This is a genomic window from Amycolatopsis tucumanensis, from assembly GCF_021654135.1.
Lineage (GTDB): Bacteria > Actinomycetota > Actinomycetes > Mycobacteriales > Pseudonocardiaceae > Amycolatopsis_E > Amycolatopsis_E tucumanensis.
Genome location: NZ_JAKGSD010000056.1, coordinates 1 through 52,829, shown reverse-complemented (window position 1 = coordinate 52,829; position 52,829 = coordinate 1). Strand labels below are relative to the sequence as shown.

Below are 52,829 nucleotides of genomic sequence, written 5' to 3'. Positions count from 1 at the left end.
TCGCCTTCCGGTTTGTGCATATCACCTTGAGCCAGGGCCGCAAGGTTGGCATGTCATCTCACGCGAGCACGGAGGTTGCGGCCCTGGCTCAAGGTGATCGCGCCGGTGTCAGGCGACGGGATGACCACCCAGCTCGGGTTGTGTTCACAGATCAGCTCTCGCCGCTCGAAAAGGTGGTCCTACCCACCACACTGGTTACCCATCGGTAACCAGGGCTAGAGTGGCGTCATTACCGCCGGGTAACCGGCGGTCCCAGAGCTGACAGAGGGAGCACATCGTGGCTGCAACCCCCCTTGCGCCGACCGCGCGGGCGGTGCGCACCGTGGCCTTCGTCGAGGGGGTCCGCACCCCGTTCGGCAAGGCGGGTGACAAGGGCATCTACGCCAACACCAGGGCCGACGACCTCGTGGTCAAGGTCATCCGGGAACTGCTGCGCCGCCATCCGGAACTGCCGCCGGAGCGGGTGGACGACGTCGCCATCGCCGCCACGACCCAGACCGGCGACCAGGGCCTGACGATCGGCCGCACGGCCGCCCTCCTGGCCGGTCTGCCGCGCTCGGTCCCCGGCTACGCGATCGACCGCATGTGCGCCGGCGCGATGACCGCGGTCACCACCGTCGCGGGCGGCATCGGCTTCGGCGCCTATGACATCGCCATCGCGGGCGGTGTCGAGCACATGGGCCGCCACCCGATGGGCGAAGGGGTCGACCCCAACCCGCGCATCGTCGCCGACAAGCTCGTCGACCCGTCCGCGCTCGTCATGGGCCAGACCGCGGAGAACCTGCACGACCGCTTCCCGGCCATCACCAAGCGTCGCGCGGACGAGTACGCCGCGCAGAGCCAGGAGCGCTACGCCGACGCCGTCAAGGCCGGCAAGATCGGCCCCGAGCTCGTCCCGGTCGCGATCCGCTCCGAGCTGGGCTGGGGCCTGGCCACCGAGGACGAGCCGCCCCGCCCGGGCACCACCGTGGAAACACTGGCGAACCTGAAGACCCCGTTCCGCCCGCACGGCCGGGTCACCGCGGGCAACGCCGCGGGCCTGAACGACGGCGCGACCGGTGCGATCCTCGCCGACGAGGAGACCGCCCGCGAGCTGGGCCTGCCCGTCGCGATGCGGATGGTCGGCTACTCCTTCGCCGGCGTCGACCCCGAGGTGATGGGCGTCGGCCCGGTGCCTGCCACCGAGAAGCTGCTCAAGCGGACCGGGCTGTCCATCGACGACATCGGCCTGTTCGAGATCAACGAGGCGTTCGCCGTGCAGGTCCTGGCCTTCCTGGACCACTTCGGCATCGAGCAGACCGACCCGCGCGTCAACCCGTGGGGCGGCGCGATCGCCTGCGGCCACCCGCTGGCCTCCTCCGGCGTGCGGCTGATGACCCAGCTGTCCCGCCAGTTCGCCGAGCACCCCGAGGTCCGCTACGGCATCACCACGATGTGCATCGGCCTCGGCATGGGCGGCACCGTGATCTGGGAGAACCCTGCGTACGACGGGAGTGACAAGTGACGTTCACGGTTGAGCAGGCCAAGGCCGCCTTCCCGGACGAGGTGGTCACCCGCGCCACCACGCGCCTGATCCGGGTGCCCGGCCTGGACAAGCAGGTCGCGCTGATCACCCTGGACAACGGGCACGACCACACCCGCCCGTCCACGTTCGGCCCGCAGGGCCTGGTGAGCCTGAACGCCGCGCTGGACGAGGCGTTCGCCGCGGAACCGGCGGCCATCGCGGTCACCGGCAAGCCGTTCATCTTCGCCGTCGGCGCGGACCTGTCCGGCGTCGAGGCGATCAGCGACCCGAACCTGGCGCACGAGATCGCCGAAACCGGGCACGCGGTGTTCCGCCGCCTCACCGACTCGGCGATCCCGACCTTCGCGTTCGTCAACGGCGCGGTCATGGGCGGCGGGCTCGAACTGGCCCTGTCCTGCCACTACCGCACGCTGTCGGAGTCCGCCGCGGCGATCTCGTTCCCCGAGGTGTTCCTCGGTCTGTTCCCCGGCTGGGGCGGCACGCAGCTGCTGCCGAACCTGATCGGCCCGGACGCCGCGGTCACCGTGATCATCGAGAACGCGCTGAACCAGAACAAGATGCTCAAGCCGGCGCAGGCCGCGCAGCTGGGCATCGTGGACGAGCTGCTGGGCAGTGCGGACTTCCTGGAGCAGTCGCTGCTGTGGCTGGCGAAGGTCGTCAACGGCCAGGTCACCCCGCAGCGCAAGGAGATCGACCGCGGCGCCGGCTGGGACGCGGCGATCGCCCGCGCCAAGGCCATTGTGGACGGCAAGACCAAGGGCGCGTCGCCGGGCGCGACCAAGGCCGTCGAGCTGCTCGAACTGGCCCGCGCCAACGACCTGGACGCAGGCTACGCGGCCGAGACGCAGGCGCTGGCGCAGCTGCTGATGGACGACACGCTGCGCGCCGGGCTGTACTCGTTCAACCTGGTCAACAAGCGCGCCAAGCGCCCGGCCGGCGCGCCGGACAAGTCGCTGGCGCGCAAGGTGACCAAGGTCGGCGTGGTCGGCGCGGGCCTGATGGCGAGCCAGCTGGCGCTGCTGTTCGTGCGGCGCCTGAAGGTCCCGGTCGTGCTGACCGACGTGGACCAGGCGCGCGTCGACAAGGGCGTGTCCTATGTGCACGGTGAGATCGACAAGCTGCTCGGCAAGAATCGGATCTCGCCGGACGAGGCGAACCGGCTCAAGGCGCTGGTCAGCGGTTCGCTGGACAAGGCCGCCTTCGCGGACGCGGACTTCGTGATCGAGGCCGTGTTCGAGGAGATGGGCGTCAAGCAGCAGGTCTTCGGCGACCTGGAGAACTACGTCAAGCCCGAGGCGATCCTGGCGACGAACACCTCGTCGCTGTCGGTGTCGGAGATGGCGTCGAAGCTGCAGCACCCGGAGCGGGTCGTCGGGTTCCACTTCTTCAACCCGGTGGCCGTGCTGCCGCTGCTGGAGATCGTGCGCGGCGAGCAGACCGACGACGCGGCGCTGGCCACGGCGTTCGCGGTCGGCAAGCAGCTCAAGAAGTCCAGCGTGCTGGTCAAGGACGCCCCGGCGTTCGTGGTGAACCGGCTGCTGCTGCGCTTCCTCGGCGAGGTGCTGACCGCGGTCGACGAGGGCACCCCGTTCGACGTGGCCGACCGCGCGCTGGAGCCGCTGGGCCTGCCGATGTCCCCGCTGACGCTGATGCAGCTGGTCGGCCCGGCGATCGCGCTGCACGTCGGCGAGACGCTGCACGCCGCGTTCCCGGAGCGGTTCCCGGTGAGCGAGAACCTGAAGAAGTTCGTCGCGTCGGGCAAGACCGCGGTGTGGCAGTGGGACGACAAGGGCAACCCGAGCGTCGACCCGGAGGTCGCGGCGCTGTGGCAGCAGGGCGACCGGCCCTCGACCGCGGAGCAGCTGCGCGAGCGGGCGCTGGCCGCGATCGCCGAGGAGATCCGGATCATGCTCGACGAGGGCGTGGTCGCGGAGGCGCAGGACATCGACCTGTGCCTGATCCTCGGTGCGGGCTGGCCGTTCTGGCTCGGCGGCATCACGCCGTACCTGGACCGGACCGGCGTGTCGCAGAAGGTGACCGGCAAGCCGTTCCTGGCGCCGGGTGTGGCCTCGGTGCCGGCGTAACCGCCGAACCTGGTGGCCCCCTCGCGCGTCCTGCTGCGCGAGGGGGCCTTTCCCCGTCTGGGGAACAGCCACGGCCCACCCGCGAGCACCGCAATCGGAGACCGTCGTCCGCCGACGCTGGGCCGAACCGACCCGGCCCAGCCGGTAGAGGATCGCCCATCCCAGGATGACGACAAACCCGCCGGGCATGTCGCAGCACGCCCCGGCCCCTGTCGACGGTCGGTCCTACCTGGTCTGGATCGCCTGACCGGTCGTGGACGCCCGGACGAACAACTCCGGCTCCAGGCGCTCCGACTCCGGTGACTGTCCGTTGAGGACGGTGACCAGCAGTTCGAGCGCGCGCCGCCCCATTTCGTGCATCGGGGAGCGGACGCTGGTCAGCGGGACCGGCAGTTCGGCGGCCAGCGGGGTGTCGTTGAAACCCGCCACGGCGACGTCGGCCCCGGGGCGCAGGCCGGCGTCCCGCACCGCGCCGAGTGCGCCGATCGCCGCGAAGTCGTTGACGGCGAAGATGGCCGTCGGCCCGGTCTCCGCCAGGAGCCGCTCGGCCGCCCGGTGGCCGCCGACGGTGTCGAATCCGGAGTGGACAGTCGCGACCTCGAGACCCTCCTCGCGGTACCGGTCGGCGAACCCGGCCGTCCGGTCGATGCCGGTGCTCGCGAACGGCTCCCCGGCGATCACCCCGGCCCGCCGGTGCCCCAGCTCCAGGAAGTGCTCCGCGACCAGCCTGCCGCCGCGGTAGTCGTCGCAGGTGACCGACGGGTGCCCGCCCGCGTGGCGGCTGACCAGCACGAACGGCACGCGCCGCTCGGCCAGCTCGCCGGTGAACTCCCCGTCGTGGTGCGCGTCGCCCAGGATGAGGCCGTCCACGCGGCGCGACAGCGCCAGCTCGGTGCGCGCCCGCTGCTCGGCAGGCCGGTCGTGGCTGTTCATCACGAACGTCGCCAGCCCGTGCCCCGCCGCCGCGTCCTCGATGCCCTCGTAGATCGTGGCGAGGACGACGTCGGACAGCCGCGGCACCAGCACCCCGACGAGGTTGCTGCGCTGGGTGCGCAGGCTCTTCGCGTGCGGGTTCGGCCGGTAGTCCAGCCGGGCCGCCCACTCCCGGATCGCGTCGGCGGTCTCCCGGGATGCGGCGCGCGCGGCGTCCTCCGGCGACCCGTTGAGCACGCGGGACACCGTGGAGATGTCGACCCCGGCGCTCTGCGCGATGGTCCGCAGCGTGGCCGGCCGTTTGCGCTCCGCTCGACCCACTTCCCAGCCTTCCGCCCGGCCACCCCTTGACGGCGGCTCCCGGGCTCCTTGATACTACCCAAACGATTTTCCCAAACGTTTGGGTACACGAGCAACACGAACCCAAACGTTTGCGCAAGGAGAGGAACACCGTGTCGTCATCCCTCGGGACCAGGCTCGCCCCGCCACCCGGCGCCGGCTGGTTCGCGCACCGCCCGGTGGCGGGCCTCGCCGCGGACCTGCGCGCCGGACGGCTCACGCCACGCGACCTGGTCGAGACCGCGCTCGCCGAACTCGCCCGGTGGGAGCCGGTGATCAACGCGTTCGTCACCGTGGACGAGGCCGGCGCCCGGGCCGCCGCCGACCAGGCGGGGCGCGAGCTGGCGGCGGGCGTCGACCGCGGACCGTTGCACGGCGTCCCGGTCGCGGTCAAGGACGTGATCGACGTGCGCGGGCTGCCGACCACCGCCGGTTCCCGCCAGTTCACGGACCACGTCGCCACCGCGGACGCCGACTGCGTGCGACGGCTCCGCGCGGCGGGCGCGATCGTCCTCGGCAAGACCGCCACCCACGAAATCGCGTTCGGTCCGACGGGTGACCGCGCCGCGAACGGCCCGGCACGCAACCCCTACGACCCGGGCCGGATGACCGGAGGGTCGAGCAGCGGCTCGGCGGCGGCGGTCGCGGCGGGCGTCGTCCCGCTGGCGCTCGGCACCGACACCGGCGGCTCCGTCCGGATCCCCGCCGCGTGCTGCGGGATCGTCGGCCTGAAGCCGACGCACGGCGCGGTCAGCACACAGGGCGTCCTGCCCTTGGCGCCGTCGCTGGACACCGTCGGCCCGCTGGCCCGCACGGCCGCGGACGCGCGTCTGCTGTGGACCGTCCTGAGCGGAGCCAAGCCCGGAAACAAGACATCCCGCGTCGCGTGGCTGCCACCGGACACGATCCACCCGACCGCGCCGGAGGTGGTCGCCACCGTCCGCGAGCGCCTGCGTGATCTCGACGAAGTCGTTGTCCCGCAAGCGGAAGCGCTGCGCGCCGCGTACGCGGCGATCCAGGGCAGCGAGGCCTACGCCGTGCACGCGGAGCGGCTCGCCGACCGGCCGGACCTGTTCGGCGACGAGGTCCGCGACCGCCTCCGGGCCGGTGGCGAAGTCCGCGGCTGGGAGTACGTCCGTGCCCGCGAGCTGCGCGACCGGGTCCGCGGCGAAGTGCTGGACCTGCTGCGGGAACACGGGATCCTCGCGCTGCCCACGACTCCGCTGCCCGCCCCGCCGCTCGATGCGCGCACCTCCGACGTCGGCGACGTGCGAGCCGCGCTGCTGTCGCTGACCAGCCCGTGGAGCGTTCTCGGGCTGCCCGCCCTGTCCGTCCCTGCCGGTCTCGTCAGTGAGCTGCCCGTGGGACTGCAGCTCGTCGGCCCGCCCGGCTCCGAGCACGACCTCCTGACGATCGCCGAACACCTCTGAAGGGAACAGCCGAATGTCGACGAGCGCCATCACCGCCGCTGCCGTGCAGTGCGACCCGCAGGTCGGGCTGGAGAACAAGGACAAGAACCTCGCCCGGACCCTCGAACTGGTCACCGAGGCCGCCGACCGGGGCGCGAACCTGGTCGTGCTGCCCGAGCTGGTCAACACCGGCTACTCCTTCGCCACCCGGGAGGAGGCCTACGCGCACGCCGAGGAGCTGACCGGCCCGACAGTGCAGGCGTGGACCGAACTCGCCCGCAGCCGCGGCATCCACCTCGTCGGCGGCATCACCGAACTCGACGGGGTCCGCCTGTTCGACACCGCCGTCCTCATCGGACCGGACGGCCTGATCGGACACTACCGCAAAACTCACCTGTGGCACCGGGAGAAGCTCGTCTTCACCCCCGGCGACCTCGGGTTCCCGGTGTTCGAGACCCGCATCGGCCGGATCGGCCTGCTGATCTGCTGGGACATCTGGTTCCCGGAGGTCGCGCGCCTGCTCGCGGTGCAGGGCGCGGACGTCATCTGCAGCGTGAACAACTGGGTGTGGACGCCGCCGCCGCTGTTCGACGACGCCGGCCGGTGCATGGCCGCCTACCTGACGATGACCGCTTCGCACGTCAACGGTGTGCCGATCGTCGCGGCGAACCGGGTCGGCGAGGAGCGCGCCGCGAAGTTCCTCGGGTGCTCGCTGATCACCGGCACCAACGGCTGGCCCGCGAGCGAGGTCGCCGCACCCGAGGGTGACACGATCGTCTACAGCGGACTCGACCTGATGGCCACCCGGTCGGCGGCGATCTGGAACGAGCTCAACGACCTGCCGCGCGACCGCCGCACCGACCTCTACGATCCGCTGCTGGGGTACCGCGGCGGCCAGGCCTACCCGCGGTGATCCAGATGCTCACCACGACCCGCCGGGCGACGAAGCCCGCCGGTGCGCTCGGCCGCTGGCTGGCCGGCGCCGCGCTGTTCGGGGTCACCGCGGGGCTCGCCCTGCTGCTGGCCCGCGTCACCGGTTCGCTGCCGCACGTCCTGTCCGCTTACGACGAGTGGCAGGAGCAGGCCTACCAGCAGATCCCGCAGTTCCTGCGCTGGGTCCTGGGCGACACCACCGAGGCGCAGTTCTACAAGTCCGCGCTCGGCGGGGTCGGCCTGCTGGCCGGTGGCTGGATCGCGCACGTCGGATGGCGGCGGGGCCGCCGCTGGGCCGGGTTCGCGGTCAGCGGGGGCAGCGGGCTGTGGCCGTGGGTCACCGCCGCGGCCCTGCTCGGGCTGCTGCTGTCCAACCTGGCCTGGGGGTGGACGATCCCCGCGACCGGCGCGTGGCAGCCGACGTTCGTGGCGTTCGTGTCGGTGCCGCCCATGGTGGTCCTGACCTACGGCGCGGGGTGGCGGGTCGCCGCCACCGGTGCCGTGCTCGGCGCCGCGTTGACCACGCCCGCCGCGTTGCTGCTGGTCAACTTCGTGTGCGTGCCATTGGGGCAGCCCGCGGTGCTGGGCTCGGTGACCGCGATGTGGGTCAGCGCGCTGATCGCGTTCCCGCTGTGCCGCCGCCTGCCGTGGCTCCCGCGGCCGGTCCCGCCGCCCACCGCGGAGCACACCGTGCCGCGGCAAGGACCGGTCTGGGTGGTGCGGCGCGTGCTCGCCGACTTCACCGAGGCGCCCTTCCACGGCAACGAGATCGCCTCGCTCGGACTGCTCGCCGGGACGGTGCTGACCTACCTGCTCAACCCGCTGACCCCGGTGTACGGCAGCGGTCTGCTACCCGCCCTGCTCACCGCGCAAGTGCTCACCGCCACGCTCGGCGTGCTGGTGTACCGGCGGCAGTGGGCTCGGCACGGCTGGTACCCGACTTTCGTGCCGGTCGTGTCCGTCGCGCCCGCGGTGGTGCTCACCTACGGGCCGACGTGGCCCGCCGTGCTGAGCGGCGCTGTGCTCGGGGCGCTGGCCGCTCCCCCGCTGGCCGCGTTCGCGTCCCGGCGCATCCCGCTCGGCGTGCATCCCTGCGCGGGCAACATGTTCGCCATGACGGTGTGCACCGGCGTCCTCGTTCCCCTGCTGGACATCGTTCTGTGAAAGGAAAACCGATGGAGATCCTGCGGTTCGACCGCGACGGCACGACGCTGACCGCCGAGCGGCGCGACGGTGACGGGCCGCCGGTGGTCGTGGTGCCCGGTGTGATGGCCGACGCCGCGTCCTGGCGGCCGGTCGTCGACGCCCTCGCGCTGCCGAACCCGGTCGTCGTGCTGAACCGGCGCGGCCGGGCGCCCAGCGGCCCGCTCGGCGACGGGTACTCGCTGCGCACCGAGATCGACGACCTGCACCACGTGCTGGACACCCTCGGCGGCGACGTGGAACTGTTCGGCTGGAGCTACGGCGGGCTGATCGCGCTGGAGGCCGCGGTGCAGCGGCGGGATCTGCGGTCGGTGGTGGCTTACGAACCGGTGTCGAGCCCGTTCGGCGTTCACGCGCTGGAGTCGTTGCGGGCGGCCGAAGGCGACCTGGACCGCGCGGTGGACATCGTGAACCGCGACGTGTCCGGGTTCTCCGCGGAGTACGTGGCGGCGCTGCGGGAGAGTCCGGTGTGGCCGGTGCTGCGCCCGCTGGCCCATCCGCTCGCGGCCGAACTCGCCGCGCTGAACGCGCACGAGCCGGCCTTCGACCGCTACCGCGACCTCGACGTGCCGGTCACGTTGCTGCTGGGCGAGCTGAACGAGGGAGCCGAACCGTACGGCACGGCCTTCGCGGTGTTCGAGCGGGCGCTGCCCCAGGCCCGGCGGGTGGCCATGCCCGGGCAGGGGCACCTCGCGCACGCCCAGGCGCCGGAGGTGCTGGCGAAACACCTCGCGGCGGCGATCCGGCCCTAGGACTGCGCCCCTTGGTGAGGCGGGTGGCCAGGTCCTTGGTCGGCGGCGGCAGGCGCACCAGCATGCTGCTGGCGCCCGGAAAAAGAGGGCTGCGCGCCCGGAGTCGAGGCGCTCGCGGTCGACGGGGAATGACCCGGCCGGTCCCGCGGCCAGATTGAGCACGAAGATCCATCTTGCGACGGATGGGCGCGGGTCACCGACGCGGGTGCTGCTCACCGGCCAGGCCGCATCCCTCGACCCGGCAGGCGATGCGGGACCGGCGAGTCCGATTCACCAGCCCGGAACGGGAGGACACTTCCTAGGCGAGGGGGTCTCACAGTACCTGCATCACCAGGGTCTCCCGGACGTCCAGGACGCGTGCCAACTTGGTTGAGCCGGCTCCTGCTTCCACGACAAAGGGGACGAAGACCCATGGCGGACGACCAGTTCACCACCCACGCGGATCTCTTCGATCTGAGTGGGAAGTACGCACTTGTCACTGGTGGCACCAGGGGCATCGGGATGATGATCGCGCGGGGCCTGCTGCAGGCGGGCGCCCGCGTCGTCATCAGCTCACGCAACACCAACGCGTGCACGGAGGCACAGCATCGACTCTCCGAATTCGGCGATGTCCGAGCATTCCCCGCCGAACTGTCCAGGTACGACGAGTGTCAGCGCCTCGCTGATCTCGTCAAAGGCGACTCGGATCGCCTGGACATCCTCGTCAACAACGCGGGAGCGATGTGGCGCGAGCCGCTGGAGACGTTCCCGGCCGAGGCCTGGGACACGGTGATCGACCTCAACCTCAAGTCGCCGTTCTGGCTGGTGCAGGCGCTGCTCCCCGCACTTCGCCGGGCGGGCACCGCCGACGATCCCGCGCGGATCATCAACATCGGCAGTATCGCCGCCATCCACGTCGCCGAGTCGCCCAACTACTCGTACGCCGGCAGCAAAGCCGCGCTCCACCAACTCACCAGGGTGCTCGCCAGGGAACTGGGCCCCCAGCACGTCACGGTGAACGCGGTGGCCCCAGGAGTGTTCCCGTCGCAGATGATGGCGGCCACGCTCGACGCCATCGGCGACAAGATCGCCGCGAAGGCCCCGCTGCGCCGGCTCGGCCGCGACGACGACATGGCAGGCGTCGCCGTGTTCCTCGCCAGCCGGGCCGGGTCTTACCTGACGGGCGCCATCGTCCCGGTCGACGGCGGCATCGCCACGACCGCAACGGGTACCTAGGCGTTTTGCCGGCGGCCCCGGGCCTCGACGGGGGTACCAGCAGAACCTCCCTCCGCCCGCGGACAGGGCCTACGGTCAAGGGGTGGCCAAGATCGATCTGCGCACCGAGATCAAGGAATTCCTGAGCTCGCGTCGCGCGCGAATCACGCCCGAGCGGGCGGGATTGCCCGCCTACGGCGGCAACCGCCGGGTCGAAGGTCTGCGCCGCGAAGAGGTGGCTCTACTGGCAGGGGTGTCGGTCGACTACTACGTGCGCATGGAGCGCGGCAGCCTCACCGGCGCCTCCGACGGGGTGCTCAACGCGTTGGCCTCTGCCTTGCAACTCGACGAGGCCGAGCGCGATCACCTGTTCCACCTCGCGCGGCAGTCCAAGGGTCCACGCCGCCGGCGACCCGCCGTGACAGTGCGCCCGGCCCTTCAGCAGGTGCTCGACGCCATCACCGATGCGCCGGCTTGGATTTGCACTGGCCGTTATGACGTGCTGGCCATGAATCACCTTGCCCGCGCGCTGTATTCACCGGTGCTGGCCGACCCGCGACGGCCGGCGAACACCGCGCGGTTCGTGTACCTGGATCCCGGCGCGGCGAAAACGTTCTTCGTCGACTACGACCGGATCGCCTGCGACGTGGCTGCGAAGCTGCGCATGGAAGCCGGCCGCGATCCGCACGACGAGGAGCTGATCGCCCTGGTCGGTGAATTGTCGGCGCGCAGCGAGCTCTTCCGGCAGCGGTGGGCATCCCAGGACGTCCGGCACCACCGGTCCGGGCGCAAGCGTCTGCACCACCCGGTGGTGGGCCGGCTCGACCTGGACGTCGAGTCGATGGAGATGCCTGCCGAACCCGGCCTGCTCCTGAACGTCTACACCGCGCCCGCCGGCACGGCGACCGCGGACGGCCTGGCCCTGCTGGCGTCGTGGGCGGCCGGCCTTGGGCACCCGCGGTCGGAGCGCAGGCAAACCCAGCCGGAGGCGCCGTAGCCTAGGCCTCCTTGGCGATCGTCTCCCGGACAGCGGGCACGATCTCCCGGGCCCAGCGGCCGAGGGAGATGTCGTCGTGGGCGGCGTGGCCCGGTGGGAACAGGATGAAGCCGGACATCCCGTGCTCGAGGACGCCCGAGGTCAGCTCCTCGACCCACTGGTCCACGGACCCGCCGATCCAGCGGCCCTCGTCGTCCCGCGTCTTCGCCAGCGGCGCGTCGGTGATGCGGCCGGGGAAGTTCAGGATCGTCCGGACCTCGCTCGGGTCGCGGCCTGCCGCGGCCGCCGCCTCGTCGATCACCGGCCGCGACGTGCGGTACCGCTCGCTCAGCCAGTCCGCCGCGTGGCCGGGCAGCCAGCCGTCGGCCACGCGGCCGGTCGCGGCGAGCGACTTCCGCCCGACCGACCCGGTCCACACCGGCGGCGCGGCCACCGGCGCGGGCTCGATGCCGCGCACCCGGTAGTGCCGTCCCTCGTGGGTCACCGGCTCTCCACCCCCGGCCAGGCTCTTGACCAGCAGGATCGCCTCCTCGAAGGCCTCCACCGCCTCGCCCGGGGTGAACCGCGGCCCGCCCATGTCGGCGATCCGGTCCGGGAGCCCGCCCGCGCCCACCCCGAGCACGACCCGGCCGCCGGACAGCGCCGACAGGGTCGTCACCGCCCTGGCCAGCATCGCCGGGGGCCGCAGCGGCAGGTTGGTGACGTTGGCGAAACCCGCGATGCGCTCGGTGTTCCCCAGCAGGAACCCGATGGTCGCGTAGGCGTCCAGGCGGCTCCCGAAGTAGGGGTGGTCGGACAGCGAGACCAGGTCGAGCCCGTCGGCGTCCGCTCGCCGGACCATGCGCAGCAGGTCGGTCACCTCGTCGACGCCGGTGTGCGCGCCGAACCCGAAAACGACGTCAGGTGCAGTCATGATAATCCCTCCAGTTCGTACTACGAACAATAATGGTTCGGAGTACGAACTGCAAGGTTCAGCGATCCAGGAAGACCGGGGGCACCTCGTTGTCCGTCACGACCCGGCCGAGCAGCCCGGCGAGCCGGTCGCGGTCGGCCGCGTCGAGCCCCGCGGGAAGCTGTTCGATCCGGCGGCAGGTCTCGGCGTAGAACTCCCCCGCCAGCCGCTTCCCCTCCGGCGTGAGCGCGACCAGAACCGCCCTGGTGTCGCGCGGATCCGGCTCGCGGCGGACCAGGCCGTTGCGTTCGGTGCGGTCGACCAGCCCGGTGAGGCTCGACTTCGCCAGCCGCAGCACCGCGCCCAGCTCGGTCATGCCGTAGGGCCGCGCCATCAGCACGCACAACAGCTGCCCCTGCGGCATCGTGATGCCGTACTCCCTGGCCGATTCGGAATACACCGCGTTCACCAGGAACGTGGACCGCACCAGGGCGGTCACGATCCCCATCCGGCCGTCATCCTGTGCGGGCATTCCACCAGGTTAACAGTTCGTGGTGCGAATTACCTCAGGCATCGGGGTGGGGGCCGTGGCGGTCGCCGGCCTCCAGCGTCGCCATCCCGGCGATGTCGTGCGAGTCCAGCTCGAAGTCGAAGATGTCGATGTTCTCCCGGATGCGGCTCGGGGTGGCCGACTTCGGGATGACCATGTGCCCCATCTCGATGTGCCAGCGCAGCACCACCTGCGCCGGGGTCTTTCCGTGCTTGCGGGCGATCGTGGTGATCACCTCGTGGTCCAGCTGCCTGCCGCGAGCGAGCGGGCTCCACGCCTCGGTCACGATGCCGTGCTGCTCGTGGAAGCCGCGCAGCGCCGCCTGCTGCAGGCCGGGGTGCAGCTCGACCTGGTTGACCGCGGGCACGACCTCGGTCTCGGCCATCAGCCGTTCCAGGTGCGGGATCTGGAAGTTGGACACGCCGATCGCGCGGGCCCTGCCGTCGGCGAGGATCTTCTCCAGCGCGCGCCACGTCTCCACGTAGCGGTCCTGCCCCGGCACCGGCCAGTGGATGAGGTACAGGTCGACGTAGTCGAGCCCGAGCAGCTCCAGGCTGCCGTCGAACGCCTTCAGCGCCCGGTCGTAGCCGTGCTCGGTGTTCCACAGCTTGGTGGTGACGAACAACTCCTCGCGCGGCAGGCCGGACGACCGCACCGCAGCGCCGACGCCGCGCTCATTGCCGTAGAGGGTCGCCGTGTCGAAGCTGCGGTAGCCGGCCTCCATCGCCACGTGCATCACCGACTCGACCTCGTCGTCGGGCAGCTTGTACACCCCGAACCCGAGTGCGGGCAGCTCGATCTCGTTGTTCAACCGGAGGGAAGGGACCATGCCCAGCACCGTAACTCAGCGGGTCGCGGGCAGCCGGACGGTGACGGCCAGCCCGCCGCCGACCACCGGTTCCGCGGCGACCAGCCCGTCGTGCGCCTCGACCGCCGCGCGCACGATCGACAACCCGAGACCCGCGCCGTGGCGGGCGGTGCGCGCCACGCCCGCGCGGCGGAACGGCTCGAACAGCTCGTCCACCGTCTGCGGGTCGACCAGCCCGCCGGAGGACCGCACCCGCAGCGTCGACCACTGCTCCCCGGCCTGGGTGGTGACCTCGATCCAGCCGGCGTCGACGTTGTGCCGCACCGCGTTCTCCAGCAGGTTGCCCGCGATGCGCTCGAGCAGCGCGGGATCGCCGGTGGTCCAGGCCGGCTCGACGTGGAAGGTGGTCTTGAGGCCGCGCTGGTCGGCCTCCCCGGACACGGCCCGCCACGCGCTCGCGACCAGCGCGGCGAGGTCGACCGGCTCGGTCACCACCAGGCCGGCGCCGTCGGTGCGGGCGAGCAGCAGCAGCGACCCGACGAGCTGGTTGGCCCGCTCGGTCGCGTCCCGCACCACACCGGCCATGCGGCGCAGCTCGGCGGCGTCGGCCTGGTCGTCGGCGAGCGTGACGTCCAGTTCGGTGCGGATCACCGACAGTGGGGTGCGCAGCTCGTGGCTGGCGTTGGCGACGAAGTGCCGCTGCGCCTCGAACGCCGACTGCAGCCGGTCGAGCATCGCGTCGAAGGTCTGCGCCAGCTCGGCCAGCTCACCGCGCGCGTCGACCTCGCCGATGCGCTCGCCCAGCGACTCGACCGACAACCGCCGCGCGGTGCCGGTGATGTCGCGCAGCGGGCGCAGCACGCGCGAGGTGAACGTCCACGCCAGGATCGCGGTGGCCAGCACCACGCAGCAGAACGCGATGGTCCCGGCGAGCAGCATCTTGTCCCGCGCGTGGTCCCGCAGGTGCGTGGCCAGCGCGGCGGCGTCCACGTCCACGCCGTCGACGCGCACGACCGTGCCCGGCGGCATCTGCGGCACCGCGGCCACGGCGTCGCCGACCAGCGTCCAGGCCAGCCAGAGCAGCACAAGGCTGACGCCGGCCGCCAGCCCGGTCGCGAGCAGCGTGATGCGCGCCCGCAGGCTGCGCACCGGCGTGCGTGTCGAGCGCGAACTCACCCCTTCGCGGGGCCGGTGTCGCGTGCCCGGTACCCGGATCCCACCACGGTCTCGATGATCCCAGGTTCGCCCAGCTTCTTGCGCAGGGTCATCACCGTCACCCGCACGGTCGTGGTGAACGGGTCGGCGTTCTCGTCCCACACGCGCTCGAGCAGCTCCTCGCTGCTGACGACCGCGCCCTTGGCGGACATCAGGACCTCCAGGACGCCGAACTCCTTGCGGGTCAGGTCGACCGGGCCGCTCGCGCGGCGGACCGTGCGCTTGGCCGGGTCGAGCTCGACGTCGCCGACCGTGAGCAGCGGCGGCGCGGCCGGGGTGGCGCGACGGCCGAGCGCGCGGACGCGGGCGACCAGCTCGGGGAAGGCGAACGGCTTGGCCAGGTAGTCGTCGGCGCCGAGGGACAGGCCCTCGACGCGGTCGGAGACCGTGCCGCTCGCGGTCAGCATGAGGACGCGGGTCAGCTCGTCGGAGGAGACGATCTGGCGGCACAGCTCGTCGCCGGACATCCCGGGCAGGTCGCGGTCGAGCAGCACCACGTCGTAGCGTGTGATGCTCGCCTTCTCGTGCCCCTCGTCGCCGGTGAGGGCGACGTCGACCGCCATGCCTTCCCGGCGCAGCCCGCGCGCGATCGCGTCCGCCAGCGGCGCCTCGTCCTCGACAACCAGAATTCGCACGCAGACAACCGTGCCACAGTTTCCTGAGAGTTACCTGGGCGGCGGTATCCTGGCTCTTCGCGACTGGCTGGGGGTGGCCCGGATGAGCGGTCTGGAGATCTTCGTCGGCGAGTGGACGGTCGAGGTCGGGTTCCCCGGCGCGCCGCCCGCGCGGTCGGTGTTCGAGTGGATCCTGGACGGCACGTACCTGGCGCAGCGCACCGAGGTGCCGCTGCCGGAGGTGCCGGACAGCCTGTCGCTGGTGGGCCCGGCGCAGGACGGCGGGTACACCCAGCACTACTTCGACTCGCGCGGGGTGGCCCGCCTGTACACGATGACCTTCGACGGCGCGCGGTGGACGCTGCTGCGGGAGACCGCGGACTTCACGCCACTGCATTTCGCGCAGCGGTTCACCGGGGTGTTCTCCGCGGACGGCGACCGGATCGACGGCGCGTGGGAGAAGCAGGAGCCTGGCGGGGACTGGGAACTGGACTTCGAATTGGTCTACACACGGGCAGGTTGAGTTTCCGCGGGCCAGTCGCGGTCGGCTGGCCGCGCCGCGCACATCGGCCGGACACCGTTCGGCGGGAAGCCCGCGCCTGCGCGCCGGACCAGCCGGGAGTTCGCAGCGCGCGCCGCGGCGAGGGCGCTGCATCCGAGCGGTCGGCGGAACGGCACCGATCGCGGCACCGCGCTTTGATCTAGAGCGGCACCTCCACGAATCGCTGCCCGTCGAGGGTTTCCACCGCCACCGCGGCCACCTCGGTGGGCGCCACCAAAGCGAAGCCGTCCAGCGAAGTCCCCTCCCGCTCCCCCGCCGGGGACACCAGCCAGCTGCCCGCCTCGACGCGCGAACCGTCGCGGGCGACGACCACCAGGCGGCACTTCTGGCCTGCCGGGATGCCGCCCACGGACGCCGTCAGCCGGACCCATCCGGCGGCAGGCCGGACCGCCACGGACATCGTCGCGCCGGTCGCCGCGTCCGTGCCGGACACCGTTCGCGTGCCCGGATCCTGCGCGGTCACCGTGGGCGGCGCCGTCGTCCGGCCCAGCACCACGCCGCCGGCGCCCAGCGCGACCGCCACCGCGACCGCCGCCACCCCGGCCACCAGCCGGTTCCGCCGCACCCGCGAGTCGCGTTCGCGGCGGACCTGGCCGAGCGTGCGCTGCAGCAGCAGGTCCCCGCCGTCGGGCGGCCCGTCCAGCATCGCCTCCGGCGGGACGACCTCCAGCGCCGCCCGCGCCATCCGCAGGGACGCCACCTCGGCCTGGCAACGACGGCAGGAGTTCAGGTGCCGCTGCATCGCTCGCATCTCCTCGTGCTCGAGCGCTTCGAGCAGGTAGGCGGCGAGCGCTCCGGGATCGTGGATCGTCATCCGGCCACCTCTCCGACGGCGGCCCCGCGGCCGCCGAACGTCTGGCGCATCGCTCTGAGCGCGTAGTACGACCGCGACTTCACCGTGCCCGGCGGGACCCCGAGGGTCTCCGCCGCCTCGGCGACGCTGCGGCCGCGGAAGTAGATCTCGGTCAGCACGTCCCGGTGCTCCGGCGACAGCCGGTCCATCGCGTCGAGCACGACCATCGAGTTCAGCACGGCGTCGGAGTGGTCGGCCGCGACCGGCGGCGCCGCGGGTGCCTCCGCGACCTCCGCCGGCCGGGCGGCCTTCGCGCGGAACCGGTCGGTGATGATGTTGCGCACCACCGTCAGCAGCCAGCCGCGCACCGAACCCTTGCCGTTGACGAGGGTGTCCGGATGCCGCCACGCCCGCACCAGGGTTTCCTGCACGGCGTCCTCGGCCGCGGCGTGGTCGCCGGTGAGCCGGGCGGCGTAGGCGAGCAGCGCCCGCCCGTGCTCCTCGTACAGCGTCCGGATCAGGGCCTCGTCGGCGACCGCCGTCCGTTTCGCGGCGCGTAGCACCGGCATCCGCACTCACTCCTCGCTGGGGATCAGTAACTGCTCGGCGCGGCCGCGAGTGGCTTCCTCTCCGCGGCGACCTTGCAGCCGTTGGTCTCGATGGCGAACCAGGTGCCGCCGACGGTGTGGCCGTTCGCCTGGCCGGGCGCGGTGTCCTGGGTGTAGGTGTAGACCGGCCAGCCGCCGACGGTGACCTGCTCGGTCCCGTCCGGGCGGGTGACCGTGCCGACCAGCTCCGGGTCGACGCCCTCGATGCGGGTCTCCCCGCGCGCCACGACCGGGGGCCAGGTGGTGGCGCACTGGCCCTCGCACGTGGTCTTCGGCGGGTTCTTGCCGTCCTTGGTGAACAGGTAGATCGTGCGGCCGTCGCCGTCGGTGAGGACGGTGTCCAGGCCGGGGATGTTCGTGGTGCGGATCGCGGTCTCCGGGGTGGCGGCCTTCGCCCCGGTCGGCGTGATCGCCGCCCAGGTGCCGCCGACGCCCTGGCCCTTGGCCTCGCCGGCCACGGTGTCCTTGACGTAGCGGTAGACCGGCCAGCCGTTGACCGTGACCTGCTGGGTGCCGTCGGCGCGCGCGACCGTGCCGACGAGCTTCGCGTCGACCCCGCGCACGTCCACCGCGCCGGTCGCGATCACCGGCGGCCAGGTGGTGGCGCATTCGCCTGCGCAGGCCGACTTGGGCGGCCGCGCGGTGTCGCGGTCGAAGCGGTAGAGGGTCAGGCCGTTGGAATCGGTGAGGACCGGGCCGAGCCCGTCGACGTCGGACGCGACCAGCCCGACGGCCGGCTGGACGGCGGCCGCCTGCTGGATCGCGACCGGGCCGGCGGCCGGGCCGGGCTCGCCCTGCCCGCACGCGGTGAGCAGGGCGAGTCCGGCGAGTGCGGCGGCGGGCAGGACGATGCGCGCGGTCATGGTCGTCTCCTTCTCGGGGAATTCGCTTCCGGCGCAATGCACACGTCCGCCGCCGCCACGCGGTTCAGACTTCTTTCACTCGCTGCAGGTGCGGTCGCGGTTGATGCACCACACGAGGCGGTTCATGATCCGTTGCGACATCACGTTGGCGAAGTCGTCGTGGTCGGACCGCGGGTTGTGGCTCTCCTCGGGGAAGGAGTCCACTTTGTACTGCCCGGCGACCTGGACGTCGCGCGGGATGTCGTAGACCAGCGTGATGCGCAGCTGCGGCACGGCCACGAACCCGCGCTTGCACCGGCCGTTCGCCTCGGGGAAGACGATGTGGTCGCGGTGGTTGGCGCTGTCGATGTTGCGGCCGTCCCAGCAGCTCGGGAAGTCGTGGATGCGCTCGACCTTGCTGCCTTCCGGGCAGATCGGGTACTTGTCGATGAGCCGGTCCTCGAACCCGGTGCACGTCCAGCTGGCGCGGGCGTTGCGCGGACCGTTCGTGCCCTGCTTGGCGTCGCCGTAGAGCACGCGCAGGAACTTCGGCATGGCCCGCACCGGGCCCACCGGGCTGCCGCGGAAGGTGATGTTCACCGACTCGGGCAGCTGGATCTCCCCGTCGTTGCCGCCGATCTCGCTGTTGTCGTCGGCAGGCGGCTGTTCGGCGTCGTCGCCGTCGCTGTTCTCGTCGCCGTTGGGGATTCCCTGCCGCTGGGCGTCCTCGACCGCGCAGGTGGCCTGCGCGGGGTCGACGGGCTGCCCGGTCGCCTGGCTGATGCGGTCCAGGCTCGCCGATCGCTGTTGCCGCAAGGGTTCCAGTACAGCCGCCTCGGCGGCGGGGTCGGCCGCGATCCGCGCGTCGGCGGCCGCCTCCTGCTGGTCCAGCGCGTCCAGCTCGGTGTCCACGGTCGACATCGCCTGCTCGGGGACCTCGGCGAGCTGACTGGCCACGTCCGGGCACTCGACCTGCGCGACGTCCTCGGTCTGCTCGGCCTCGGCGCGCTGGGCGTCGAGCTCGGCCTCGTCCTCGGGCGGGTTGGCCTCCTCGGCGTCCTCGCGGTCGATCCGCACCACCGGCCAGAAGTAGGCGGACTTGTCCCCGTTGCGGCAGGTGGTCCCGGCGCGCAGCAGGCTTTCGTTGGTGGAATCGGCGTTGGTGGAGAGGTTGCCGACGTAGTCGTGCAGGTGCTGGGCGCCGTTGCGCACGCCTGGCTGCGCGATGAAGTTGTCGGGGTTGTAGTGGCCGTTCTCGTTGCGGCCGCAGTCGACCGTGAACGTGCCGGTGGAGGCGCGGCGGTTCGGCCGCACCTCGGTCACGTTCGGGGCGACCGTGGTGATGTCGACGAAGAACGCCGGGTCGACCTCGTCGGCGCCGGCCTGACCGGTGTCGCCCGCGGTGGTGGCGACGGTGACGCCCGCGACCGCGAGCGCCAGTCCGACCGCGAGGGTCGCGATCTTGGTCCGGCGTGCGACGCGGTGCCGGCCTTCGTTTCGAGCCATGGATGTGCTCACCTCGAATCAGCCCGGCGGCGCACGCGCGCGCCGGGTTGTGGCGTGGGATTGGGACGAAACGGCTCCCCCGAGCCCGTCACAGGGGGATACGTACGTCGCGCCCGCCGAGTTCAAAACGCGATCTGCGCGTTATCGCGTCGTTATAATGCCTGGTCAGCGCTCGATGCTGGCGAGCACCGCGCCGGACTCGGTGCGGATCTGGAACTTCTCGATGTCCCCGGGACCGAACGCGGTGCCGCCGGAGATGAGCAACGGGTCCACCGCGCCGGCGGGCACCGTCCAGCTCGCGACGGTCTCCTCGTGCCCGCTCCAGTCGACGGCGACGAGGTGGCAGCGCAGCGGGCCGGCGACGCCGGTCAGGTCGAGCCGTACCGCGGCGCCCCAGCTGGTCGGCATCACCAGCACCTCGGTGCGCAGCGCCTGGCCGGTCTCGCTGCCGGTGAACCGGCTCGCGCCCGGCGACGAGGGTGACGACGGCGGGGGTGGCGGTGTACTGGCCGCGACCGGCGCCGGGGCCTGCGACGGGACGACGGCCAGCGTCACCAGCGGCCCGGCGATGATCAGCAGCATCGCGGCGACGGCCAGCACCCGGCGCACCAGGGTGCGGCGGCGGCGGATCGCGGCGACCTCGTCGAGCATCGGCGCCAGCACCCGCGGCGCGGGAACCGGCGGTTCCGGCCAGTAGCGGCGGATCTCGTCGAGCAGGTCCGGCAGCTCGTGCATCTCCAGGAGGTCGAGCTGGCAGTTCGGGCAGTCCAGCAGGTGCGCCTCGAACGCCGCGTTGTCGGCGTCGTCGAGCACGCCGAGGACGTAGGCGGCGATGTCGGTGTGCGCCGGTTTGCCCATGCCGCTCACCCCCGCTCCCGCAGCGAGCGGCGAAGCGCCCGCACCGCGTGGTAGATCCGGGACTTCACGGTCCCCGGCGGCACACCGAGCGTCTCGGCCGCCTCGTTGACCGTGCGGCCGTGCAGGTAGGTCTGCAGGACCGCCTCCCGGTGCTCCGCGGACAGGGTCTGCAGTGCTTCGTACAGCATCATCGCGGCCAGGGTCCTGTCCGATTCGTCCGGCACCCCGACGGAGTTCGCGTCGGGCTCCTCGACCTCCTGGGGCCGCGCGCGGCGGCTGCGCCAGCCGTCGATCACGATGCGGCGGGCCACGGTGTGCAGCCACGCCCGCAGCATCTCCGGCTCCCGGTCGAGCTTGTCGGCGTTGCGCCAGGCCCTGATCAGGGTCTCCTGCACGACGTCCTCGGCCCACAGACGGTCACCCCCGGTCAGGGTGATCACGAACGCGAGCAGGGGGCGGCCGAACTCCCGGTAGAGGGCGGTGGCCAGGTCGTCGTCCTGGCCCGCGTCGGGCACCGGCTCGACCACGGTGCGGAGAATTCGGCTGTGGCGTCCCACGGCGGACATCTTTGCGGTATTCCGGTCGCGGAGTCCAGTGCGAAATTCGCGGAAAAATTCTTTGAACCGCTTCCGCGCCGCCGTCGTATACCCCGCTGACAGTTCCCGGGCCGATCCCCCGCGACCCGGACCTTTTCCGTCCACTGTGGATTTCAGGAAGGCGTCCCGACGTGCCCCGATCCCCTGCGCTGACACCGCTGGCCACCGGTTGCGTGGTCCTCGCGGTGATCACCGCGTGCGACACCGGCTCCCCCGCGCCGCTGCCGCCGCAGTCCGTTCCCGCCGCGGAGGCCGCGCCGGCGCTCAACGCCGTGCGCGCCTTCGACCTCGGCCGCATCGTGGTCGACGGCGCGGGATTCACCTTGTACCGCTACGACAAGGACACCACCGCCCCGCCGCGGTCCGCGTGTGACAGCGCGTGCACCCGGACGTGGCAGCCCGTGCCCGCGACCGCGGCGCAGCAGCTGCGCGGCATCGACCCGGCGCTCGTCGGATCCCTCACCCGGGCCGACGGCACGGACCAGGTGACGCTCGCCGGGCACCCGCTGTACCGCTACCGGCCCGACGAAATGCCCGGCGAAACGGGCGGGATGAGATCGGGCGACGCGTGGTTCCCGGTCACCCCGGACGGGAACAAAGTGCAGGCCGCGAGCGATCCGGGACGAACTGATGCGTTCGGCCTCTAGACGATTCCTGACCCTGCTCCTGGTCGTGTTGTTCGTCCAATTGGCCGTACCACGGAATGTGACCGCGCAGACCGAATTGAGCGCCGCCGACCGCGATCTGCTGATCCGCGTCCGGCAGGCCGGGCTGTGGGAGATGCCCGCGGGCGACTGGGCCCGCACCCGCGCCCGCGACGAGCACGTGAAGGACGTCGGCATGACGTTGATGGTCGACCACGGGCGGCTCGACGTGCAGGTGCGCGACCTGGCCCGGCGGCGCGGCGTGATCCTGCCCGACCAGCCGACGGCCGACCAGCAGCGCTGGCTGGTGGAGATGCGCGACGCGCCGACGGCCGCCGACTTCGAGCGGGTCTTCGCCAACCGGCTGCGCGCGGCGCACGGCGTGGTGTTAGGCGTCATCGCGCAGGTGCGCGCGAACACCCGCGACGACGAGATCCGCGCGTTCGCCGCCGCCGCGAACCAGGTGGTGCTCCGGCACATCACGCTGCTGGAGAGCACCGGCCTCGTCGACTACACGCAGCTGCCCCAGCCGCAATCCGGCACGGCGTCCGCCTCCGCTGGCGCGGCCCTCGACCTGGCGGCCACCGACGTCATCACCACCGTCGTGCTGGCCGCGCTGCTGTGCGGAGCGACGGTGCTCGTGCTGTGGCTGATCCGCCACCCCGCCAGACGACTGAAAGCTGGAGACAAGACGTGACACTCGAGTCCCTGATGCCGCTCGCGCAGCAGACGGCCGACACCGGTTTGCGCGGTGTCGCGGCCTTCTCCGCGCGGCTGGCGTACGCGTTCATGTGCCTGACGCTGTGCTGGGGCGTGCTGACCGCGACCGGCTGGGTCCGCAACATCACCGGCCGGAAAGCACTGCGCAGCGGGCACATCGCGCTGGCCACGCTGGCGCTGGCCTTCGGCGCGATCCACGCCCTGTCGTTCCTGTTCCTGACCAGCGGCGCGTTCACCGTGGCGCAGCTGACCGTGCCGCTGACCGGGCTGGCGCGGCACAGCTTCGGCATCATCGGCATCGAGCTGATGCTCGCCGTCGCGCTCACCGCGGGCCTGCAGCGCTACACCGCCTACCGCCGCTGGCTGTGGGTGCACCGGCTGGCCTACCCGGCGGTCGCGCTGACCGCGCTGCACTCGTTCTTCGGCGCGATCGCCAACGGGCACCTCGCGCTGCTGTGGCTCGGCGGGATCACGCTGCTGGTGCCCACGGTGACGCTGGCCGTGCTGCGGTTCCTGCCCGCGCGGGTCCTGGAGCGCATCGGACTGGTCGAGGAGCTGGTGTGAAGCTGCGCAAGGGACCACGCGTGAGCGTGAACAACGAGCGGTGCGAGCTGTTCGGCACCTGCCAGTGGGAGGCGCCGGGACTGTTCGAGCTGGAGCGCAACGGCCGGCTGCGGTACCGGAGCCGGCTGACGGACGAGGACTGGGAGCCCGCGGTCGCCGCCGCCCGCAGCTGCCCCATGCAGGCCATCCAGATCAAGGGGATCTCCGATGAGTGACGGCGACCGGATCGTGATCGTGGGCGCGGGCGTGGCCGGGCTGCGTGCCGCGGAACGGTTGCGGGAACTGGGTTTCGACGGCGAACTGGTGATCGTCGGCGACGAGGCGCGCAAGCCCTACCACCGGCCGATGGTGTCCAAGCAGCTGATGATGGGCACGGTCCGCCCGGCGGACGCGACGTTGCAGACCTACACCGACCTCGACGCGCACTGGCGGCTGGGCACCCGCGCGACGCACCTGGACACGCTGCAGCGCGTCGTGCACCTGCCCGGCGGCGAGGAGCTGTGGTACGACGGGCTGGTCATCGCGACCGGGGTGGTGCCGCGGCATTTGCCCGGTTCGCCGCGGCACGATCCACGGGTGCGGGTGCTGCGCACGGTCGAGGACGCGGCCGCGGTGCGGAAGGCGCTGGCGGCCAGCAACAAGCCGGCCGTGGTGATCGGCAGCGGGCTGATCGGGTGCGAGTTCGCCGCGAGCATGCGGCAGATGGGCCGCGACGTGACGCTGGTCGGGCACGCGCGGGCGCCGCTGCACCGGTTCGGCACACGCATCGCCGAAGCGGTCACCGACATCCAGCTCAAGCACCGCGCGAGCCTGGCGATGCGGTCGGAGGTGCGGCACTGGATCGAGACGAAGGACGCGTTCGGGCTGCACCTGACCAACAACAAGCTGGTCGTGGCCAGTTGCGTGATCCTGGCGATCGGCAGCGTGCCCGCGGTCGACTGGCTGCGCGGTTCCGGGCTGGTGATCGAGGACGGGGTGCTGTGCGAGTCGACGCTGTTCGCCGTCGACGCGGACGACGTCGTGGTCGCCGGGGACGTCGCGTGCTGGCCCAACCTGCGGTTCGACGAGGTGCCGCGGCGGGTCGAGCACTGGCTCAACGCGGTGGAGTCCGGTCGCGCGGCGGCGGAGAACCTGATGGCGGGCCGCCGTGCCGCGCAGCCGTTCACGCCGATGCCGCGGGCGTGGTCGAGCCTCTACGACGCGCGGCTGCAGATGGTCGGCATGCCCGCGCTGGCGGACGACACGGTGCAGCTCGCGCAGGGCGTGACGGGTTTCGTGCGCGGCGGGAAGCTCGTCGGGGCCGCCGGGTGGGACCGCCCGCGGGCGATGCTGAACTGGACCGCGGAACTGCACCGCCGGCTGCCCGCCCCGGCGACGGTTCCGGCGCCCGAACCCGCCGACACCGAGCGAGTGCCGGACTCCCCGGCGGAGTGGCTGTCGGTGGGCTAGCAGGCGCCGGACTCCTTCACGGAACGACTGTCGGTGCGTCAGCGGCTGCCGCACTCCCCCACGGAACGGCCACCGCCGGGCCAACGGCTGCGGGTGCCTCCGGTGCTCCGCCGGAGGCACCCGCGGATCGCCGGGTAACACGGGGAAACCTGGCCGTCACCGGGGGACAAACCGTTGGCAACAGCGGCTTCCTAGCGTCGCCGGTCATGGATGCGACGACGGCTCCACCGGTTCAGCGCCAGGCCACCAAGGAAACCCTGGAGGACTACACCCTCCGCTTCGCGCCGCGGACCTACCGGCGGTGGACGCCGGCGGTCGTCGGCGCCTCGGCGCTCGGCGGCATCGCCTACATGGCCGACTTCTCGATCGGCGCGGGCATCGGCCTGACGCACGGCACCGGCAACGCCCTGCTCGCGATCGGCGTCGCGGCGGTCGTCATCTTCGTCACCGGCTTCCCGCTGGCCTACTACGGCGCGCGCTACAACATCGACCTCGACCTCATCACCCGCGGCTCCGGCTTCGGCTACTACGGCTCGGTCATCACCAGCGTCATCTTCGCCAGCTTCACGTTCATCTTCTTCGCCACCGAGGGCTCGATCATGGCGCAAGGGCTCCGCTACGCGCTGGGCCTGCCGCTGTGGCTGGGGTACCTGGTGTCCACTTTGGTCATCATCCCGCTGGTGATCTACGGCATGAAAGCGCTTGCGAAGCTGCAGAGCTGGACCAACCCGCTGTGGCTGCTGCTGATGGTCGCCCCGCTGGTGTTCCTCATCGTCCAGGACCCGGATTCGGTGTCGCGCTGGCTGTCCCACGAAGGCACCGGCGGTTCCGGCTTGAGCACGGCGGCGGTGATGCTCGGCGCGGGCGTGTGCCTGTCGCTGATGGGGCAGATCGGCGAGCAGATCGACTACCTGCGCTTCATGCCGCCGCGCACGGCCGAGAACCGGCGCGCCTGGTGGACGTCGGTCGTGCTGGCCGGGCCCGGCTGGGTGCTGTTCGGCGCGGTCAAGCAGGCGATCGGCGTGTTCATGGCGGTCTACGTCCTCGACGCCGTCGGCGCGGCGGCCGCGGTCGAGCCGATCGAGCAGTTCACCGGCGTGTTCAAGCAGATGATGCCGCCGTGGCTGGTCGTCCCGCTGGCGCTCGTGCTGGTCGTGCTCAGCCAGGTGAAGATCAACGTCACCAACGCCTACTCCGGGTCGCTGGCGTGGACGAACTCGTTCACCCGGGTCACCAAGCGCTACCCGGGGCGCCTGGTCTTCGTGCTGGTCAACCTCGCGATCGCGCTGGTCCTGATGGAGGCGAACATGTTCAGCTTCCTCAACAACGTGCTCAGCTTCTACTCCAACTGCGCGATGGCCTGGGTCGTCACGGTCGCCACCGACATCGGGGTCAACAAGTACCTGCTCAAGCTGTCGCCGAAGCAGCCGGAGTTCCGGCGCGGGATGCTCTACGCGGTCAACCCGGTCGGGGTGGTGTCCTTCGTGGCCTCGTCGGCCCTGTCCATCGCGGTCTATTTCGGACTGTTCGGGGACGCGATACAGCCGTACTCGCCGCTGGTTGCGGTGGTGATCGCGGTGGTGCTGACCCCGCTGGTGGCGATCCTGACCCGCGGCCGGTACTACCTGCGCCGCACGGACGACGGCATCACCGAGCCGCTGCTGGACGCCGACGGCAACCCGAGCGGCACCCGCTACGACTGCGTGGTGTGCGGCGAGCCCTACGAGCGCCCGGACATGACGGCGAGCGCGGCCGGCGGCACGATCTGCTCGCTGTGCCTGAGCACCGACCGCACGGGCGCGCACGTGCTGCCCGCATAGTCAACCGGACAGGGCCCGCGCCGCGATCGCGACGAAGTCCTCCAGGTGCGGGCGCCGGTGCCCGTCGGCGACGGCGAGGCAGATTTCGAACTCCTCGGCGTCGCTGATGGTCCGGTGGACCACGTCCGGCCGCGAGTAGTAGCGCGCCACGCTGCGCGGGATCATCGTGATGCCGAGACCGGCCGCGACCAGCTCCAGCTTCTCCTCGATCGTGCTGATCCGCCTGGTCTGCGCGTCGATGACGTGTTCGCCGTCGAGGTCGGCGTGCCGGACGCGTCGCCGCGCGGCCAGCGGGTGCGCGGCGGGCAGGCACACGACCTTCGGCTCGCTGCCGACGCGGAGGGTCTTCAGGCCGGCGCGGTCGAACGGCTGTCGCAGGTACCCGACGTCGGCGCGGCCGTCACGCATCGCCTCGGCCTGCTCGAACCAGTTGAGGTGCAGCAGCTCGACCTCGACGCCCGGGTGGGCCTGCGCGAACGCCCGGACCGCGGGCGAGACGGTGAGCCCCGGCGCGAACCCGAGCACCAGCCGCCGCGCACCCCGCGCCGCGCCGTACGCCCGGCGGGTCGCGGCCACCGCCGCCGCCAGGACGCCGGGCGCGTCCGCGTACAGCTGCTCACCGGCCGCCGTCAGCCGCACCGAACGCGTGGTGCGCTCCAGCAGCTCGCAGCCCAGTTCCCGTTCCAGCGCGCGGATCTGCCTGCTCAGCACCGGCTGCGCGATGTGCAGCCGCTCGGCCGCGCGGCCGAAGTGCCCGTGCTCGGCGACGGCGGTGAAGTACCGCAGCTTGCGCAGATCCAGATCCATACCGGAAGGGTATCAATGTCCGCGAAGAGGTATTGGACGATCGGCGCCCTGCGGGCGGAGGGTGGATCCCATGATCGTGGTAACCGCACCCACCGGCCGCATCGGCCGTCAGCTCACCGAATCCCTGCTCGCCGCGGACGCGCCGGTTCGCGTCATCGTGCGCGACCCGTCCCGGCTCACCGCGGAGGTCCGCGAGAAGGCCGAGGTCGTCATCGGCTCGCACGGCGACCCCGAGACCGTCGGCAAGGCGTTCGCGGACGCCGACGCGGTCTTCTGGCTCCTCCCGCCGAACCACTCCGCCGAAAGCCTGGACGCCGCGTTCCTGGACTTCACCCGTCCCGCGTGCGAGGTGTTCCGCGGCCGGGACCTGCGGGTGGTCGGGGTGTCGGCGGTCGGTCGCGGCGTGGCGGTCAACGCCGGGCACGTGTCGGCGTCGCTGGCGATGGACGACCTGATCGCGAGCACCGGCGTCCGGTACCGGGCGCTGACGATGCCGACCTTCATGGACAACCTCCTCTGGCAGGTGCCGTCGATCGCGCGGGACGGGGTGTTCGCCGAGATGGCCGTCCCGGACCACCGGCGGCCACTGTGCGCGACGAAGGACATCGCCGACGCCGCCGCCCGGCTGCTGCTCGACGATTCGTGGAGCGGCCACGGCGAGGTGCCGGTGCTCGGGCCGGAGGACCTCACTTACCTGGAGGTGGCGGAGATCATGTCGGACGTGCTGGGCAAGCCGGTGCGGTTCGAGCAGCTCTCGGCCGAGGCGTTGAAGGCGGGTCTGCGGCAGCGGGGCTGGTCCGAGGCGATGGCGCAGGGCATGATCGACATGGCGGCGGCCAAGAACGCGGGCCTGGACAACGCGGAACCGCGCACGCCGGAAGCCACCACGCCGACGACGTTGCGCCAGTGGTGCGAGGAGGTTCTGCGGCCGGCGGTAGCATCCGCTGGGTGAAGATGATCGCCGTTCCGGGCGGGAGTGTGACGGTGTCCGACCGGCGCACACAGCGCAGCTGGGCCGTCGAGGTGGCGCCCTTCCGGATGGCGGCGCACCAGGTGACGCAGGCGCAGTACGCGGCGGTGACCGGTTCGCGTCCCAGCGCTTCCCGGGGTTCGGAACTGCCGGTGGAGAGCGTGACGTGGGCCGACGCGGTGCGGTTCTGCAACGCGTTGTCCGTCCATGAAGGACTGTCCCCAGTGTACTCGTTCGGGGATGACGTGGAGTGGGACCGGGCCGCGGACGGCTACCGCCTGCCCACCGAGGCGGAGTGGGAGCACGCCTGCCGCGCCGGAACGGATGGCCCGCGGTACGGCGATCTCGACGAGATCGCGTGGCACCGCGGGAATTCCGGCGAGCGGATCCACGAGGTCGGCGGGAAGCGCCCGAACGCGTGGGGGTTGCACGACATGATCGGCAACGCGTGGGACTGGTGCTGGGACGTCTACGACGCCGAGGTGTACGGCCCGTACCGCGTCCTGCGCGGCGGCGGCTGGTTCGACGAGCACTGGAGCTGCCGAGCCTCCGTCCGGCGGCGCAGCCACCCATCCTTCCGCAGCGACGACGTCGGTTTCCGGGTGACCCGCTCCGGCTGACCGCGGCGCGGGTCCGGCTGGTCTACGCCAGCGTGGTGCCGCCCGCCGCGCAGCCGGGGCCGGCCTGCGCCGTGGAAACGGCCGCGCTCCGCCCGGCCTTTTCCGGTGGCGAGCTCCGACAGAGCGGGGCGCGGGGCTCTTGTGCCGTCGCCGGTCTACGCCAGCGTGGTGCCGCCCGCCGCCCAGGCGGGCCGGCCTGCGCACCGCTCGGTTGCCGCGCCTGAGACGACCAAGCCGCGCTCACGCGGGGCCGCTCATACAGCAGTGTGGTGCCGCCCGCCGCGCAGCCGGGGCCGGCCGGTGCCGTGGAAACGGCCGCGCTCCGCCCGGCCTTTTCCGGTGGCGAGCTCCGACAGAGCGGGGCGCGGGGCTCTTGTGCTGTCGCCGGTCTACGCCAGCGTGGTGCCGCCCGCCGCCCAGGCGGGCCGGTCTGCGCACCGGAAGTGGTCGCGCCCCGCTTGGTGGCCACGCGTGAGATGGCCACCGGACAGCGCCTCGCCCGGGCCGGGCCAGCCTTGCCCGGCCAGTGCCATGCGCGGCTGGGCGGGGCGCGCGGATCCAGCGCTGTCGCTGGTCTAGGCCACTGAGGTGCCGCCGCCGCGCAGCCGGGACAGCCCGTGCCCTGGAAGTGGTCGCGCCCTGATCGGTGGCCGCGCGTGAGCACGACCAAGCCGCGCTCACGCGGGCCACTCACCGGCACCGGGCCGGTGCTTCTCCACCAATGAATCCACCGCCGCGGGCCGCGCCCCACCCCGGAGCGCGGCTCGCGCGGTGTCCGTCCTACTCGGTCGGCGCCTCGGCCGCCGCCGGCTGCGCCTCGCCGATCAGGTTCGACGCCCACTCCGTCACGCGCCGCGCGACGTCTTGCGCCGTCAGGCCCACGCTGGCGAGCACCTCCTCGCGCGAGGCGTGCGGCAGGAACTCCTGCGGCACGGCCAGGTCCCGCAGCGGCACGTCGCACTCGGCGTCCCGCAGCACGGATGCCAGCGCGCTGCCGAAACCACCGTGCCTGCCGCTGTCCTCGACCGTCACGACCAGCCGGTGCTCACTCGCCAGGCCGACCAGCTCGCGCGGCACCGGCAGCACCCACCGCGGATCCACCACCGTCACGCCGATGCCCTGGTCGGCCAGCCGCTCGGCGGCGGCCAGCCCGAGCGGCGCGAACGCGCCCACCGCGACCAGCAGCACGTCGGCGCCCGCGCCTTCCCGCGGCCGCCGCAGCACGTCGACCACGCCGATGCGCTCCACCGCGGGCACCGACTCGGTGACGCTGCCCTTGGAGAACCGCAGCGCGGTCGGCCCGTCGGACACCGCGACCGCCTCCCGCAGCTCCTCGCGCATCGTCTGCGCGTCGCGCGGCGCGGCGACCCGGATGCCGGGCACCATGCCCAGCAGCGACAGGTCCCACATGCCGTGGTGGCTCGGCCCGTCCGGCCCGGTGATGCCGGCCCGGTCCAGGACCAGCGTGACCGGCTGGCGGTGCAGCGCCACGTCCATCAGCAGCTGGTCGAACGCCCGGTTGAGGAACGTCGAGTACACCGCGACCACCGGGTGCAGCCCGCCCATCGCGAGGCCGGCGGCCGAGGTCAGCGCGTGCTGCTCGGCGATGCCCACGTCGAACCAGCGGTCCGGGTGCCGCTCGGCGAACTCGTGCAGTCCCGTCGAACGCAGCATCGCGGCGGTGATCGCCACGACGTCCTCGCGCTCCTCGCCGATGCGCGCCAGCTCGTCCCCGAACACCGCGGTCCAGCTCAGGCCCTTCGGCTTGGGCAGACCGGTCTCCGGGTCGATCGGGTCGGTCTGGTGCATCTGGTCGGCCTCGTGGTTCACCGCGGGCGGGTAACCGTGGCCCTTCTCGGTGACCGCGTGCACGACGACCGGCCCGCCGAACGCCTTCGCCGCCTGGAACGCCTTCTCCAGCGCCGCGATGTCGTGCCCGTCGACCGGGCCGAGGTACTTCAGCTTGAGGTCGGAGAACATCTCCTGCGGGCTCAGCGCGTCCTTGATGCCGGCCTTCGCCGCGTGCAGCGCCGCGTAGATCGGCTTGCCCACCACCGGCGTGTTGAGCAGCAGCTCACGCCCGCCGTCGAGCATGCGCTCGTAGCCCGGCTGCAGCCGCAGCGAAGCCAGGTGCTCGGCGAACCCGCCGATCGTCGGCGAGTAGGACCGGCCGTTGTCGTTGACCACGATCACCACGGGACGGCCCGGCTCTGCGGCGATGTTGTTCAGCGCCTCCCAGCACATGCCGCCGGTCAGCGCGCCGTCCCCGACGACCGCGACGGCGTGCCGCCCGCCGCCGGCGAGCTCGAACGCCTTCGACAGTCCGTCCACATAGGACAAGGCGGTGGAGGCGTGGCTGTTCTCCACCAGGTCGTGCTCGCTCTCCTCACGGGACGGATAGCCCGAGGGCCCGCCCTGCTGGCGCAGCAGGTCGAACTCGGTGTGCCGGCCGGTCACGATCTTGTGCACGTAGCACTGGTGACCGACGTCCCAGACGATCGCGTCCTTCGGCGAGTCGAACACCCGGTGCAGCGCCAGGGTCAGCTCGACCACGCCGAGGTTGGGGCCGAGGTGGCCGCCGGAGCGGCGGACCTTGTCGACCAGGAAGTCGCGGATCTCCCCCGCCAGGTGCTCGAGCTGGCCGTGTCCCATGCGCTTCAGGTCGGCCGGTCCGTGCACGGACTCCAGCAGCGTCACTTTCCACCTCACCCGCATAGATACCTCGCCCTGCCCGCCAGGGCGCGTCCAGTCAGTCTACGGAGAACCGTAGTCCTCCGGCCGCCCCGCGCGTCCCGGGTCACTGATCACGCGGTGAGAAGGTGCCTGCCGCTGCCGCGACCGTGTGAACACTGTCTCACTGACATGACGCACCGGGGTGCGCACGTGGTGACATCCCGTGAGATCGGGTCCGGCCAGGCGTGGCGTTACATCAGGCCACGGGATTGCTGAACCGATCAAGACTGGTGTGGGTGGCGGGGCGGGCGAGATCAGCCGCGGGCCAGATGCCGACGACCAGGCGGACCGAGCGTGCGGGTGACGGGTTGGACCCGGGCGCTGCGGGGTGGGTGCCGTCAGTGCGGCTGCCGCAGCTCGGGGTCAGCACGGCGGCTCACCGCCCGGCCAGCTCCACCCCGGCAGGCAGCGTCCCGGCCCGGTGCAGCTCGTCGACGTGGGTGAGCAGCGTCTCCCGGAACGCGCGGGCCGCGTTGGTCGGCGCCACGTCCGTCCGCTGAGCCAGCGCGATCGTCCGGGTGATCTCCGGTGCGGTCAGCGGCGTCCCGCGCAGCGCAGGCCGCCCGGCGAGCACCAGGCTCGGCACCACCGCGACCCCCAGCCCCACCTCGACGAACCGGAGCACGGCGTCCATCTCCCCGCCCTGCGCCGCGAACACCGGCGTGAACCCGGCGGCGCGGCAGGCCTGCAGGGTGGTGTCCCGCAGGTCGTAGCCCTCCCGGAACATCACCAGCGGCCGGTCGCGCAGCTCGGCCAGCCGGACCTCCTCGCCCAGGTCCACCCCGGCGGGCGCGGCCACCACCAGCCGCTCCCGCAGCAGCGGCACTGTCGTCAGGGCCGCCTCCTCCCCGGCCGCGATCAGAACCGCCAGGTCCAGCTCGCCGTGCGTCAGCGCCCGCACCAGGTCCTTCGACCCGCTCTCCTCCACCACCAGCTCGATGCCCGGGTACTCGCGGTGGAAGCGGTGCAGCACGTCGGCGAACACGGTGACGCACAGGCTCGGCGTCGCGCCCACCCGGACCCGGCCGCGGCGTAGTCCGACCAGCTCGGCGACCTCCAGCCGCGCGGTGTCGACGTCGGCGGCGATGCGCCGCGCGATCGGCAGCAGCGCCTCGCCGGCCGGGGTGAGCGTGACGTTGCCCCGCGCCCGGCTGAACAGCGGCGCGCCCAGCTCGTCCTCCAGCGCGCGGACCTGCTTGCTCAGTGAGGGCTGCGCCACATACGTGCGCTCGGCGGCGCGCGTGAAGTGCCGTGTCTCGGCCACGGCCAGGAAGTACAGCAACTGCTGCAAGGTCATAGCTTCAGGCTATCGTCTCCAGCGCTTCGATATATTGGACGACTCGTCACCGCGGGCCGCACGCTGCCCACGTGGCCCTTCTCGAACGTTCCGCACCACCACGACCACGCCGGCTGTGGTCCTCGACCGTCGGGCAGAAGGCGATCATGGCCGTGACCGGCCTGCTCCTGCTGCTCTTCGTCATCGCGCACATGCTGGGCAACCTGAAGTTCTTCGTGTCCGCGGCGAGCTTCGACCACTACGCGGCCTGGCTGCGCACGATCCTGGACAGCGTCCTCGGGCACTCCGGGTTCCTGTGGGTGCTGCGCGCCGGGCTGGTCGTCTGCGTCGTGCTGCACGCTCTCACCGCGGCTCGTCTCGCGCGTCGCGCCCGGGCCGCCCGGCCGGTCCGATACGCCCACCGCGGGCGCGTCCAGGGCGACTACGCGGCACGCACCATGCGCTGGGGCGGGGTGATCCTCGCGTTGTTCGTCGTCTATCACGTGCTCGACCTGACCACCGGGCACCTCAACCCGAACGGAGTGCCGGGCGCGGTGCACGACAACGTCGTCGCCGACTTCCGGCTCTGGTACGTGACGCTGGTCTACACGCTGGCCGTGGTCGCGCTCGGGTTCCACATCCGGCACGGCCTGTGGAGCGCGCTGCAGAGCCTGGGCACGTCCGGCGCCGCGCGACGCACCGCGCAGGGCGTCGCGCTCGGCGTCGCGGTCGCCGTCACCGCCGGGTACCTGTCCGTCCCGTTCGCCGTCGTCACCGGATTGGCCGGGTGAGCACCGTGTTCGTCGAAGGAACCCCGATCTCCGACACCCGCGCGCCGGACGTCCCGCTCGAACAGCGCTGGGAGCGGCGGCGGTTCACCGCCCGCCTGGTCAACCCCGCCAACCGGCGACGGCTCTCGGTCATCGTGGTCGGCACCGGCCTGGCCGGCGCGTCCGCCGCGGCGACTCTGGCCGAACTGGGCTACCAGGTCCGCTCGTTCTGCTACCAGGACAGCCCGCGCCGCGCGCACAGCATCGCGGCTCAGGGCGGGATCAACGCGGCCAAGAACTACCGCGGCGACGGCGACAGCGTCCACCGGCTCTTCTACGACACGGTGAAGGGCGGCGACTTCCGGGCGCGGGAGTCCAATGTGCACCGTCTGGCCGAGCTGAGCGTGCGGATCATCGACCAGGCCGTGGCCCAGGGCGTGCCGTTCGCGCGGGAGTACGGCGGGCTGCTGGACACGCGCTCGTTCGGCGGGGCGCAGGTGTCCCGGACCTTCTATGCCCGCGGGCAGACCGGGCAGCAACTGCTGCTCGGCGCTTACCAGGCGATGGCGCGGCAGATCCACCTCGGACGGATCGCGATGCACCCGCGCACCGAGATGCTTGATCTCGTCGTGGTGGACGGCCGGGCACGCGGGGTCGTGGTGCGGAACCTGGTCACCGGCGAGATCTCCACACACGTCGCGGACGCGGTGGTGCTGGCCACCGGCGGGTACGGCAACGCCTTCCACCTGTCCACGAACGCCAAGGGCTGCAACGCGACCGCGATCTGGCGCGCGCACCGGCGGGGTGCGCTGTTCGCCAACCCGTGCTTCACGCAGATCCACCCGACGTGCATCCCGGTCAGCGGCGGGCACCAGTCGAAGCTGACGTTGATGAGCGAGTCCCTGCGCAACGACGGGCGGGTGTGGGTGCCACTCGCGGCCGGTGACACGCGGCCGCCGTCGCAGATCCCGGAAGCGGAGCGCGACTACTTCCTGGAGCGTCGGTACCCGGCGTTCGGGAACCTCGTGCCGCGCGACATCGCCTCCCGCGCGGTGAAGAGCGTGTGCGACGCGGGCCGCGGGGTCGGGCCCGGCGGGCTCGGGGTGTACCTGGACTTCGCGGACGCGCTGGAGCGGCTCGGCCGGGACGGCGTGGAATCCCGCTACGGCAACCTGTTCGCGATGTACGAGCGGATCACCGGGGACGACCCGTACCGGGTGCCGATGCGCATCTACCCGGCCGTGCACTACACGATGGGCGGGCTGTGGGTCGACTACGACCTGCGCAGCACCATCCCCGGCCTGTTCGTGATCGGCGAGGCGAACTTCTCCGACCACGGCGCCAACCGGCTCGGGGCGAGCGCGTTGATGCAGGGCCTCGCGGACGGGTACTTCGTGCTGCCCACGACGATCGGCGACTACCTGGCCGACGGCCCGTTCCCGGCGGTCGGCGACGTGTCCGGGACGCAGGCGGAGGTCGAGGACCGGATCGCGCGGCTGCTGGCCGTGGACGGGGACCGGTCCGCGGAGGACTTCCACCGCGAGCTGGGCGCGGTGCTGTGGGAGCACTGCGGGATGAGCCGCAGCGAGACGGGGCTGCGGAAGGCGCTGGAGCTGATCCTGGCGCTGCGCGAGGAGTTCTGGTCGCGGCTGCGGGTGCCGGGTTCGGGGGCTTCGCTCAACCAGTCGCTGGAGAAGGCCGGGCGGGTCGCGGACTTCCTGGAGCTGGCGGAGCTGATGTGCGTGGACGCGTTGCACCGCACCGAATCCTGCGGCGGGCACTTCCGGGAGGAGAGCCAGACCGCCGACGGCGAGGCGCGGCGCGACGACGCGGCGTTCTCGTACGTGGCCGCGTGGGAGTTCACCGGGGTGGGGCAGCCGCCGGTGCTGCACCGCGAGGCGTTGTCGTTCGACCATGTCACACCCAGTCAGCGGAGCTACTCGTGAAACTCGTGTTGAAGATCTGGCGGCAGAAGGACGCGGCGGACCGCGGCCGGCTGGTGCGGTACGAGGTGGACGACCTGTCGCCGGACATGTCGTTCCTGGAGGTGCTCGACGTGCTGAACGAGCGCCTCACCGCCGCGGGCGAGGAGCCGGTGGCGTTCGACCACGACTGCCGGGAGGGCATTTGCGGGGCGTGCGGGGTCGTGATCGACGGCACGGCGCACGGTCCTCAGGCCGCGACCACCACGTGCCAGCTGCACCTGCGGCACTTCGCGGACGGGCAGACGGTGACGGTGGAGCCGTGGCGGGCGCGGGCTTTCCCGGTGGTCAAGGACTTGGTGGTCGATCGTGGGGCGCTGGACCGGATCATCGAAGCGGGCGGGTACATCACCGCGCCGACCGGCAGCGCACCCGAAGCCCACGCGACGCCGGTGCCGAAGCCGGCGGCGGACATCGCTTTCGAAGCGGCGGCGTGCATCGGCTGCGGTGCTTGTGTGGCCGCGTGCCCGAACGGTTCGGCCATGCTGTTCACCGCCGCCAAGGCGACGCACCTGGGGGTCCTCCCGCAGGGCGAGCCGGAACGGCCGGCGCGGGCGGTGTCGATGGTGGCCGCGCAGGACGCGGAGGGCTTCGGAGGCTGCACCAACAGCGGCGAGTGCACGGCGGTGTGCCCGAAGGGCATTCCGCTGGACACGATAGGGCGCCTGAATCGGGACGTGCTGGGCGCGGCGTTGCGGCCCGGGTGATGGGCTGGCGGCGGTGGGGCGGGGCGGCCGGGCGGCGGTGGGACGCGGCGGTGGGGCGGGGCGGGGCGGGGCAGTGCTGCGGCGGGGCGCCCCGGGGCGTAGCGACGCTGCGGCGGCGGGGCGGCGGGGCGGCGGCGGGGCGGCCGGGCGGCGCTACGGCGCTGCGGTCCGGGTGATGGGCCGGCCGCGCTGCGGCGGCAGGGCGCAGCGGCAGGGCGCAGCGGCAGGGCGAAGCGGCAGGGCGAAGCGGCGCTGCGGCCCCGGTGGTGCGCCCTGTGGGGGTGGCGGGGCGGGACGGCAGCCACGCGCGCGCAGGCGGCGGGGCAGCGCGGCGGCCACGCGCGCGCAACGCGCGGGCGGGGCGCCCGATGAGGCAGCGGCGTGCAGGCGGGAGCGGAACCGCAGCGGACGGGGTGGAAGCGGGTGGCGCGCAGGCGGCGGCGCGCCGATGAGGCGGCGGCGTTCAGGTAGGGCGGAAGCGTCGCAGACGGCACGCGGAAGCGGGGCGGGCGCGGCGCAGCAGCGCCGGCTGCGCAGCAGCGCGATGTCACACGCGTGCCTGGCGCTGCCGAGCAGCCGCATCCCGGGCAGCGTTCTCAGGGCGAACCGTGCGCGCGGGAGCGCGGCCGCAGCGGCGGCGGCGTGGCAGTGCGCGGCGCGGCAGCGCGGCAGCGCGCAGCGCGGCAGCGCGCGGCGCGGCAGCACGGTGACGCGGCCCCAGCGGCAGTGCGGCCTCATTGGCAGCCGGCATCAGCGGCGGCGACGCGGTAGCGCGGCCTCAGCGGCAGCGAGCCTCAGCGGCGACGCGGCCTCAGCGGCCCCAGCGCGCGCCGCAGCGTGGGGCGGCTTCGGGGCTGCCGAGCAGCCGCATCCTGGGCAATGCATCACCGCCGCCCACCCTCGCCCGCGGCCAAGGCGAAGCGCGCCGCCCCAGGCCGCGCCGCTTCGGGGCGGCCGCGCCTCAAAGTCCTAACCCGCCTCCACCTCGGCGCGCTCCACCGTCAGCCGTGCGTGGTTGGCGGCTTCTCGGCCTGCTGTCCAGCCCTCGCCGTTGCTGATGGTTGTCCGGCGGGTTGTCGTGTGCGGGAACAACTCCGTGAACAGCGTGTCCACCTCCTGGCGGCGCCGGGCGAGGATCGGGACCAGCCGCGCCTCCGCGAACTCCGCTCCCGCCGCGCGGTCGGCGTCGGTCAGGCGTTCGCCTATTCGCGTCGCGTAGGCGAGCAGGAAGGCGTGCCGGAACGAGCGGGTCCGCGCGCCGCGGCCGGCGGACAGCATCGCCTCGTTCGCCTGCACCAGCAGCGACGTCGACAGCAACTCCACCAGGTCCAGATCGACCTCGTGGCCGACCAGCGCCACGAACCCCAGCTTGGCGTAGAACGCGGCCCGGCACCGGTTGGCCATCGCGACCGCCGACACCAGCGACGACTTCGGCCCGAGGTACGGCTGCTCCAGCCAGAACCGCCGCGCCGAACCCGCCCTCGGCACCGGCTCGTCCACCAGCGCCTGCTCGAACGAGTACCGGCTCATCAGCTGCTGCGCCTTCGCCGACAGCGCCTCCGCCTCCTCGGGGAACGACGTCGACTCCGCCTTCGCCAGCAGCGCCCGTATCCGCGCCAGCACCTTCTCGTCCACGCCCGCCCGCTCCGCCGGCACAGGCACCTCCGGCAACCGCGGCAGGGGCAGCAGCACCTCCAGCACCGACAGCACCACGAGCAACGCCGCCACGCGCTCCACGCCGTGCCGCTCCGACCACCGCTCCAGCAACGGCCGCTCGGCGCCGTCGCACCCGGCGAGCGCGTCCGACGTCAGCGCGACCCCGCGCCGGTCCAGCCGCCGCACCGCGATCTGGTGCACGTCCCCCGGCTGCCACCCGGTCCGCCACAACCGGGACAGCACCTCGCGCAGCGCCAGCTCCGCCGCCCGGTCGATCAGCCGCGCGTCGTAGCGCGGGCCCGCCAGCTCCCGCGCGGCGAGCTCACCCAGCCGCCGCTGGGCGGCATCGCACAGCAGGACGGCGAACGTTTCCACGGTGGACTCGGCCATGCCCGCATCATGCCGGAGGGCACCGACAATTCCGGGCGCCTCAGCGCACCAGCAGCGCCACGCACTCCACGTGGTGGGTCATCGGGAACGCGTCGAACGCCCGCAACCGCTCCAGCCGGTACCCCGACTCGCCGAACGTCGCGACGTCCCGGGCCAGCGCCGCCGGATCGCACGCCACGTACACCACCCGCTCCGGCGAAGCCGCCGCCACCGCCTGGACCACCTCGCGCCCGGCCCCGGACCGCGGCGGGTCCAGCACCACGACCTCCGGCTTTCCGGACAGCGACCGCAGCACGTGCTCCGTCCGGCCGGCCCGCCAGCTCACCTGCGGCAGATCCGCCAGGTTCCGCTCGCCGTCGCTCACCGCGCGCTGCCCCGACTCGACCGCGACCACGTGCCCCGTCACGCCGACCTGCGCGGCCAGCACCGACGCGAACAACCCGACCCCCGCGTAGAGGTCCCAGGCCAGCTCGCCGGGCGAGGCCCGCGCCCACTCCCGCACCACCGACGCGAACGTCTCCGCCGCCGCGGGGTGCACCTGCCAGAACCCGTGCGCCTGCAGCCGCCAGTCCCGGCCCGCCGCGTGCTGCACCGCCTCCCCGCCGGCCAGTTGCCTCGCCCGGCGCTTGCCCCGCACGGTCGCCAGCTCGCGGGCGTGCACGTGGCCGTCCCCGTCGCTGGTCACCTCGATCTCCGTGCCCGGCCGCCAGCGCCGCGACAACGCGCGGTCCAGCGCGCCCGGCACCGAGATCGGGCACTTCTCCAGCGCCACGACCCGGTGGCTGCGGTGCGCGCGCAACCCGGCGCGCCCGTCCGGCCCGGCGACCAGCCGGACCCGCGACCGCCAGCCCAGCGCACCCCCGGGCAGCGCCTCGACCTCGACCGGCCAGTCCAGCCCGGCCAGCCGCTGCAGCTGCTCGGCGACCACGCGGCCCTTGAGCTCCCGCTGGAACTCCGGCGTCGCGTGCTGCCAGTCGCAGCCGCCGCACTGCCCCGGCACGGCCAGCGGGCACGGCGGATCGACCCGTTCCGGCGCCGCGCGGAGCACCTCCACCGCGTCCGCGCGGCAGAACGAGCCGCCCTTGTCCTCGGTCACCTCGGCACGCACCAGCTCGCCGGGCAGCGCGTGCCGGACGAACACGACACGACCGTCCACCCTGGACACGCAATGCCCGCCGTGGGCGACGGGTCCCACCTCGAGCTCCAGGATCCGGCCGGTCCAGTCCTGCCCGGTCACTTCCCGCCGTCCTTGCCCGCCCCGTTGCGGGTCCCGTCCCCGAAGAAGCCGCGCCGCACGTCGCCGGCCGCCGGGCGGGACCGGGCCGCGCGCCGCACCGCCTTCGCCGAGGACGCCAGCTGCCACGGCACGCTGGTGACCATCACGCCCGGCTGGAACAGCAGCCGGCCCTTCAGGCGCAGGGCGCTCTGGTTGTGCAGCAGCTGCTCCCACCAGTGCCCGACGACGTACTCCGGGATGAACACGGTCACCACGTCGCGCGGGTTGTCGCCGCGCACGCGCTTGACGTAGTCCAGCACCGGGCGCGTGATCTCGCGGTACGGCGATTCGACGACCTTCAGCGGAACCTTGAAGCCCTTGGCCTCCCAGTCGGCGGTCAGCTGCCGCGTCTCGGCGTCGTCCACGTTGACCGTCACGGCCTCCAGGACGTCCGGCCGCATGGCCTTCGCGTAGGCGAGGGCGCGCATGGTCGGCAGGTGCAGTTTGGACACCAGCACGATCGCGTGGTTGCGCGAGGGCAGCACGGTCGGGTTGCCGTCCAGCGCGGCCAGCTCCTCGGCGACCCGGTCGTAGTGCTTGCGGATCGCGGTCATCAGCAGGTAGATCGCCACCATCGCGGCGATCGCGATCCACGCGCCGAGCAGGAACTTCGTGATCAGCACGATGATCAGCACGGTGCCGGTCATGGTGAGGCCGATCGCGTTGACCGTCTGCGAGCGGCGCATCCGCCGCCGCGCCGCCGGGTCGGTCTCCCTGGACAGCAGCCGGTTCCAGTGCCGCAGCATGCCGGCCTGGCTCACCGTGAACGACACGAACACGCCCACGATGTAGAGCTGGATCAGCTTGGTGACCTCGGCGTCGAACGCGATGATCAGGACCAGCGCGAACGCGGCGAGGAACAGGATGCCGTTGGAGAAGGTCAGCCGGTCGCCGCGGGTGTGCAGCTGGCGCGGCAGGAACCGGTCCTGCGCGAGGATCGAGGCCAGCACCGGGAAGCCGTTGAAGGCGGTGTTCGCGGCCAGCAGCAGGATGATGCCGGTGCTGAAGGAGATGTAGTAGAAGGCGGGCTCGAAGTGCGGGAACACCGCCTGCGCGATCTGGGCGACGATCGTCTTCTGCTGGTAGCCCTCGGGGGTGCCGCTCAGCTGGGTCGCCGGGTCTTCGGCGAACTTGACGTCGGTGAGGATCGCCAGCGTGATGATGCCCAGCAGCATCGTCACCGCGAGCAGGCCCATCATCAGCAGCGTGGTGGCCGCGTTCTTCGACTTCGGCTTGCGGAAGGCGGGCACGCCGTTGCTGATCGCCTCGACACCGGTCAGCGCCGCCGCGCCCGAGGAGAACGCGCGGGCGATGAGGAAGACGAACGCGAAGCCGGTGAAAGACGCCTCGGCGTGCAGGTCGAAGTCCGCGCTCTCGGCGCGCATCGGCGTGCCGCGGACGGCCTCGAACAGGCCCCACGCGACCATGCCCAGAATGCCGATGATGAACCCGTATGTCGGAATTGCGAAGGCCTTGCCGGACTCGCGCACGCCACGCAGGTTGATCGAGGTCAGGACCACCACGATGATCACCGCGCTGAGCACCTTGTGCTCGGCCACGAACGGGATCGCCGACCCGATGTTGGCCACGCCGGACGAAGTCGACACCGCCACGGTGAGGACGTAGTCGACCAGCAGAGCGCTCGCGACGGTCAGGCCGAATCTGCCGCCGAGGTTGGTGCTCGCGACCTCGTAGTCGCCGCCGCCACTGGGGTAGGCGTGCACGTTCTGGCGGTAGGAAGCCACCACGACCAGCATGACCACGGCGACGGCGATGCCGATCCACGGCGAGTAGGCGTAGGCCGACAGCCCCGCGACACTCAGCGTCAGGAAGATCTCTTCGGGCGCGTACGCGACGCTCGAGAGCGCGTCCGACGCGAAGATCGGCAGCGCGATCCGCTTCGGGAGCAGGGTGTGGGAGAGCCGGTCGCTCCGGAACGGACGGCCGACGAGCAGCCGTTTGGTGGCGGTCGCAATCTTCGACACGTCAGAAGGGTACGGGCGGGTCCGCGAGGGGGCCGGACAAGGTAGGTTCTGCGTCGGCATCTACCGGGTAACCGCCGTTCGGGTGACACACAGGAGGCAGTGACGTGCACGTGGTGATCATGGGGTGCGGCCGGGTCGGCGCGTCCCTGGCCGCGGCCCTCGAGCGCCTCGGTCACGAGGTCGCGGTGATCGACAAGGCGCAGGAGGCGTTCCGCAGGCTCGGCAGCGACTTCCACGGCCAGCAGGTGCTCGGCATGGGCTTCGACCGGCAGGTGCTGATCGACGCGGGCATCGAGAAGGCGGGCGCCTTCGCCGCGGTGTCCAGCGGCGACAACTCGAACATCATCTCGGCGCGGGTGGCGCGGGAGAACTTCGGCGTCGAGCACGTCGTGGCCCGCATCTACGACCCGAAGCGCGCGGCGGTCTACGAGCGGCTGGGCATCCCCACCGTGGCGACCGTGCCGTGGACGACTGACCGGTTCCTGCGCACGCTGCTGCCCGACGGGGTGGCCTCGGCGTGGCGGGACCCGAGCGGCAACGTCGCGGTGCTGCAGCTGCCGCTGCACGAGGGCTGGATCGGCCGCAGCGTCAACGAGCTGCAGGAGTCGACCGGCGCGCGGGTCGCGTTCATCATGCGGTTCGGCACGCCCGTTCTGCCCGATTCCAAGACGGTGTTGCAGGCGGACGACCTGGTCTACGTGGCCGCGAGGTCCGGGACCGTCGGCGACGTGACGAGCACCGCGGCGCGCGCGCCGGAGGAGGAAGCCTGATGCGGGTCGCGATCGCGGGAGCCGGCGCGGTGGGCCGGTCCATCGCCAAGGAGCTCATCGACGGCGGCCACCAGGTCATGCTGATCGAACGGCAGGCCGGGCAGTTCGAGCCGGACGCCGTCGAGCAGGCCGACTGGGTGCTCGGCGACGCGTGCGAGGTCTCGACGCTGGAGGACTCCGGCATCGAGCGCTGCGACGTGGTGATCGCCGCGACCGGTGACGACAAGGTGAACCTGGTCGTGTCGCTGCTGGCGAAGACCGAGTTCGCGGTGCGGCGGGTCGTGGCGCGGGTGAACAACCCGGCCAACGAGTGGCTCTACACCGACGCGTGGGGCGTGGACGTCGCCGTGTCGACGCCGCGGATCCTGGCCGCGATGGTCGAGGAGGCGGTCAGCGTCGGCGACCTGGTGCGGCTGCTGACCTTCCGGCAGGGGCAGGCGAACCTGGTCGAGCTGACCCTGCCCGACCAGACCCCGCTGGCCGGCCGCCCGGTGAGCGACCTGGCGCTGCCGCGGGACGCCGCGCTGGTGACGATCCTGCGCGGCGACCGGGTGATCGTGCCGCAGCCGGAGGACCCGCTGGAGCCGGGCGACGAACTGCTGTTCGTCGCCAACGCCGAGGTCGAGAACGACATCCGCAAGGCGCTGGGCTACTAGCGTGCCGCGAGGAGGTCCCGGATCGCGGCGGTGACCTCGACGGGCCGTTCCTCCGGCAGGAAGTGGCCGCAGGGCAGGGCCCGGGCGCGTAGGTCGGGCGCCCAGCTCGCCCACACCTGTCGCGGGTCGAACGGCAGGACGAGGTCGCCGGGGTCCTGCCAGATCGCCAGGACCGGCATCGACAGGATGCGGCCGGCGTCGCGGTCGGCCTGGTTGTGCCCGGCGTCGACGAACGCGCCGGCGCGGTAGTCCTGGCAGATCGCGTGGATCGCCCGCGGGTGCCCACCGCGGCCGGGTAGGCGCCCGGCCGTCGGCCGGGATCGCGCCGGTCCAGGTGTCCGCGGTCGGAATCACGTCGAGCACCGCGAGGTGCTCGACGACGCCGGAGTCGTCGAGTGCGGCCCGGAAGGCCACCAGCGCTCCCCGGGCGTGCCCGACGACGCTGAACCGCTCGTGGCCGAGTTCGCGCATCATCGCGACGACCGTCGCCGCGGTGGCCCGCTTCGCCACGTGCCGCCACGCGAGGTGGGTTTGGGGGAAGCCGTGGAAGTGGACGCGCTCCCGGCCATCGAGCCGGCTCACCCGGACCGCGGTGCTTCAAGCCGCTCGCAACCTGCTCTCCGAGCGGACTGACCGGCTTGTCGATGCGGGCGCTGATGGCTTCGACCTACACCGTGCTCCTGAGCAGGCAGGGCGCTCACGGCCCCAACGCACAGCGTCTCGGTGAGAACCGGCATCCGCGCGGAGGCGGACCGGGCGCGCTAGGCCTCCTGCGGCGGCTGGCCGTACTTGAGGCGGAGGCGGGCCTCGACGTCCGCCTCCTCGGCGACGCGGGCCTCTTCGATCTCCTTGAGGCGCTTGTCGGAGCGGCGCACGGCCCACACGACGACCAGCAGCGCCAGCCCGTACAGCGGCCAGCCCATCGCGATCTTCGCGAACGCCAGCCAGCCGGTGTAGTCGGCCTCGTACAGCCACCGCTGCACCACGAACCGCGCCCCGAACACGGCGGCCAGCGCGAGGGTGGCGACGTCGTAGCCGAGGCGGGACGGCTTGTCCCGGCGCCACGCGGTGCCGGTGCCGTTGAGGAAGTTCCAGATCACGCCCGCCAGCGGCCAGCGCACCACCACGGACAGCACGAACACGCCGCAGTAGACGAGGCTCGCCCAGATCCCGAACAGGAAGAAGCCCTTCGCGGACCCGGTGCGGTAGGCGATGAACGCGCCGATGCCGACGCCGAACAGGCCGGAGATGGCCGGCTGCAGCGACTCGCGGCGCACCAGACGCACGATCGTGATCAGCGCGGCGCTGCCGACGGCGCTCCAGATGCCGACGGTGAGCCCGAAGAACGAGTTCGCGAGCACGAACACCACGATCGGCACGGACGAGTAGACGAGGCCGGACACCCCGCCCATCTGTTCCAGCATCGTGGGCTCGGGCCGCTCACCCGCCCGCCCAAGCTCGGCCCCGTCTGTGGCGGGGTTCGGATCGGTCTTGTCGCCTGGACGGGCGGGTTCAGTCACGCGGTTACCAATTCAGGAGGTCGTCTGCAGCTCGTAGAACGGGTTGTACAGCACCTTCTGGCCGTCTCGCTCGGCCATGCGTCCCCGGACCTTGATGGTCCGGCCCGGTTCGATGCCCGGGATGCGGCGCCGTCCCAGCCAGACTAGCGTCACGCCCTCCGTGCCGTCGAACAACTCGGCACGCAGTGTCGCCGCCTCTTTCGTGGGACACAGCTCCACGCTGCGCAACCGCCCGAGGACGGTCACCTCTTCGCCCGACCGGCAGTCACAGGCCCGCCGCGCGCCGCCCGCCTCGGATTTTTCGGACAGATCATCAGCGTCGAGTTCCTCGACGTCGCTGGTCAGCTTGCGCACCAGCCGGCTGAAATAGCCGCCGTCTTTGGCGGACATAGGCGTCTGCTCCTGTTCCAGGGCCCCCGACTCGAACGGCCCGTTCGTCATCCAGCCTAACCTCGTGGGGGCCAGCACAACCGCTTTGCGGCAAGATCGCAACGTGACGTCCGCTATGCCGAAACCGGCCGCTGTCCTGCTACCCGGGACGGGCTCGGACGAGGTGTTCGTCCGGTCTGTTTTCGCAGGTCCGCTGGGTGCGTTCGGGATGCGCACACGAACCCCCGAACCGCCGGGCGGCGCCGCTGTGACAGCAGGTCTGCTGGCGTCACTCGACGAGGCGGCGGCCGGCGGCCCGGTGCTCGCCGGAGGCATCTCCCTGGGCGCGCACCTGGCCGCCGAATGGGCGATCCGCAACCCCGACAAATGCGCCGGCCTGATGCTCGCGATGCCGGCCTGGTGCGGCCGCCCGGACGACGCGCCGGCCTCGCTCGCCGCGCGCGCCTCCGCGGACCTGGTCGACTCGCACGGCCTGGAGGAGGCGCTGCGGCTCGCGACGGCCGGAGTGGCGCCCTGGCTCGCCGCCGAGCTGACGAGGGCCTGGCGGCGGCACGGGGACGGCCTGGCGGCGAGCCTGCGCGTCGCGGCGGCCCACCCCGCGCCGACGCTGGACGCGCTGGCGGAGCTGGACGTCCCGGTCGGCATCGCCGCGTGCACCGACGATCCGGTCCACCCGGCCGCGGTGGCGCACGCCTGGGCGGAAGCGCTTCCCCGCGCCGTGGTGCGGGAGACCACGCTGACCGCGCTCGGCGCCGATCGCGAGTCACTGGGCCGGGCCGCGCTGCTGGCCTGGCTCCAGGCGCGCGGCTGAGGTCCGCACCGCTGCCGCGGCGGCCGCCACGGCGGTGACCACCAGCGCGGCCACGGCGACCAGGCACCACCGCGCTACTGGACGAGCACCCCGGCGGTACAGCACCCCGTGCGATCCGATCAGGCGCGCTCGCCGTTGGGGTGCCGACGCCCGACGCCGGCGCGGCGTCGGGCAGGCGCTGCCACGACCGCAGCGCGACAGCCAGGGCCGCACCCCGCGGCAGTAGACCGCGGTGGCGTCTGGTCCCGAACGAATCGGCCGGCCTCGGCGGCGGAAAATCGAAGCGCAGGCACCACCGCAGCACCGGACGAGCACCCCGGCGGTACAGGTCTCTGTGCGCCCCAATGCGGCTCACCGTTGGCGCGCCGACGATGAGCGCAGCGTCGGCCAAGCGGCCCACGACCGCACCCCGCCGCCAGCCCCCGCGGCCAGGACCACCAGAGCCCTCGACCGGATCGGGCAAGACGGGCACACGCACCGCAGCGCGCACGATCCCCGGACGGCGCGCCTACTGCTGCCCCTGCTGCTGCGCGATGTGCTCCGCGACCGCCTCCGGCAGCGTGATCGGCAGCGGCGTGCGCACCGGCATCGGCGCGTCGCCGCGGTCGACGATCGTGCCGCGGACGATCTCGCGCAGCACGGCGGGCGCCTCGGCCGCCATCGACTGCGGGCCCGCGATCACGCCGCGCAGCATCCAGCGCGGCCCGTCGACCCCGACGAACCGCAGCGCCACGTCGCCGATCAGCGCGGACAGCTCCGGCCCCCACTCGCCCTGGCCCGGCGCGACCTTGGCGCCGTCGTTGCGCAGCTGCTCGGTCAGCTCGCCGACCACCTCACGCCACAGCCCACCGGACCGCGGCGCCGCGTAAGCGCTCACCGTGACCTGGCCGTGCGCGGTCACCACGTGCACCGCGCGCACGCCACCGGCCTGCGGGTCCATCTCGACCTGCACCTGGGTGCCGTCGGGCACCGGGACCCGCACCGAGCCGAGGTCGATCCGCGGCTTGCCGTCCTCCGGCGCGTCGGCGATGTCGAACGGCCCGTCGGTGGCCTCCGGCTCCGGCTCCGGGTCCTCTTCCGGCTCCTCGGCGATGTCCGAGTCCCAGGACTCGCCGGGGTCGGCCATCGCGTGGCGGCCCCGCTTCTTGCGTCCGAAGATGCCCACTACTCCCTCGTTCCTTCCCCGGGATTCCCGGTCAGCGTCGCATGCCCGCCGGTCGAGCCGTACCCGCCGGCCCCGCGTTCCGTCGCCGCAAGCTCCGCGACCTCCACGAACTCGGCCGTCTCCACGCGCTGGACCACCAGCTGCGCGATCCGGTCGCCCCGCGCGAGCCGGATCGGCTCGCTGCGGTCGTGGTTGACCAGGCACACCTTGATCTCCCCGCGGTAGCCCGAGTCGATGGTGCCCGGCGTGTTCACCACGGACAGCCCGGTGCGCGCGGCCAGGCCGGAGCGCGGGTGCACGAACCCGGCGTAGCCCGGCGGCAGCGCGATCGCCACGCCGGTGCCGACGAGCACCCGCTCACCAGGCGCCAGCACGACGTCGGTGGTGGTCACCAGGTCGGCTCCGGCGTCGCCGGGCCTTGCGTAGGACGGGATCGGGACACCCGGATCGAGCCGGGTGAGCAGGACCTGCACGGGGGACACGGGCGGCGAGACTACCCTGGAGGCATGGGTGAGTACGCGAGCGCGGCCGGTGCGGTGGGCGAGACGACTGCGGGAGACGGCAGCACGCGGTATTCCGAACGGCTGTACCTGTCGTGGTGGGGCTGGCCGCTGCCGCTGGCGGGCGCGGCGCTGCTGGCCTACGAGATCCACCTCGGCTACCCGGCGGTGCCGCTGTGGCTGCCGTTCGCGGTGCTGATGCCGTTGATGGTGGCGTGGCTGGTGGCCATGGGCCGGGCCCGGATCCGGGTGACCGGCGACGAGCTCGAAGTCGGTGACGCTCATCTGCCGTTGCGGTTCGTGGGTGAGGTCGAGGTCATCGGGAAGGACCGGAAGCGGAAGGCGATGGGGCCGGAACTCGACCCCGCCGCTTACGTGACGCATCGCGGCTGGGTCGGTTCGCTGCTGCGCGTGCACCTGACCGACCCCGCGGATCCGACCCCATACTGGGTGTTCAGTACCCGCAGGCCGGAGGCCCTGGCCGAGCTGCTCCGCTCAGGGAAGTAGCCCGGCCGTCCGCGGTGTCACGCGCAGTCGCGGCAGATCATCTGCCCGTTGTGCTCCTCCGCCAGCCTGCTCCGGTGGTGCACCAGGAAGCACACGGAGCAGGTGAACTCGTCAGCCTGCTTCGGCACCACCTTCACCGTCAGGTCCTCACCCGACAGCCCGGAGAGGTCCGCGCCCGGAAGCTCGAAGTTCTCCGCGCTCGCGTCCTCGTCCACGTCCACCACGCCGGACTGCGTCTCGTTCCGGCGAGCCTTCAGCTCCTCCAACGAGTCCTCGGCGAGCTCGTCGGCTTCGCTGCGGCGCGGAGCGTCGTAGTCGGTCGCCATTGTCCCTCACCCCTGCGATCAGCTTCGTAATCACTGTTCAAGCACGCTGTTCGCATGCCATCGTGCCGCTGGTCAACGTCCCAGCGCCCCGGTTTGTGCCCGCCGCCGTAGTGAGCCAGGTCTCTCTTCAGCAACGTGTTTCGGTACCTGATCTACGGGCGGAGCCCGCAGAGGGTAGCTCACGCTTTACCCGGACGCGCAGAGTGTCATTCGAAGCAGGACATACGTCACCCAACAGGGGGAACACATTCCGGGGACGCCCGTGGGACCGTGCGAGAAGTACCCCGGCTTCGGACGGGTGACGACGCTGGTGCACTGTAACGCCTACGCTGATCAGGAACGACGGTTCGGGCGAGCGGGTGTTCGGGTCTTCGATCGAAGGGGTGGGGCAGGTGTCGTCGGGGATCGGTTACGGCAACCGGAGATCGCGGCCCTACCGCAAGCGCCGCCCGCTGCCCGCCTTGATCGTGATTGGGGTGCTCGGGCTCGTCGCGATGGTCATCTGGGTGCGCGCGATCACCAGCAAGCAGGACATCGACGAGGCGCTGCGGTGCGATCCGCCGCCCACGCCGCCACCCGGTGTGACGTACACCAACTTGGGTTACAACGCGCTCGACGAGACGACGCCCGTGCCCGCCGACCGGATCGCGGTGAAGGTGCTCAACGCGAGCGAGAAGCGCGGGCAGGCCGCGATCACCACGGAAAGCCTGCGGCAGCTGGGTTTCACGCAGATCGCGCCGCCGGAGAACGACCCCGCGTACGCGACCGACGAGGCGGCCTGCCGCGGCCAGTTGCGCTTCGGCGACAACGGCAGCTCCGCGGCGCGCACGCTCAGCCTGGTCGTGCCGTGCGTCGAACTGGTGCGGGACAACCGCGAGGACGCGAGCGTGGACCTGGCGATCGGCAGCGCCTTCGGCGACGTGGTGCCGACCCAGGCGGCGCGCGACATCCTCGCGCAGTTGCAGGCGTGGTCCGGCCAGCACGGCGACGGGGGCGAGCAGTCCGCGGTGAACCCGCCGGTGATCGACGAAGCACTGCTGGCCGCCGCCCGCCCCGGCACCTGCTGACGCGCGTCGCGGGCGCTCGCGCCGGATTCTGCCCTCAGGGGGCGAGTCAGGACCCGCCGGAAAGCGGCCGAAGAGGCCGCCGGCGGGCGCGAATCCCGCACCCGTGCCCGCGAGTTCGTCACTCGCGGGCGAGGGTCCGGCACCCGGCCGAGAGTCCGCGGGCGGCCGCTACACGTCCTTGACGCCGCACTCCACGGCCGCGTCGTAGAGCGCTCCGGCGATCGACGGCGCGGCCGCGAAGGTCGCGTCCTCCCCCAGGGCCGGGTCCGCGCCGGGCAGGTGCACCACCGCGCCGGCTTCCTCCGCCACCAGCGCCCCGGCCGCCCAGTCCCAGCGGTGCAGGCCGTGCTCCACGTACCCGTCCAGCCACCCGGCCGCCACGGCGCACAGGTCGAGCGAGGCCACCCCGGCCCGGCGGACGTCGCGCACGCGGGTCAGCAGCCCGGACACCAACCGGGCCTGCCGGGCACGCCGCTCGGCCTGGTAGGCGAACCCGGTGCCGATCAGGCTCAGCTCCAGCCGCTCGGGCGAGGACACCGCGAGCCGCCGCCCGTCGAGCCACGCGCCCTGGCCCCGCACGGCCGTCCAGCAGCGCCCGCTGACGGGTTCCACGACCGCCCCGGCCACCGACACCCCGTCCACCTGCGCCGCGAGCGACACGGCGAACAGGGGCGCGCCGTAGAGGAAGTTGACGGTGCCGTCGATCGGGTCCACCACCCAGGTGACGCCGTCGCCCGCCGCGCCGCCCGCCTCCTCCCCCAGGACGTGGTCCCCCGGACGCAGCTCCGCCAGCCGATCGCGCACCAGCTGCTCGGCGGCGCGGTCGACCGCGGTGACGACGTCGGTGTCCGTCGTCTTGGTCTCGACCGACACCGGCTCACCTGCGACCATGGCGTCACGGGCACGGCGGACCAGGTCCGCGGCCTCGGCCGCGACCTGGACGGCGACGTCCTTCAACTCTGTTTCGGCAGCTCCCACGTCCACCATGGGACCACACCCGGTTAAAGTCTCCGGCACAGGTTTCTGAATCGAGCGAGAAGGGACGGCGCCAATGACGGCGACCCGTGGTTTCGGAATCGACATCGGCGGCAGCGGTATCAAGGGCGCCCTTGTCGACCTGGAAAAGGGCGCACTGATCGGCGACCGCTTCCGGATCGACACCCCGCGCCCGGCGACCCCGGACGCGGTGGCCGACGTGGTGGCCCAGATCGTGGCCCACTTCGGCTGGGAGGGCCCGGTCGGCATCACGCTGCCCGCGGTGGTCAAGAAGGGCGTCGCGCACACCGCGGCGAACATCGACCCCAGCTGGATCGGCACCGACGCGGACGCGTTGTTCGCCAAGCGGCTGGACCGCCACGAGGACGACATCGCGATGCTCAACGACGCCGACGCGGCGGGCATGGCCGAGATCCGCTACGGCGACCCGCGGGCCCGCAAGGGCGTCACCACCCTGCTGACGTTCGGCACCGGCATCGGCAGCGCGCTGTTCCAGCACGGCACCCTGATGCCGAACACGGAGTTCGGCCACCTCGAGGTCGACGGGCACGACGCGGAGAAGAAGGCGGCCGCCTCCGTCAAGGACAACGAGGGCCTGTCCTACCCGCACTGGGCCAAGCGCGTGAACCGTTACCTTTCCGTGCTGGAGAACCTCATCTGGCCGGATCTGTTCATCGTGGGCGGCGGGGTCAGCAAGAAGGCCGAGAAGTGGGTGCCGCTGCTGGAGATCAGGACACCGGTCCTGGTCGCATCGCTGCAGAACAACGCGGGGATCGTGGGCGCGGCGCTGGCGGCGGCCGAGGGCCTGGAGCACTGACCTGCGAACAGGCCGCCCCGGGTTTGAACGATGATCGGCCGCAACGCACCGGCGTATCGTCGTTACAATGGAACACGGCCCACGGTCGCGGAGGACAAAACCGCAGGCCGCGGGACGTTCCCCGAATCTGAGGCAGCCGGGACCCACCATCCCGGCTCGCCGTGATCGACCGCTGCGAAAGGGCGTACGTGGCAGCCGCAAAAACCGCTACCCGAAGCGGCACGAAGACAACGAGCGCCGCCGACGTGAGCGCGGAACCCGACGCGGGCCGTGAGAACGTGACCGAGGCCGAGGCTCAGGGCTCCGGCGCCACGAAGAAGGCGACCACCCGCAAGCCGGCCGCGGCCAAGGGCCCGAAGAAGGCTCCGGCCAAGGGCCGCACCACCCGCAAGGCCGGCAAGACCGACGACGGGGAGCCGGACGGCCCCGGCGGCGAGGACATCGAGGACGTCGACCTCGAGGCCGACCTCGCCGACCTCGAAAGCGAGGTGGAGGTCGACGTCGTCGACGCGACCGTCACCGACGAAGCCGAGGACCTCGACGAGGACGAGCCGGACGAGAAGACGCCGGCCGCGAAGTCGGGCGCCAAGTCGACCGACCGCGACTTCGTCTGGGACGAGGAGGAGTCGGAGGCCCTGCGGCAGGCCCGCAAGGACGCCGAGCTCACCGCGTCCGCGGACTCGGTCCGCGCGTACCTGAAGCAGATCGGCAAGGTCGCGCTGCTCAACGCCGAGGAGGAGGTCGAGCTCGCCAAGCGGATCGAGGCCGGCCTGTACGCGGCCGAGCGGCTGCGCATCGCGGAGGAGGAGGGCGAGAAGCTCGCCACCCAGATGCGCCGCGACCTGCGCTGGATCATCCGGGACGGGGAGCGCGCCAAGAACCACCTGCTGGAGGCGAACCTCCGTCTGGTCGTGTCGCTGGCCAAGCGCTACACCGGCCGCGGCATGGCGTTCCTGGACCTGATCCAGGAGGGCAACCTGGGCCTCATCCGTGCGGTCGAGAAGTTCGACTACACGAAGGGCTACAAGTTCTCCACGTACGCGACGTGGTGGATCCGGCAGGCGATCACCCGCGCGATGGCCGACCAGGCCCGGACCATCCGCATACCGGTCCACATGGTCGAGGTGATCAACAAGCTCGGCCGCATCCAGCGTGAGCTGCTGCAGGACCTCGGCCGCGAGCCCACCCCCGAGGAGCTCGCGAAGGAGATGGACATCTCCCCGGAGAAGGTCCTGGAGATCCAGCAGTACGCCCGCGAGCCGATCTCGCTGGACCAGACGATCGGCGACGAGGGCGACTCGCAGCTGGGCGACTTCATCGAGGACTCGGAAGCGGTCGTCGCGGTCGACGCCGTGTCGTTCACATTGCTGCAGGACCAGCTCCAGTCGGTGCTGCAGACGCTGTCCGAGCGCGAGGCCGGCGTGGTCCGGCTGCGCTTCGGCCTGACCGACGGCCAGCCGAGGACTTTAGACGAAATCGGCCAGGTCTACGGGGTCACGCGCGAGCGCATCCGGCAGATCGAATCGAAGACGATGTCCAAGCTGCGGCACCCCAGCCGCTCGCAGGTCCTGCGGGACTACCTGGACTAAAAGCACAAGAAGAAGGAGCCCGGGCCACCAAAGCGGCCCGGGCTCCTTCTTTTTCTCCGCAAGCCAACGCAACGCAACGCAAGCCGGCAACGCAAAGCAGCCGACTACCCCAACCAGACCTCCCCCGCCCCCG

52 protein-coding genes are annotated in these 52,829 nt (G+C 72.2%); 27 read left to right on the top strand and 25 right to left on the bottom strand.

Features of this window, described 5'->3' with window-relative positions; all coding sequences use genetic code 11:
• Window positions 1-313 precede the first annotated feature (313 nt).
• A complete protein-coding gene (locus L2C96_RS36370) occupies window positions 314-1,504 on the top strand; it encodes a thiolase family protein (RefSeq protein ID WP_027935121.1) in 1,191 nt (396 codons plus the stop codon).
• Window positions 1,501-3,609, top strand: coding sequence for a 3-hydroxyacyl-CoA dehydrogenase NAD-binding domain-containing protein (locus L2C96_RS36365; RefSeq protein WP_237339428.1), 2,109 nt, complete (start codon window positions 1,501-1,503; stop codon window positions 3,607-3,609). The genes L2C96_RS36370 and L2C96_RS36365 overlap by 4 nt, the downstream gene beginning before the upstream one ends.
• A gap of 225 nt (window positions 3,610-3,834) precedes the next feature.
• On the opposite strand, the gene L2C96_RS36360 is transcribed toward L2C96_RS36365, so the two are convergent.
• Complete coding sequence (locus L2C96_RS36360; RefSeq protein ID WP_020422385.1) at window positions 3,835-4,863, bottom strand: LacI family DNA-binding transcriptional regulator; 1,029 nt, start codon at window positions 4,861-4,863, stop codon at window positions 3,835-3,837.
• Between the two features lie 131 nt (window positions 4,864-4,994).
• Here L2C96_RS36360 and L2C96_RS36355 point away from each other — a divergent pair, with 131 nt between their 5' ends.
• The 6 genes from L2C96_RS36355 to L2C96_RS36330 all read left to right on the top strand — a co-directional run bounded on the left by L2C96_RS36355 (window position 4,995) and on the right by L2C96_RS36330 (window position 11,369).
• A complete protein-coding gene (locus tag L2C96_RS36355) occupies window positions 4,995-6,311 on the top strand; it encodes an amidase (protein WP_237339427.1) in 1,317 nt (438 codons plus the stop codon).
• Window positions 6,312-6,324: 13 nt separating this feature from the next.
• A complete protein-coding gene (locus L2C96_RS36350) occupies window positions 6,325-7,203 on the top strand; it encodes a nitrilase family protein (protein ID WP_237339426.1) in 879 nt (292 codons plus the stop codon).
• A gap of 5 nt (window positions 7,204-7,208) precedes the next feature.
• Window positions 7,209-8,387, top strand: a complete 1,179-nt coding sequence (locus L2C96_RS36345; protein WP_237339425.1) for a hypothetical protein — start codon at window positions 7,209-7,211, stop codon at window positions 8,385-8,387.
• A gap of 11 nt (window positions 8,388-8,398) precedes the next feature.
• Window positions 8,399-9,178: an alpha/beta fold hydrolase gene (locus tag L2C96_RS36340; RefSeq protein WP_237339424.1), complete on the top strand. Its 780-nt coding sequence runs from the start codon at window positions 8,399-8,401 to the stop codon at window positions 9,176-9,178.
• A gap of 411 nt (window positions 9,179-9,589) precedes the next feature.
• Window positions 9,590-10,393: an SDR family oxidoreductase gene (locus L2C96_RS36335; protein WP_237339423.1), complete on the top strand. Its 804-nt coding sequence runs from the start codon at window positions 9,590-9,592 to the stop codon at window positions 10,391-10,393.
• A gap of 82 nt (window positions 10,394-10,475) precedes the next feature.
• A complete protein-coding gene (locus L2C96_RS36330; protein ID WP_237339422.1) occupies window positions 10,476-11,369 on the top strand; it encodes a helix-turn-helix transcriptional regulator in 894 nt (297 codons plus the stop codon).
• A gap of 1 nt (window position 11,370) precedes the next feature.
• Here L2C96_RS36330 and L2C96_RS36325 read toward each other — a convergent pair whose 3' ends face one another.
• From L2C96_RS36325 to L2C96_RS36305, 5 genes are read right to left on the bottom strand one after another with little or no spacing between them, the layout of a single operon-like run.
• Entirely contained in the window at window positions 11,371-12,282 is a 912-nt protein-coding gene (locus L2C96_RS36325; protein WP_237339421.1) for an LLM class flavin-dependent oxidoreductase, read from the bottom strand.
• Window positions 12,283-12,340: 58 nt separating this feature from the next.
• Window positions 12,341-12,769 (bottom strand): MarR family winged helix-turn-helix transcriptional regulator, encoded by a 429-nt coding sequence (locus tag L2C96_RS36320; protein ID WP_020422393.1) that lies wholly within the window; start codon window positions 12,767-12,769, stop codon window positions 12,341-12,343.
• A 58-nt stretch (window positions 12,770-12,827) separates the two neighbouring features.
• Window positions 12,828-13,640 (bottom strand): aldo/keto reductase, encoded by an 813-nt coding sequence (locus L2C96_RS36315; RefSeq protein ID WP_237339420.1) that lies wholly within the window; start codon window positions 13,638-13,640, stop codon window positions 12,828-12,830.
• A 15-nt stretch (window positions 13,641-13,655) separates the two neighbouring features.
• Entirely contained in the window at window positions 13,656-14,795 is a 1,140-nt protein-coding gene (locus L2C96_RS36310) for a sensor histidine kinase (RefSeq protein WP_020422395.1), read from the bottom strand.
• Window positions 14,792-15,469 carry a response regulator transcription factor gene (locus tag L2C96_RS36305; protein WP_017983685.1) on the bottom strand — a complete coding sequence of 226 codons (678 nt, stop codon included), beginning with the start codon at window positions 15,467-15,469 and terminating at the stop codon, window positions 14,792-14,794. Before L2C96_RS36305 ends, L2C96_RS36310 begins: the two co-directional genes overlap by 4 nt.
• Before the next feature lie 82 nt (window positions 15,470-15,551).
• On the opposite strand from L2C96_RS36305, the gene L2C96_RS36300 reads away from it, so the two are divergent.
• On the top strand, window positions 15,552-15,971 hold the full coding sequence (locus L2C96_RS36300; RefSeq protein ID WP_237339419.1) for a hypothetical protein: 420 nt from the start codon (window positions 15,552-15,554) through the stop codon (window positions 15,969-15,971).
• 178 nt (window positions 15,972-16,149) lie between these two features.
• Here L2C96_RS36300 and L2C96_RS36295 read toward each other — a convergent pair whose 3' ends face one another.
• The 6 genes from L2C96_RS36295 to L2C96_RS36270 form a co-directional block, all read right to left on the bottom strand.
• A complete protein-coding gene (locus tag L2C96_RS36295) occupies window positions 16,150-16,824 on the bottom strand; it encodes a zf-HC2 domain-containing protein (protein WP_237339418.1) in 675 nt (224 codons plus the stop codon).
• Window positions 16,821-17,372: a sigma-70 family RNA polymerase sigma factor gene (locus L2C96_RS36290; RefSeq protein ID WP_237339417.1), complete on the bottom strand. Its 552-nt coding sequence runs from the start codon at window positions 17,370-17,372 to the stop codon at window positions 16,821-16,823. Before L2C96_RS36290 ends, L2C96_RS36295 begins: the two co-directional genes overlap by 4 nt.
• Before the next feature lie 23 nt (window positions 17,373-17,395).
• Window positions 17,396-18,274 carry an SCO0930 family lipoprotein gene (locus L2C96_RS36285; protein WP_237339416.1) on the bottom strand — a complete coding sequence of 293 codons (879 nt, stop codon included), beginning with the start codon at window positions 18,272-18,274 and terminating at the stop codon, window positions 17,396-17,398.
• Between the two features lie 75 nt (window positions 18,275-18,349).
• Window positions 18,350-19,759, bottom strand: coding sequence for a DUF1996 domain-containing protein (locus tag L2C96_RS36280; protein ID WP_237339415.1), 1,410 nt, complete (start codon window positions 19,757-19,759; stop codon window positions 18,350-18,352).
• A gap of 165 nt (window positions 19,760-19,924) precedes the next feature.
• Window positions 19,925-20,617, bottom strand: a complete 693-nt coding sequence (locus L2C96_RS36275) for an anti-sigma factor family protein (RefSeq protein ID WP_237339414.1) — start codon at window positions 20,615-20,617, stop codon at window positions 19,925-19,927.
• A 5-nt stretch (window positions 20,618-20,622) separates the two neighbouring features.
• Window positions 20,623-21,174, bottom strand: a complete 552-nt coding sequence (locus tag L2C96_RS36270; protein ID WP_027936516.1) for a sigma-70 family RNA polymerase sigma factor — start codon at window positions 21,172-21,174, stop codon at window positions 20,623-20,625.
• A gap of 170 nt (window positions 21,175-21,344) precedes the next feature.
• Between L2C96_RS36270 and L2C96_RS36265 the strand changes: the two genes are divergently transcribed.
• From L2C96_RS36265 to L2C96_RS36240, 6 genes are all read left to right on the top strand, one after another.
• Window positions 21,345-21,860, top strand: coding sequence for a hypothetical protein (locus L2C96_RS36265; RefSeq protein ID WP_237339413.1), 516 nt, complete (start codon window positions 21,345-21,347; stop codon window positions 21,858-21,860).
• Window positions 21,844-22,554 (top strand): DUF4142 domain-containing protein, encoded by a 711-nt coding sequence (locus L2C96_RS36260; protein ID WP_237339412.1) that lies wholly within the window; start codon window positions 21,844-21,846, stop codon window positions 22,552-22,554. Before L2C96_RS36265 ends, L2C96_RS36260 begins: the two co-directional genes overlap by 17 nt.
• Before the next feature lie 14 nt (window positions 22,555-22,568).
• Window positions 22,569-23,141 carry a ferric reductase-like transmembrane domain-containing protein gene (locus L2C96_RS36255; protein ID WP_039791948.1) on the top strand — a complete coding sequence of 191 codons (573 nt, stop codon included), beginning with the start codon at window positions 22,569-22,571 and terminating at the stop codon, window positions 23,139-23,141.
• A complete protein-coding gene (locus tag L2C96_RS36250; protein WP_020422406.1) occupies window positions 23,138-23,356 on the top strand; it encodes a ferredoxin in 219 nt (72 codons plus the stop codon). The genes L2C96_RS36255 and L2C96_RS36250 overlap by 4 nt, the downstream gene beginning before the upstream one ends.
• On the top strand, window positions 23,349-24,590 hold the full coding sequence (locus L2C96_RS36245; RefSeq protein WP_237339411.1) for an NAD(P)/FAD-dependent oxidoreductase: 1,242 nt from the start codon (window positions 23,349-23,351) through the stop codon (window positions 24,588-24,590). The genes L2C96_RS36250 and L2C96_RS36245 overlap by 8 nt, the downstream gene beginning before the upstream one ends.
• A gap of 206 nt (window positions 24,591-24,796) precedes the next feature.
• On the top strand, window positions 24,797-26,410 hold the full coding sequence (locus tag L2C96_RS36240) for a purine-cytosine permease family protein (RefSeq protein WP_237339410.1): 1,614 nt from the start codon (window positions 24,797-24,799) through the stop codon (window positions 26,408-26,410).
• On the opposite strand, the gene L2C96_RS36235 is transcribed toward L2C96_RS36240, so the two are convergent.
• Entirely contained in the window at window positions 26,411-27,217 is an 807-nt protein-coding gene (locus L2C96_RS36235; RefSeq protein ID WP_237339409.1) for a LysR family transcriptional regulator, read from the bottom strand.
• Window positions 27,218-27,287: 70 nt separating this feature from the next.
• Here L2C96_RS36235 and L2C96_RS36230 point away from each other — a divergent pair, with 70 nt between their 5' ends.
• Entirely contained in the window at window positions 27,288-28,169 is an 882-nt protein-coding gene (locus tag L2C96_RS36230) for an NmrA family NAD(P)-binding protein (protein WP_237339408.1), read from the top strand.
• Complete coding sequence (locus tag L2C96_RS36225; protein ID WP_237339407.1) at window positions 28,166-28,807, top strand: formylglycine-generating enzyme family protein; 642 nt, start codon at window positions 28,166-28,168, stop codon at window positions 28,805-28,807. The genes L2C96_RS36230 and L2C96_RS36225 overlap by 4 nt, the downstream gene beginning before the upstream one ends.
• Window positions 28,808-29,587: 780 nt before the next feature.
• On the opposite strand, the gene dxs is transcribed toward L2C96_RS36225, so the two are convergent.
• Together dxs and L2C96_RS36215 are read right to left on the bottom strand one after the other, a co-directional pair.
• A complete protein-coding gene (dxs, locus tag L2C96_RS36220; RefSeq protein WP_020422412.1) occupies window positions 29,588-31,504 on the bottom strand; it encodes a 1-deoxy-D-xylulose-5-phosphate synthase in 1,917 nt (638 codons plus the stop codon).
• Between the two features lie 412 nt (window positions 31,505-31,916).
• Window positions 31,917-32,837 (bottom strand): LysR family transcriptional regulator, encoded by a 921-nt coding sequence (locus L2C96_RS36215; RefSeq protein WP_237339406.1) that lies wholly within the window; start codon window positions 32,835-32,837, stop codon window positions 31,917-31,919.
• A 71-nt stretch (window positions 32,838-32,908) separates the two neighbouring features.
• Here L2C96_RS36215 and L2C96_RS36210 point away from each other — a divergent pair, with 71 nt between their 5' ends.
• Genes L2C96_RS36210 through L2C96_RS36200 form a run of 3 tightly spaced genes read left to right on the top strand, consistent with a single transcriptional unit; the run spans window position 32,909 to window position 36,275 of the window.
• Window positions 32,909-33,607 (top strand): succinate dehydrogenase cytochrome b subunit, encoded by a 699-nt coding sequence (locus tag L2C96_RS36210; protein ID WP_237339405.1) that lies wholly within the window; start codon window positions 32,909-32,911, stop codon window positions 33,605-33,607.
• Window positions 33,604-35,532, top strand: a complete 1,929-nt coding sequence (locus tag L2C96_RS36205; RefSeq protein WP_237339404.1) for a fumarate reductase/succinate dehydrogenase flavoprotein subunit — start codon at window positions 33,604-33,606, stop codon at window positions 35,530-35,532. The genes L2C96_RS36210 and L2C96_RS36205 overlap by 4 nt, the downstream gene beginning before the upstream one ends.
• Window positions 35,529-36,275, top strand: a complete 747-nt coding sequence (locus L2C96_RS36200) for a succinate dehydrogenase/fumarate reductase iron-sulfur subunit (RefSeq protein ID WP_237339403.1) — start codon at window positions 35,529-35,531, stop codon at window positions 36,273-36,275. Before L2C96_RS36205 ends, L2C96_RS36200 begins: the two co-directional genes overlap by 4 nt.
• A gap of 969 nt (window positions 36,276-37,244) precedes the next feature.
• Here the strand turns inward: L2C96_RS36200 and L2C96_RS36195 are convergent.
• Genes L2C96_RS36195 through L2C96_RS36185 form a run of 3 tightly spaced genes read right to left on the bottom strand, consistent with a single transcriptional unit; the run spans window position 37,245 to window position 41,582 of the window.
• Window positions 37,245-38,321 (bottom strand): DUF2786 domain-containing protein, encoded by a 1,077-nt coding sequence (locus tag L2C96_RS36195; protein ID WP_237339402.1) that lies wholly within the window; start codon window positions 38,319-38,321, stop codon window positions 37,245-37,247.
• 40 nt (window positions 38,322-38,361) lie between these two features.
• On the bottom strand, window positions 38,362-39,558 hold the full coding sequence (locus L2C96_RS36190; protein ID WP_237339401.1) for a class I SAM-dependent RNA methyltransferase: 1,197 nt from the start codon (window positions 39,556-39,558) through the stop codon (window positions 38,362-38,364).
• Complete coding sequence (locus tag L2C96_RS36185) at window positions 39,555-41,582, bottom strand: APC family permease (protein ID WP_020418717.1); 2,028 nt, start codon at window positions 41,580-41,582, stop codon at window positions 39,555-39,557. The genes L2C96_RS36190 and L2C96_RS36185 overlap by 4 nt, the downstream gene beginning before the upstream one ends.
• Before the next feature lie 104 nt (window positions 41,583-41,686).
• Here L2C96_RS36185 and L2C96_RS36180 point away from each other — a divergent pair, with 104 nt between their 5' ends.
• Complete coding sequence (locus L2C96_RS36180; RefSeq protein WP_020418718.1) at window positions 41,687-42,352, top strand: potassium channel family protein; 666 nt, start codon at window positions 41,687-41,689, stop codon at window positions 42,350-42,352.
• A complete protein-coding gene (locus tag L2C96_RS36175) occupies window positions 42,352-43,008 on the top strand; it encodes a potassium channel family protein (RefSeq protein WP_020418719.1) in 657 nt (218 codons plus the stop codon). The genes L2C96_RS36180 and L2C96_RS36175 overlap by 1 nt, the downstream gene beginning before the upstream one ends.
• Here the strand turns inward: L2C96_RS36175 and L2C96_RS36170 are convergent.
• The 3 genes from L2C96_RS36170 to L2C96_RS36160 form a co-directional block, all read right to left on the bottom strand.
• Window positions 43,005-43,187: an alpha/beta fold hydrolase gene (locus L2C96_RS36170; protein ID WP_237339400.1), complete on the bottom strand. Its 183-nt coding sequence runs from the start codon at window positions 43,185-43,187 to the stop codon at window positions 43,005-43,007. The genes L2C96_RS36175 and L2C96_RS36170 overlap by 4 nt on opposite strands.
• A gap of 582 nt (window positions 43,188-43,769) precedes the next feature.
• On the bottom strand, window positions 43,770-44,528 hold the full coding sequence (locus tag L2C96_RS36165; RefSeq protein WP_372491306.1) for a DUF3159 domain-containing protein: 759 nt from the start codon (window positions 44,526-44,528) through the stop codon (window positions 43,770-43,772).
• A 12-nt stretch (window positions 44,529-44,540) separates the two neighbouring features.
• Window positions 44,541-44,918, bottom strand: coding sequence for an OB-fold nucleic acid binding domain-containing protein (locus L2C96_RS36160; protein WP_026153310.1), 378 nt, complete (start codon window positions 44,916-44,918; stop codon window positions 44,541-44,543).
• 115 nt (window positions 44,919-45,033) lie between these two features.
• On the opposite strand from L2C96_RS36160, the gene L2C96_RS36155 reads away from it, so the two are divergent.
• Window positions 45,034-45,729, top strand: coding sequence for an alpha/beta fold hydrolase (locus tag L2C96_RS36155; RefSeq protein WP_237339429.1), 696 nt, complete (start codon window positions 45,034-45,036; stop codon window positions 45,727-45,729).
• Between the two features lie 508 nt (window positions 45,730-46,237).
• Here the strand turns inward: L2C96_RS36155 and L2C96_RS36150 are convergent.
• Together L2C96_RS36150 and dut are read right to left on the bottom strand one after the other, a co-directional pair.
• On the bottom strand, window positions 46,238-46,894 hold the full coding sequence (locus tag L2C96_RS36150) for a DUF3710 domain-containing protein (protein WP_020418724.1): 657 nt from the start codon (window positions 46,892-46,894) through the stop codon (window positions 46,238-46,240).
• Complete coding sequence (dut, locus tag L2C96_RS36145; RefSeq protein ID WP_026153312.1) at window positions 46,894-47,376, bottom strand: dUTP diphosphatase; 483 nt, start codon at window positions 47,374-47,376, stop codon at window positions 46,894-46,896. Before dut ends, L2C96_RS36150 begins: the two co-directional genes overlap by 1 nt.
• A 24-nt stretch (window positions 47,377-47,400) precedes the next feature.
• Here dut and L2C96_RS36140 point away from each other — a divergent pair, with 24 nt between their 5' ends.
• Entirely contained in the window at window positions 47,401-47,901 is a 501-nt protein-coding gene (locus L2C96_RS36140) for a DUF3093 domain-containing protein (protein WP_237339399.1), read from the top strand.
• Window positions 47,902-47,918: 17 nt separating this feature from the next.
• Here L2C96_RS36140 and L2C96_RS36135 read toward each other — a convergent pair whose 3' ends face one another.
• Window positions 47,919-48,227 (bottom strand): DUF4193 domain-containing protein, encoded by a 309-nt coding sequence (locus L2C96_RS36135; protein WP_017983710.1) that lies wholly within the window; start codon window positions 48,225-48,227, stop codon window positions 47,919-47,921.
• 392 nt (window positions 48,228-48,619) lie between these two features.
• Between L2C96_RS36135 and cei the strand changes: the two genes are divergently transcribed.
• Entirely contained in the window at window positions 48,620-49,294 is a 675-nt protein-coding gene (gene cei / locus L2C96_RS36130) for an envelope integrity protein Cei (protein WP_027935977.1), read from the top strand.
• 168 nt (window positions 49,295-49,462) lie between these two features.
• Here cei and L2C96_RS36125 read toward each other — a convergent pair whose 3' ends face one another.
• Window positions 49,463-50,281 (bottom strand): inositol monophosphatase family protein, encoded by an 819-nt coding sequence (locus L2C96_RS36125; protein ID WP_027935978.1) that lies wholly within the window; start codon window positions 50,279-50,281, stop codon window positions 49,463-49,465.
• Between the two features lie 64 nt (window positions 50,282-50,345).
• Here L2C96_RS36125 and ppgK point away from each other — a divergent pair, with 64 nt between their 5' ends.
• The gene (gene ppgK, locus L2C96_RS36120) at window positions 50,346-51,107 is read left to right on the top strand and encodes a polyphosphate--glucose phosphotransferase (RefSeq protein ID WP_020418728.1); all 762 of its coding nucleotides are present in this window, start codon (window positions 50,346-50,348) and stop codon (window positions 51,105-51,107) included.
• Window positions 51,108-51,295: 188 nt separating this feature from the next.
• Window positions 51,296-52,696: an RNA polymerase sigma factor gene (locus L2C96_RS36115; RefSeq protein ID WP_027935077.1), complete on the top strand. Its 1,401-nt coding sequence runs from the start codon at window positions 51,296-51,298 to the stop codon at window positions 52,694-52,696.
• Window positions 52,697-52,829 lie beyond the last annotated feature (133 nt).

Excerpts from the sequence above, each read along its gene's own strand:
- L2C96_RS36335 (WP_237339423.1), top strand. The coding sequence starts at position 9,590 with ATGGCGGACGACCAGTTCACCACCCACGCGGATCTCTTCGATCTGAGT.
- L2C96_RS36295 (WP_237339418.1), bottom strand. The coding sequence starts at position 16,824 with ATGACGATCCACGATCCCGGAGCGCTCGCCGCCTACCTGCTCGAAGCG.
- L2C96_RS36345 (WP_237339425.1), top strand. The coding sequence starts at position 7,209 with ATGCTCACCACGACCCGCCGGGCGACGAAGCCCGCCGGTGCGCTCGGC.
- ppgK (WP_020418728.1), top strand. The coding sequence starts at position 50,346 with ATGACGGCGACCCGTGGTTTCGGAATCGACATCGGCGGCAGCGGTATC.
- L2C96_RS36275 (WP_237339414.1), bottom strand. The coding sequence starts at position 20,617 with ATGGGCAAACCGGCGCACACCGACATCGCCGCCTACGTCCTCGGCGTG.
- L2C96_RS36235 (WP_237339409.1), bottom strand. The coding sequence starts at position 27,217 with ATGGATCTGGATCTGCGCAAGCTGCGGTACTTCACCGCCGTCGCCGAG.
- L2C96_RS36125 (WP_027935978.1), bottom strand. The coding sequence starts at position 50,281 with ATGGTGGACGTGGGAGCTGCCGAAACAGAGTTGAAGGACGTCGCCGTC.
- L2C96_RS36280 (WP_237339415.1), bottom strand. The coding sequence starts at position 19,759 with ATGGCTCGAAACGAAGGCCGGCACCGCGTCGCACGCCGGACCAAGATC.
- L2C96_RS36340 (WP_237339424.1), top strand. The coding sequence starts at position 8,399 with ATGGAGATCCTGCGGTTCGACCGCGACGGCACGACGCTGACCGCCGAG.
- L2C96_RS36320 (WP_020422393.1), bottom strand. The coding sequence starts at position 12,769 with ATGGGGATCGTGACCGCCCTGGTGCGGTCCACGTTCCTGGTGAACGCG.
- L2C96_RS36255 (WP_039791948.1), top strand. The coding sequence starts at position 22,569 with ATGCCGCTCGCGCAGCAGACGGCCGACACCGGTTTGCGCGGTGTCGCG.
- L2C96_RS36175 (WP_020418719.1), top strand. The coding sequence starts at position 42,352 with ATGCGGGTCGCGATCGCGGGAGCCGGCGCGGTGGGCCGGTCCATCGCC.
- L2C96_RS36290 (WP_237339417.1), bottom strand. The coding sequence starts at position 17,372 with ATGCCGGTGCTACGCGCCGCGAAACGGACGGCGGTCGCCGACGAGGCC.
- L2C96_RS36245 (WP_237339411.1), top strand. The coding sequence starts at position 23,349 with ATGAGTGACGGCGACCGGATCGTGATCGTGGGCGCGGGCGTGGCCGGG.
- L2C96_RS36140 (WP_237339399.1), top strand. The coding sequence starts at position 47,401 with ATGGGTGAGTACGCGAGCGCGGCCGGTGCGGTGGGCGAGACGACTGCG.
- L2C96_RS36300 (WP_237339419.1), top strand. The coding sequence starts at position 15,552 with ATGAGCGGTCTGGAGATCTTCGTCGGCGAGTGGACGGTCGAGGTCGGG.
- L2C96_RS36325 (WP_237339421.1), bottom strand. The coding sequence starts at position 12,282 with ATGACTGCACCTGACGTCGTTTTCGGGTTCGGCGCGCACACCGGCGTC.
- L2C96_RS36155 (WP_237339429.1), top strand. The coding sequence starts at position 45,034 with ATGCCGAAACCGGCCGCTGTCCTGCTACCCGGGACGGGCTCGGACGAG.
- L2C96_RS36240 (WP_237339410.1), top strand. The coding sequence starts at position 24,797 with ATGGATGCGACGACGGCTCCACCGGTTCAGCGCCAGGCCACCAAGGAA.
- L2C96_RS36170 (WP_237339400.1), bottom strand. The coding sequence starts at position 43,187 with ATGCCGGTCCTGGCGATCTGGCAGGACCCCGGCGACCTCGTCCTGCCG.
- L2C96_RS36260 (WP_237339412.1), top strand. The coding sequence starts at position 21,844 with ATGCGTTCGGCCTCTAGACGATTCCTGACCCTGCTCCTGGTCGTGTTG.
- L2C96_RS36135 (WP_017983710.1), bottom strand. The coding sequence starts at position 48,227 with ATGGCGACCGACTACGACGCTCCGCGCCGCAGCGAAGCCGACGAGCTC.
- L2C96_RS36350 (WP_237339426.1), top strand. The coding sequence starts at position 6,325 with ATGTCGACGAGCGCCATCACCGCCGCTGCCGTGCAGTGCGACCCGCAG.
- L2C96_RS36315 (WP_237339420.1), bottom strand. The coding sequence starts at position 13,640 with ATGGTCCCTTCCCTCCGGTTGAACAACGAGATCGAGCTGCCCGCACTC.
- L2C96_RS36195 (WP_237339402.1), bottom strand. The coding sequence starts at position 38,321 with ATGGCCGAGTCCACCGTGGAAACGTTCGCCGTCCTGCTGTGCGATGCC.
- L2C96_RS36160 (WP_026153310.1), bottom strand. The coding sequence starts at position 44,918 with ATGTCCGCCAAAGACGGCGGCTATTTCAGCCGGCTGGTGCGCAAGCTG.
- L2C96_RS36230 (WP_237339408.1), top strand. The coding sequence starts at position 27,288 with ATGATCGTGGTAACCGCACCCACCGGCCGCATCGGCCGTCAGCTCACC.
- L2C96_RS36285 (WP_237339416.1), bottom strand. The coding sequence starts at position 18,274 with ATGACCGCGCGCATCGTCCTGCCCGCCGCCGCACTCGCCGGACTCGCC.
- L2C96_RS36215 (WP_237339406.1), bottom strand. The coding sequence starts at position 32,837 with ATGACCTTGCAGCAGTTGCTGTACTTCCTGGCCGTGGCCGAGACACGG.